General features: G+C 64.7%; 57 protein-coding genes (1 of these 57 running past the window's edge). 22 read left to right on the top strand and 35 right to left on the bottom strand.

What is annotated here, in order from left to right:
- Positions 1–604, top strand: partial view of an ABC transporter substrate-binding protein gene (locus FJ039_04330; GenBank protein ID MBM4405398.1) — the 3' end only. 1,166 nt of this gene lie to the left of the window's left edge; only the last 604 of its 1,770 coding nucleotides appear in the window; its start codon lies beyond the left edge, outside the window; its stop codon occupies positions 602–604.
- A 95-nt stretch (positions 605–699) separates the two neighbouring features.
- On the opposite strand, the gene FJ039_04325 is transcribed toward FJ039_04330, so the two are convergent.
- On the bottom strand, positions 700–1,617 hold the full coding sequence (locus tag FJ039_04325) for a PaaI family thioesterase (GenBank protein ID MBM4405397.1): 918 nt from the start codon (positions 1,615–1,617) through the stop codon (positions 700–702).
- 511 nt (positions 1,618–2,128) lie between these two features.
- On the opposite strand from FJ039_04325, the gene FJ039_04320 reads away from it, so the two are divergent.
- The 4 genes from FJ039_04320 to FJ039_04305 all read left to right on the top strand — a co-directional run bounded on the left by FJ039_04320 (position 2,129) and on the right by FJ039_04305 (position 6,120).
- Positions 2,129–2,839 carry a hypothetical protein gene (locus FJ039_04320; protein MBM4405396.1) on the top strand — a complete coding sequence of 237 codons (711 nt, stop codon included), beginning with the start codon at positions 2,129–2,131 and terminating at the stop codon, positions 2,837–2,839.
- Between the two features lie 9 nt (positions 2,840–2,848).
- Positions 2,849–3,316, top strand: coding sequence for a hypothetical protein (locus FJ039_04315; protein ID MBM4405395.1), 468 nt, complete (start codon positions 2,849–2,851; stop codon positions 3,314–3,316).
- Between the two features lie 32 nt (positions 3,317–3,348).
- Positions 3,349–4,038, top strand: a complete 690-nt coding sequence (locus tag FJ039_04310) for a hypothetical protein (protein ID MBM4405394.1) — start codon at positions 3,349–3,351, stop codon at positions 4,036–4,038.
- Positions 4,039–4,167: 129 nt separating this feature from the next.
- Positions 4,168–6,120: an ABC transporter substrate-binding protein gene (locus tag FJ039_04305; GenBank protein ID MBM4405393.1), complete on the top strand. Its 1,953-nt coding sequence runs from the start codon at positions 4,168–4,170 to the stop codon at positions 6,118–6,120.
- Between the two features lie 75 nt (positions 6,121–6,195).
- On the opposite strand, the gene FJ039_04300 is transcribed toward FJ039_04305, so the two are convergent.
- The 8 genes from FJ039_04300 to FJ039_04265 all read right to left on the bottom strand — a co-directional run bounded on the left by FJ039_04300 (position 6,196) and on the right by FJ039_04265 (position 14,095).
- The gene (locus tag FJ039_04300) at positions 6,196–6,738 is read right to left on the bottom strand and encodes a hypothetical protein (protein MBM4405392.1); all 543 of its coding nucleotides are present in this window, start codon (positions 6,736–6,738) and stop codon (positions 6,196–6,198) included.
- 339 nt (positions 6,739–7,077) lie between these two features.
- On the bottom strand, positions 7,078–7,992 hold the full coding sequence (locus tag FJ039_04295) for an alpha/beta hydrolase (GenBank protein ID MBM4405391.1): 915 nt from the start codon (positions 7,990–7,992) through the stop codon (positions 7,078–7,080).
- Complete coding sequence (locus tag FJ039_04290) at positions 7,992–10,463, bottom strand: CoA transferase (GenBank protein ID MBM4405390.1); 2,472 nt, start codon at positions 10,461–10,463, stop codon at positions 7,992–7,994. The genes FJ039_04295 and FJ039_04290 overlap by 1 nt, the downstream gene beginning before the upstream one ends.
- Positions 10,464–10,472: 9 nt before the next feature.
- A complete protein-coding gene (locus FJ039_04285; protein ID MBM4405389.1) occupies positions 10,473–10,958 on the bottom strand; it encodes a hypothetical protein in 486 nt (161 codons plus the stop codon).
- 3 nt (positions 10,959–10,961) lie between these two features.
- Entirely contained in the window at positions 10,962–12,137 is a 1,176-nt protein-coding gene (locus tag FJ039_04280) for a thiolase (protein MBM4405388.1), read from the bottom strand.
- A gap of 31 nt (positions 12,138–12,168) precedes the next feature.
- Positions 12,169–13,242 carry an amidohydrolase gene (locus tag FJ039_04275; protein MBM4405387.1) on the bottom strand — a complete coding sequence of 358 codons (1,074 nt, stop codon included), beginning with the start codon at positions 13,240–13,242 and terminating at the stop codon, positions 12,169–12,171.
- Positions 13,243–13,359: 117 nt separating this feature from the next.
- Positions 13,360–13,626, bottom strand: a complete 267-nt coding sequence (locus FJ039_04270) for a hypothetical protein (GenBank protein ID MBM4405386.1) — start codon at positions 13,624–13,626, stop codon at positions 13,360–13,362.
- Entirely contained in the window at positions 13,619–14,095 is a 477-nt protein-coding gene (locus FJ039_04265) for a hypothetical protein (protein ID MBM4405385.1), read from the bottom strand. The genes FJ039_04270 and FJ039_04265 overlap by 8 nt, the downstream gene beginning before the upstream one ends.
- Before the next feature lie 162 nt (positions 14,096–14,257).
- Between FJ039_04265 and FJ039_04260 the strand changes: the two genes are divergently transcribed.
- The 5 genes from FJ039_04260 (at position 14,258) to FJ039_04240 (ending at position 19,088) form a co-directional block, all read left to right on the top strand.
- Complete coding sequence (locus tag FJ039_04260; GenBank protein ID MBM4405384.1) at positions 14,258–14,608, top strand: non-heme iron oxygenase ferredoxin subunit; 351 nt, start codon at positions 14,258–14,260, stop codon at positions 14,606–14,608.
- 8 nt (positions 14,609–14,616) lie between these two features.
- Positions 14,617–15,390: an SDR family oxidoreductase gene (locus FJ039_04255; protein ID MBM4405383.1), complete on the top strand. Its 774-nt coding sequence runs from the start codon at positions 14,617–14,619 to the stop codon at positions 15,388–15,390.
- A gap of 210 nt (positions 15,391–15,600) precedes the next feature.
- Complete coding sequence (locus tag FJ039_04250; protein MBM4405382.1) at positions 15,601–16,860, top strand: HlyC/CorC family transporter; 1,260 nt, start codon at positions 15,601–15,603, stop codon at positions 16,858–16,860.
- 52 nt (positions 16,861–16,912) lie between these two features.
- The gene (gene tilS / locus FJ039_04245) at positions 16,913–18,349 is read left to right on the top strand and encodes a tRNA lysidine(34) synthetase TilS (protein ID MBM4405381.1); all 1,437 of its coding nucleotides are present in this window, start codon (positions 16,913–16,915) and stop codon (positions 18,347–18,349) included.
- 136 nt (positions 18,350–18,485) lie between these two features.
- Entirely contained in the window at positions 18,486–19,088 is a 603-nt protein-coding gene (locus FJ039_04240; protein MBM4405380.1) for a pyridoxamine 5'-phosphate oxidase family protein, read from the top strand.
- Between the two features lie 147 nt (positions 19,089–19,235).
- Here the strand turns inward: FJ039_04240 and FJ039_04235 are convergent, their stop codons facing one another.
- The 5 genes from FJ039_04235 to FJ039_04215 all read right to left on the bottom strand — a co-directional run bounded on the left by FJ039_04235 (position 19,236) and on the right by FJ039_04215 (position 23,347).
- Entirely contained in the window at positions 19,236–19,715 is a 480-nt protein-coding gene (locus FJ039_04235; GenBank protein MBM4405379.1) for a VOC family protein, read from the bottom strand.
- Between the two features lie 69 nt (positions 19,716–19,784).
- A complete protein-coding gene (locus FJ039_04230; protein ID MBM4405378.1) occupies positions 19,785–20,918 on the bottom strand; it encodes a zinc-binding dehydrogenase in 1,134 nt (377 codons plus the stop codon).
- The gene (locus tag FJ039_04225) at positions 20,782–22,077 is read right to left on the bottom strand and encodes a PQQ-dependent sugar dehydrogenase (protein ID MBM4405377.1); all 1,296 of its coding nucleotides are present in this window, start codon (positions 22,075–22,077) and stop codon (positions 20,782–20,784) included. The genes FJ039_04230 and FJ039_04225 overlap by 137 nt, the downstream gene beginning before the upstream one ends.
- A 162-nt stretch (positions 22,078–22,239) precedes the next feature.
- On the bottom strand, positions 22,240–22,485 hold the full coding sequence (locus FJ039_04220) for a hypothetical protein (GenBank protein ID MBM4405376.1): 246 nt from the start codon (positions 22,483–22,485) through the stop codon (positions 22,240–22,242).
- Between the two features lie 70 nt (positions 22,486–22,555).
- On the bottom strand, positions 22,556–23,347 hold the full coding sequence (locus FJ039_04215) for a dienelactone hydrolase family protein (GenBank protein ID MBM4405375.1): 792 nt from the start codon (positions 23,345–23,347) through the stop codon (positions 22,556–22,558).
- Positions 23,348–23,433: 86 nt separating this feature from the next.
- On the opposite strand from FJ039_04215, the gene FJ039_04210 reads away from it, so the two are divergent.
- The 8 genes from FJ039_04210 to FJ039_04175 all read left to right on the top strand — a co-directional run bounded on the left by FJ039_04210 (position 23,434) and on the right by FJ039_04175 (position 31,433).
- A complete protein-coding gene (locus FJ039_04210; protein MBM4405374.1) occupies positions 23,434–23,961 on the top strand; it encodes a hypothetical protein in 528 nt (175 codons plus the stop codon).
- Positions 23,962–23,964: 3 nt separating this feature from the next.
- Complete coding sequence (locus tag FJ039_04205; GenBank protein ID MBM4405373.1) at positions 23,965–24,840, top strand: hypothetical protein; 876 nt, start codon at positions 23,965–23,967, stop codon at positions 24,838–24,840.
- A 23-nt stretch (positions 24,841–24,863) separates the two neighbouring features.
- A complete protein-coding gene (locus FJ039_04200; GenBank protein ID MBM4405372.1) occupies positions 24,864–25,379 on the top strand; it encodes a hypothetical protein in 516 nt (171 codons plus the stop codon).
- A 1-nt stretch (position 25,380) separates the two neighbouring features.
- A complete protein-coding gene (locus FJ039_04195) occupies positions 25,381–26,529 on the top strand; it encodes a thiolase family protein (GenBank protein MBM4405371.1) in 1,149 nt (382 codons plus the stop codon).
- A gap of 67 nt (positions 26,530–26,596) precedes the next feature.
- Positions 26,597–27,865 (top strand): MFS transporter, encoded by a 1,269-nt coding sequence (locus tag FJ039_04190; protein MBM4405370.1) that lies wholly within the window; start codon positions 26,597–26,599, stop codon positions 27,863–27,865.
- A gap of 48 nt (positions 27,866–27,913) precedes the next feature.
- Positions 27,914–29,233: an MFS transporter gene (locus FJ039_04185; GenBank protein ID MBM4405369.1), complete on the top strand. Its 1,320-nt coding sequence runs from the start codon at positions 27,914–27,916 to the stop codon at positions 29,231–29,233.
- Positions 29,226–30,299, top strand: coding sequence for an ABC transporter substrate-binding protein (locus FJ039_04180; protein MBM4405368.1), 1,074 nt, complete (start codon positions 29,226–29,228; stop codon positions 30,297–30,299). Before FJ039_04185 ends, FJ039_04180 begins: the two co-directional genes overlap by 8 nt.
- A gap of 165 nt (positions 30,300–30,464) precedes the next feature.
- Positions 30,465–31,433, top strand: a complete 969-nt coding sequence (locus FJ039_04175; GenBank protein ID MBM4405367.1) for a flippase-like domain-containing protein — start codon at positions 30,465–30,467, stop codon at positions 31,431–31,433.
- Between the two features lie 197 nt (positions 31,434–31,630).
- On the opposite strand, the gene FJ039_04170 is transcribed toward FJ039_04175, so the two are convergent.
- A complete protein-coding gene (locus FJ039_04170) occupies positions 31,631–31,876 on the bottom strand; it encodes a type II toxin-antitoxin system HicB family antitoxin (protein ID MBM4405366.1) in 246 nt (81 codons plus the stop codon).
- 92 nt (positions 31,877–31,968) lie between these two features.
- Positions 31,969–33,564: a citramalate synthase gene (locus FJ039_04165; protein MBM4405365.1), complete on the bottom strand. Its 1,596-nt coding sequence runs from the start codon at positions 33,562–33,564 to the stop codon at positions 31,969–31,971.
- Positions 33,565–33,708: 144 nt separating this feature from the next.
- On the opposite strand from FJ039_04165, the gene FJ039_04160 reads away from it, so the two are divergent.
- On the top strand, positions 33,709–34,857 hold the full coding sequence (locus FJ039_04160) for an amidohydrolase (GenBank protein ID MBM4405364.1): 1,149 nt from the start codon (positions 33,709–33,711) through the stop codon (positions 34,855–34,857).
- Positions 34,858–34,871: 14 nt separating this feature from the next.
- Here the strand turns inward: FJ039_04160 and FJ039_04155 are convergent, their stop codons facing one another.
- The 14 genes from FJ039_04155 to FJ039_04090 form a co-directional block, all read right to left on the bottom strand.
- On the bottom strand, positions 34,872–35,291 hold the full coding sequence (locus FJ039_04155) for a cytochrome c (protein MBM4405363.1): 420 nt from the start codon (positions 35,289–35,291) through the stop codon (positions 34,872–34,874).
- Positions 35,292–35,337: 46 nt separating this feature from the next.
- Entirely contained in the window at positions 35,338–36,450 is a 1,113-nt protein-coding gene (gene leuB, locus FJ039_04150; protein MBM4405362.1) for a 3-isopropylmalate dehydrogenase, read from the bottom strand.
- Between the two features lie 52 nt (positions 36,451–36,502).
- Positions 36,503–37,117, bottom strand: a complete 615-nt coding sequence (gene leuD, locus FJ039_04145) for a 3-isopropylmalate dehydratase small subunit (GenBank protein ID MBM4405361.1) — start codon at positions 37,115–37,117, stop codon at positions 36,503–36,505.
- 157 nt (positions 37,118–37,274) lie between these two features.
- On the bottom strand, positions 37,275–37,544 hold the full coding sequence (locus FJ039_04140; protein ID MBM4405360.1) for a hypothetical protein: 270 nt from the start codon (positions 37,542–37,544) through the stop codon (positions 37,275–37,277).
- A gap of 256 nt (positions 37,545–37,800) precedes the next feature.
- Positions 37,801–39,201, bottom strand: coding sequence for a 3-isopropylmalate dehydratase large subunit (gene leuC, locus FJ039_04135; GenBank protein MBM4405359.1), 1,401 nt, complete (start codon positions 39,199–39,201; stop codon positions 37,801–37,803).
- An 82-nt stretch (positions 39,202–39,283) separates the two neighbouring features.
- Entirely contained in the window at positions 39,284–40,849 is a 1,566-nt protein-coding gene (locus FJ039_04130; GenBank protein MBM4405358.1) for a 2-isopropylmalate synthase, read from the bottom strand.
- Between the two features lie 160 nt (positions 40,850–41,009).
- Positions 41,010–41,267, bottom strand: coding sequence for a type II toxin-antitoxin system HicB family antitoxin (locus FJ039_04125; GenBank protein MBM4405357.1), 258 nt, complete (start codon positions 41,265–41,267; stop codon positions 41,010–41,012).
- A gap of 232 nt (positions 41,268–41,499) precedes the next feature.
- The gene (ilvC, locus tag FJ039_04120; GenBank protein MBM4405356.1) at positions 41,500–42,516 is read right to left on the bottom strand and encodes a ketol-acid reductoisomerase; all 1,017 of its coding nucleotides are present in this window, start codon (positions 42,514–42,516) and stop codon (positions 41,500–41,502) included.
- A gap of 7 nt (positions 42,517–42,523) precedes the next feature.
- Positions 42,524–43,063, bottom strand: a complete 540-nt coding sequence (ilvN, locus tag FJ039_04115; protein ID MBM4405355.1) for an acetolactate synthase small subunit — start codon at positions 43,061–43,063, stop codon at positions 42,524–42,526.
- On the bottom strand, positions 43,060–44,775 hold the full coding sequence (gene ilvB, locus FJ039_04110; GenBank protein ID MBM4405354.1) for a biosynthetic-type acetolactate synthase large subunit: 1,716 nt from the start codon (positions 44,773–44,775) through the stop codon (positions 43,060–43,062). The genes ilvN and ilvB overlap by 4 nt, the downstream gene beginning before the upstream one ends.
- A gap of 373 nt (positions 44,776–45,148) precedes the next feature.
- Positions 45,149–45,553 carry a hypothetical protein gene (locus FJ039_04105; protein MBM4405353.1) on the bottom strand — a complete coding sequence of 135 codons (405 nt, stop codon included), beginning with the start codon at positions 45,551–45,553 and terminating at the stop codon, positions 45,149–45,151.
- A gap of 173 nt (positions 45,554–45,726) precedes the next feature.
- On the bottom strand, positions 45,727–46,128 hold the full coding sequence (locus tag FJ039_04100; GenBank protein MBM4405352.1) for a type II toxin-antitoxin system VapC family toxin: 402 nt from the start codon (positions 46,126–46,128) through the stop codon (positions 45,727–45,729).
- A 177-nt stretch (positions 46,129–46,305) separates the two neighbouring features.
- Entirely contained in the window at positions 46,306–47,091 is a 786-nt protein-coding gene (locus FJ039_04095; protein ID MBM4405351.1) for an alpha/beta hydrolase, read from the bottom strand.
- 19 nt (positions 47,092–47,110) lie between these two features.
- Positions 47,111–48,358 carry an LLM class flavin-dependent oxidoreductase gene (locus tag FJ039_04090; protein ID MBM4405350.1) on the bottom strand — a complete coding sequence of 416 codons (1,248 nt, stop codon included), beginning with the start codon at positions 48,356–48,358 and terminating at the stop codon, positions 47,111–47,113.
- A gap of 93 nt (positions 48,359–48,451) precedes the next feature.
- Here FJ039_04090 and FJ039_04085 point away from each other — a divergent pair, with 93 nt between their 5' ends.
- Positions 48,452–49,702 carry a CoA transferase gene (locus FJ039_04085; protein MBM4405349.1) on the top strand — a complete coding sequence of 417 codons (1,251 nt, stop codon included), beginning with the start codon at positions 48,452–48,454 and terminating at the stop codon, positions 49,700–49,702.
- Positions 49,702–50,919: a CoA transferase gene (locus FJ039_04080; GenBank protein ID MBM4405348.1), complete on the top strand. Its 1,218-nt coding sequence runs from the start codon at positions 49,702–49,704 to the stop codon at positions 50,917–50,919. Before FJ039_04085 ends, FJ039_04080 begins: the two co-directional genes overlap by 1 nt.
- Here the strand turns inward: FJ039_04080 and FJ039_04075 are convergent.
- The 5 genes from FJ039_04075 to FJ039_04055 all read right to left on the bottom strand — a co-directional run bounded on the left by FJ039_04075 (position 50,916) and on the right by FJ039_04055 (position 53,369).
- The gene (locus FJ039_04075) at positions 50,916–51,392 is read right to left on the bottom strand and encodes a D-tyrosyl-tRNA(Tyr) deacylase (protein ID MBM4405347.1); all 477 of its coding nucleotides are present in this window, start codon (positions 51,390–51,392) and stop codon (positions 50,916–50,918) included. The genes FJ039_04080 and FJ039_04075 overlap by 4 nt on opposite strands.
- A gap of 52 nt (positions 51,393–51,444) precedes the next feature.
- Complete coding sequence (locus tag FJ039_04070; protein MBM4405346.1) at positions 51,445–51,792, bottom strand: zinc ribbon domain-containing protein; 348 nt, start codon at positions 51,790–51,792, stop codon at positions 51,445–51,447.
- Between the two features lie 100 nt (positions 51,793–51,892).
- On the bottom strand, positions 51,893–52,084 hold the full coding sequence (locus FJ039_04065) for a hypothetical protein (GenBank protein MBM4405345.1): 192 nt from the start codon (positions 52,082–52,084) through the stop codon (positions 51,893–51,895).
- Between the two features lie 9 nt (positions 52,085–52,093).
- Positions 52,094–52,822 (bottom strand): SCO1664 family protein, encoded by a 729-nt coding sequence (locus FJ039_04060; protein MBM4405344.1) that lies wholly within the window; start codon positions 52,820–52,822, stop codon positions 52,094–52,096.
- A gap of 43 nt (positions 52,823–52,865) precedes the next feature.
- Complete coding sequence (locus FJ039_04055; protein ID MBM4405343.1) at positions 52,866–53,369, bottom strand: N-acetyltransferase family protein; 504 nt, start codon at positions 53,367–53,369, stop codon at positions 52,866–52,868.
- A 100-nt stretch (positions 53,370–53,469) separates the two neighbouring features.
- Between FJ039_04055 and FJ039_04050 the strand changes: the two genes are divergently transcribed.
- Positions 53,470–54,612, top strand: a complete 1,143-nt coding sequence (locus FJ039_04050; GenBank protein ID MBM4405342.1) for a ferritin-like domain-containing protein — start codon at positions 53,470–53,472, stop codon at positions 54,610–54,612.
- The last annotated feature ends 629 nt before the right edge of the window (positions 54,613–55,241 follow it).

Raw genomic sequence — 55,241 nt, 5'->3', positions numbered from 1 at the left:
CCTCACGGATGCAGAGCTCCTGCGAACGCCCGGGTTCCGCCTCCAGAACAACGCAAAGGACCCGGCGGATTTCGAGCTCTCCAAGCGGCTCTTCCAAGAGGCGGGCGTAGACCCCGCGTCTCTGAACCTCGTCGTCATCGGCGTTCCCCAGCAGGCCGATTACACAGAAGCCCTCGTCACCCTCCTCGGCAAGGCAGGCATCAAGACCACCCTCCAGGTCATCGCGGCCACCGCCGACCGGACCGCGCGCCTCCTCCGCAACGACTTCGATATCGGCACCGCCGGCGGCGGTCAGACGTTGGACGACCCGTACGACCAGATCGTGAACTACATCTCCTCCACAGGAGCCAACAACTACGGCAAGCTTGCCAACCCTGACCTGGACAAAATCCTCGCCGACCAGGAGCAGATGCTGGACTTCGCGAAGCGGCGCGACATGGTCTGGGACCTCCAGCGCAGGATGTTCGAGTGGGCGACCTTTGTCCCATTCGCCGAGCTGACCACCGTCTTCGGCGTGCATCCCTACGTTGAAAACCTTCCGGTTTCCCGCGCCTTCGTCGTCAGCTCCGCTCACAAGTTCGAAAACGTCTGGCTGAATAAGTAGCGTCGGATCTGTGGCATCGATGCGGGCGGCCGGATATCCGGCCGCCCGCATCGATTGTGAAAAGCCTGCCGTTTGCGAAGGAGGTGGAGCGGCGCCTAACCCGGCTTCTGCTCCCGCGCCCGCTTTAGGGAGGAGCGCACGTGCTCCGTCAGCGGCAGGATGGCGAAGGTCCCCAGCGCCCGCGCGACCTCATGCTCCCCTGACCGTATCGTGGCCTCCGCCATCGCGAACCGCTCCGTGATTCGGATCACCTTCGCCTCCGCCTCCAGCCGTCCGCCCTTGGCCGCTCGTAGGAAGTTCAGCTTCATCTCCAGCGTCGCTGAAGAGGTCTTCCTGTTCAGCATGTCCGTCGCGATGGCCAGGCCCATCGCCGCATCCGCCAGGGCGAAGGAGACGCTGCCGTTCACATAGCCGTTCGAGTTCATGTGCCGCTCGTCTATCTCCACCGCCACCAGGCTGGAGCCGTGGGCCACCTTCACGGGCCGTATCCCCAGCTTCGACCCGAACGGGTCAACGGATATGCGCGACATATCGAACTGCTTCACGGCGGCCTCCACGGCTGGACTGGAAACGAGCCGCCGGAATCCTACCATGCCGAGCGCGGGCTGCGTGGATCTAAGGCAATACAAAATAGGAGGGCGGACACTTCGCCCTCCTATTTTGTGCTCCTTCGCGCTTAGGCCGCTTGGGCCAGAGCTGTCGCCATTGGCTGCTCTTGGGTCTGTGCCGCCTTGGCCAGCATATAGTTGGATGTGACGCGCAAATGACTCCGCGCCTTGGCGCACGCATGCCGCAGCGAGACGAGCTGGGCCCTGGGCACCTTCACCCGCCCGTGCTGGTGCGTCTCCCCGCACGCGCATTGGGCGCCGCTGCGGCTGTGCGTCAGCTCGCTCTGCTTCGCCGCCTCGTGGTACAGCTCGATCGCCTGCACCAAGTGCCGCTGGGCGCGCTTGCCCCGTATCGAGCGAGGCGCCGGTATGGATTGCACCGATTGGAGGACCGTGGGGAACCATTGGGAGACGGTGGAGAGAGAGCCTACCTCCCGCTGGGTCGGGTTCCCGTCCAGCACAGCCTTCACCAGGTCCACCTGTGTGCGGACCCAATGGTAGGCTCGGGACATCCGTCGCAGCCACTCTCCGTCCGGCATCGTCTCTTGCGTGAGCTCCATCGCCGCCTCCTACTCCGTTCGTTCGGCCCCAGGCTCTGGGATCGTAAGGAATCGGGACATCCGCCTCGGCAGGCCGGTGAGGGGGCGCTAAGCCGAGGCGGATGTCCCGCCCCCACGTGACTACTCTACAGCGCGCCCTCTTCCGTCACTACGGAGGGCTCCACCAATTTCCGCTGGTGGCGCGGCCCTGATGGGCTCCATCGCCTCCGCCGCTGGCTGGAGGCGCGCTATCCACCAGCATCGGCCGTGCCTGCCTGCGGTGTCATGCGGGAAGGCATGCAATCTGCTGCAGGATTGCGGCAGTGGCGGAGAGGCATGCCTTTGCGCTATCCTTCGCCCCAGCGTTGGAGGTGCCTATGCCGGTGAAGCCCCTTGAAGCCCTGGCCGTTCGGGAGGCCAAAGACTCCCGAGGCGTCCACTATCGCCTAACGGACATCATCGGCGGCCCCATGAAGGACGACCGCCTTCCCCAGGCCTACATCACGGAGGTGACCAACCCCGGCGGCACCCTGCCTCCACACTTCCATCGCGTCAACCAGTACCACGTCTATATCGGCGGCTCCGCCACCGTCGGCAAGCAGGCCGTGCAGGGCCTCACCCTGCACTATGTGGATGGCTATACCCCGTACGGCCCTATCGTCGCCGGGCCGGAGGGCATCGAGTTCCTCGTCATCCGCATCCACGCCGAAGGCGGCCTCTTCGCCATGCCCGAATCACGGGACAAGCTGGCACGTAAGGCCGGGCGCAACCTCGTCGTCCCTGCCGATATGCCCGCCATCCCCGCCGCAGGCGTCAGCCGCCGCGACTTCCTGGAGCGCGAAGATGGCGTCAAAGCCTCCGGCCTGGCCTTTGCCCCCGGCGCCTCCACCGCTGGAGCCTCTCCCAAGGGCACTGGCGGCCACTGCTACGCCGTCATCGAAGGCTCCATCATCTGTGATGGCACGCCCCTTGGCAAAAAGGCCTGTATCCACATCACCCCCAGCGATCCTCCTCCGCTCCTCTCCGCTGGCCCCGGCGGCGCCCGGCTCCTCCTCCTCCAGTTCCCCCGCGAAGTTCCGCCGGCCTAAGCGAGCCGCATGCGCCCGCCGGATATCAACCACGTCGCCCTTACCGTGGAGAGGCGCATTCTCACCGGCGAAGGCCGAGAAGAGCTCAAGCATTTCCTTGGCGAAGTCTTTGGCTGGAAACCCCTCGACTACCTGACCATAGACGGCAAGCGCCTCGTCTTCCACCTCTACCAGATGACCCAGCTCCTCTACCTCGTCTCCGGCCCTACGCCCGCCATCGCCCCCTCCGGCGACCACTTCGGCATCCGCGTCTATGAGCGCGAGACCATAGACAAGATGGCCGCCTCGGCTCGGGCCTTCAAAAAGACCCACCCCAATCTCACCGTCACCCCCGTTCGCCGGTTCACGGACACCCCCCGCGTCACCGGCTGGAGCACCTACATCCGTTATCTTCTGCCACTGACCATAGAGGTCCAGTACTTCATAGAAAAGGCAGGAGCTGCCTCTACCTACACCGCCTGGGCCAAGCGTGGCTAGCGTGGCTTCTGCCTAGGCAAAGGAACGCAACAATGCCGCCGAAACACCCTGCTGGCGTCGTCGTCGTCTTCACCGATTGCACATCGCCCGCCCACATCGCCGACTACAACAAGTGGTATGACGAGGTTCATGTCCCCGATATCCTTAGCTCCGGCATCTATTACACCGCTACCCGCTTTGAGAACGCCGCCCCAAAGCCCGGCGACCCTATCTACCTCTCCCTCTACTACACCACCCGCTCCGACCTGGATAAGGCCTATGAAGAGCTCCGCGACCACGATCGCAAGATCAAGATGACCCTCTCGCCGCACCTCTTGGGCAGATACCGAGAGAACTACAGGTTCATCGGCGCGAAGGATGCAGGGAAAGGGCGCCCTGCCCGCGTCACCGGCCTCTATGTGGAGATGGGGCGCTGCAGGGAGCCGGGCAAGGAGGCCCAGGCCGAGCGGTGGTACATGAATACCTACGCCACTGCCCTGCTCAAGACCGGGGCCTTCCAGCGCGTTGAGCGATTCGAGCGCAACAATCCCTTCCCCGGCGATGGCCGGTACATTTCATTTTATGAGACAACGTCTCAAGACGCTACCGACGCAATCGCCAAAGGACTCGCGCGCAGCCCGAGGTCTCCCCTCTACGATGTCACCTTCGCCCGCCCCTTCCGTCGCATCGGCCTGGATCGGTATTCGGCCGTCGCCGTTTCGGCAGGCTTGGAGCGGGCATAGACCTGGATAACGGGCCGCTGAGGCGAGAGGTTACCGCCCACAAGGGTTGACAGCGCTCGCCCTATCGGTTTAGCTAATGGGCACCTTGTTCCGCGACGCCGTTCCGCAACACCAGATGTGGAGGTCACCGTGATTACACGATTCCGCCTGCTGACCCTCGTCTCCCTTATGACTATCGTCGGGCTGGTCATCGTCGCCTGCGGTGGCGGGGATGATGATGAGCCAACGGTTGGGCCTACTGCCACGCCCCAGATCGTCATCGCTACCCCCACGCCGGCGCCCACGCGCCCGCCTGGCCCCACAAACACCCCGGTCGTCGTCGTTCAAACGGCCACGCCAACGCCGCAGCCCGGTCTTGGCGCGCAAACGGACGCTATCAAAGGCTTCCGCTGGATTCAGAACCAACCGAACTGGAAGGCCGCTCCTCGGCGCGGCGGCACCCACACCTACGCCAACAGCGCCCAGCCCGCCTCCCTTGACCCCGTCCTTAGCCGCTCCTTCACCACCATGGCGGCCACCACGCCTGTCTATAGCCAGCTGGTCCGCTGCGCCGTTGCCCCTAACCAGAAGGTCGGCGATATTAGCACCTGCACTCCGGAGGCCGATGTAGCCGCCTCCTGGTCCCAGACGGGCAATGGCAAAGTCTGGACCTTCAAACTGAACCCCAACGCCGCTTGGCAGAGCCCGGCCGCCAGCGCCTTCGGCTATGATGCCAAGCTCGCGCCCCTCTACGGCCGCAAATTCGTGGCCGATGATGCGGTCCACAGCATCAACTATTGGCTCGGCAGGCTCAAGAAGGCCGATGGCTCTCCCCAGCCAACAGTGACGCAGGGGCCCCACTGGTCCAACATTGATACCCTCCGCGCCGTTGATTCCGCCACGCTGGAAGTCACGGTCAAAGCTGCCGACCCCTACTTCCCCAACTCCTTGGCCGATTTCCAGTCCCGCCTCGTCCCGCCGGAGGTCTTCGCCCTCGATGGCGATTACACCAAGCGCGCCGTCGGCTCCGGCGCCCTCATCATGGATAAGTTCGATCGCCCTGTTCGCACGGAGTTCGTCGCCAACACCAAGTTCTGGAAGAACGGCGCCGATGGCAAGCCTCTCCCCTACATAGACCGGCATAACCTCGTTATCCTCACCGCCACGCTGGCCCGCTCCGCCTTGATTACAGGCCAGGTGGATAGCGCCCTCAGCATCGGCCTCGTCACACCTGCCGATGCCGTGAACTTCGGCCGCCAGTGCCAGTCCTGCCAGATCGTCGAAATGTTCAGCGCCAAGAGCATCTACGGCTTGGGCTTCAAGACGGATGGCGCAGGCGCCGCCTTCGCCGATATCCGCTCCCGCATCGCCATCGGCAAGGCCGTGGACTGGCAGGGCATCATCAACAACGTCTTCACCGGCGCAGGCCGCCTTGTTCCCAACACCGTCTCCACCGGCATCATGTACGATGAAAACCCCGCCCTCGCCAAGTTCGCCGAAGGCTTCGCGAACGACGATGAGAACCCCTGGGTCTTTAACCCCGCCAAGGCCAAGGAGCTTTGGGTCGCCTCCGGGCGCAGGCTTGGCGAGACGGTGAACCTGATCTTCAACCCATACACCAACCTGCCTAACACCGTCTTGGCCGTCGTCGGCGATATCGAAAAGAACCTGGGCATCTCCATCAAGGTGAACCAGGTCTCCGATATCAACGTCTACTACGCCGCGGTGGGCTATAACCCGGGTCAACCCCATCAGAACTTCGATGGGCTCACCGTTTACTTCACCCAGCCCCTGGCCACTGCCGCCCAGGACTTGGTCACCCTCACCCGGAGCAACGCCGCCAACTTCATGGAATACAACAACGCCCGCATAGATGATCTGGCCGCCGAAGCCGCCCGCGGCGTCACCGATGAGCGCATGCGCCAGATTGCCCTTGAGGTCTGGAGCCTTGAAAAGAAGGAGCTGAAGCGCCTGCCGCTCCCGGAGCCGGCCCGCTACATCACCTATTCGGGACGTCTGCGCAACTCCTACCAGCAGTCCGCCGGCGGCGAGGCCTTCCACCAGGGCGGTCACCTGGCGGAGGTCATCTGGCTCGCCTCCTAGCAGCGGCTCTTTCGAAATGAGAGAGGCCTCGGGCATCGCGCCCGGGGCCTCTGCATGTACCGACGGCGTGAGGGGCTACGCCGTCAGCGTGGTGGAGTAGTCGTTCACCTTGATCGTGTACGTCTTGCCCGGCGTCAGCGACCCGATGCTCACCGAATTGGTGGAGTACCCGTAGATCGTCGTGCAGGCCATCATCGGGCTGCTGGGCATGAGGTTATACACCTGCACCTCTACCGTTGACGTCGAGTCCTCAACCACCCAGCTGACGTGCCCGAATTTCGCGCATCCGCTTGGCAGGCCGGAGGTGATGTTCAGCACATACTGCGCCGGGTAGGACTTCAACATAACGATGGTGACCTTCTCTATCGGTGCGGGGATCGCCTGCGCCTTCGGCTTGCTGCTGGGAGGGTTATCGGGCGTGCAGGCGTTGATATTGTGGATGGGATTGCAGACGGCGGGGTCAATGCCCTCGTTTGACCGCACTACGCGGCCAGGTCCATCCGGCGGCGTCTGCGCAGGCTTGCGGCTATAGGCGTCCGCTTCCGTCGAACACGCAGTCACGATGAAGAGCCCCGCGAGCGCCAGCGCGGAGATTGGGAAGAGGAGATGTCTTCGCATCGCGCTACCTCCCACCCATGGTCCGGCGGCTCGCCGTAACGGCTACGCGGGCCACCGCCATCTGATAGCGTGGGGGGACGTGCATCGCCCATAGCGCCTTGATAAGGGGTTCGATCCAGTTCTGCATACCGGGCCTCCAAATCTATCTAGGAAAAGTGCTTTCACTAGATATGACGGAGACCCCCGCCCAAATGTTCCCGAGCCCGACTTGCCCGATAGAAGGTCAATGGTGGGGAACTAGAGGAGGCCGATAGCCGCCGCTGACAGTCTTCTTGGTCGCCCAGGTCTCTGGGTTGACGAAGAGGTTTCGCAGATGCAGATGCAGATGCAGATGCACGGTTAAAGCACTTCTTTCAGGAAAGAGGCCACCGCCTTGGCAAAGAGCTTCGGTTGGTCTCCCTGAACGGTATGCCCGGCGCCGGGGATGTGCACGGAGCGTCCCTTGGGTAGCGTCTTCGCCAGTTTGTCCGCCCCCGCGCAGTCCAGGACGTTGCTCTTCTCACCGTGGACCACAAGCGTTGGGCAGGGGATCTTCTTCACTTCTGCCCAGAGCTTGCCATAATGCATTAAGGCCTCCTCTGCCCCTCCGCGCTGCTTGAGGTTCGGCGAGATGGCATGCTTCCACGTCCACTTCCCATCGGGGCGCTGCTTCAGGGCGTGCATCAGGCTGTAGCGCAGCCCGTTTCGCGGGCGCGCGGGCAGAAACTTCAGCGATTCGTCCAGCGCGTGTTCTATCGAATCGAAGACACGGCTGTCTTGGAGGAACCGGCCCGTCTCCTCCATCCCCTTCTTGCTGATCGCAGGCGCCACGTCCACGATGACGACGGCCTGGAGCCGCTCCGGATACTTGCCTGCATAGGCCATCGTATTCAGCCCGCCCATGGACATCCCGATGATCACCAGCTTCTTCAGCCCTAAGCCTTCGATGGCCGCCTTCACGTCTTCCCGCTGGTCAAAGGGCATCAGGTCCGCATCTTTAGGGCAATCCGTCTCACCATGGCAGCGCTGGTCCAGGGCGTAGCAGTGGTACTGCTGGCGCAGCTGGAGACAGGTCAGATCCCAGGTGTGGGCTGTCTGGTTGCCGCCGTGGAGGAAGAGGATGGTGGTCCCCTTGCCTCCCCAATCCAGATAGTGCATCTTCAGGCCGTTCGCCTTCACAAAGCCTTCCTTCGGCGGCGAGGCGTCCTTGAACGTCAAACCGAATGTCTTTGCCGCCGCCGCTAGCGCCCGCTCAAGCTCTTCTTTCGTGTGCATCAGGCCTTCCCTCTTCCAATGACCTTTGCCTGCTCCAGGGCTTCGATCTGCTCTAAGCTATACCCCAGCTCCCGCAGCACCTGCTCCGTATGCTGCCCCAGCACCACCCCCGGCTTCGCCACCCCCGGAGTCAGCGAAAGCCGGCTCAACGGCGCAAGGCGCGGGTAATCGCCGAAGATGGGATGCGAGACATCGGCGATGAAGCCGTTCTCCGTGAAGACCGGCGACTTGTAGATGCCGCTGAAAATCGGCCCTGGCTCCACCTTCACACACGGCACGTCCAGCGGCGCAAAGAGTTCCTCCCACTCCTGCGCCTTCCGGGTCGCCAGGGCGCTGCTCAGGAGCCCGGTGAGGACGGGATCGTTCCTCTGCCGGGAGGCTCTATCGGCGAAGCGCGGGTCCGCCGCCAGTTCCGCCTTGCCGGGCACCGCTGGCGCGAGCGCCTTCGCGAAGCCCTGCCAGTCCTCTTCCTGGAGGCAGGCCACCATCACCCACCCGTCAGCGGCTTGATAGAGCCGATCCAGCGCGTGGAGGCCGTTCAGGTCGGCGTCCGTCCTCTGCACCGGCGGCTTCTTGGCGTACTGGACCATCTCCGCCGCATTGCACTGAGCCGCCGTGCCGATCATCGTCGTCAGCATCTCCTGCGCCGTCCCTGTCCGGTCGCGCGTCACCAGCCCCAGCAGCAGCGCCGTGCCCACGCCGAGGGCGGCCAGCCCGTCCGGGTTTCCGCCGCCCGTCGTCGCCACCCGCAGGCGCGTCGTCAGCGCCTTCAGCTCTTCCATCGTGATCTTGTTCGGGTCCGGGTTCTGCGCCTTCGGCCCCGCGATAAGGAAGCCGTAGCCCATCCCCGCGCCGATGGTGGAGGCATAGGCCGGGATGCGACTGTACGGGCCGTCCACGCCATAGGCTGGCGCGTTCAGATAGATCAGGTTCGGGTTCAGATGGCGGAGCGTTGGGTAGTCCAGCCCCATCCGTTTCGTCACTCCGCCGCGGAAGCTCGTCATAAGCAGATCGGCCCTCTTCACCAGTCGCCGTGCGATCTCCATCCCCTCTGCCGTCTCCAGGTTGACTGCGACGCTTCGCTTTCCCTCCAGCACCTTCACCGCCGCCGTCTCCGGTATCGGCATCGCGATGCGCATGTCGTCGCCGCGCAAGGGTTCCAGCTTCACCACCGTCGCGCCGAGCGAGGCCAGGATCGTCAAGCCGTAGGGCGCGGCGTAGAAGTGCCCAAGCTCGATGGCCGTGATGCCTTCCAGCGGCGCTCTGCCTTTGACGTTTGCCGCCCCATTTGGGGCAGGCTTAGGGGTGGCGTAGGGCCGCCCTAAGATTTCCTTCGTGTGCTGGCCCAGGTCGGGCGCCGGGACTGGCGGCGGGGCTGGCGTCGCGTAGAGCTTCACCATCGGCGCAAGCTGGCGCGTCTTCCCGAACCTCGGGTCCTCCAGCTCGATCACATGGCCGTTATGAAGCATCTGCGGGTGCCGCGTCGCCTCCTCCGGCGAAAGGAACACCTCCATCCCCACGTCCGGGTGCTGCTTGAAGTGCTCCTGCCACTCCGCCAGCGTCCGCGAGCGCACCGTGTTCAGCAGCAACTCCCAGAAGCGAACGGAGTCGGCGTAGGTCTCCATCTCAGGCGCGTTTTTGAAGGCCGGGTCCGCCTGCAGCGTCGCTTCGATCCCAAGCCCCCGCTCGAGCGCCTTCCACAGGTGCGGCGCCGTCTGGGAGAACTGCACCCAGCGCCCGTCCTTCGTCATCGCCACCATCAGCCGGAAGGCGTAGGAGGTGATGGGCGTCCCCGCCACCGGCACCATGGGCGTCACCTTGTAGGCCTCCGGGTATTTCTCGCACAGGTATTCGATGAATCCCATCCACGGGTCGTGGGAGGCCCAGGCCTGGATCAGCGTCGTCTCCACCTTCTGCCCCAGCCCCGTCTTCTGCCGCACGTGCAGCGCCGCCAGGATGCCTTGGAGCGCCGTCTGCGCCGCGCTGAACCCGGCCGCCGGCAGCGGGCTGAAGGCCGGCCCCGGCCGCGGCGCCAGCGACTTCATATGGTCGGAGGCCCCGATTTTCGCGTGCACGATGGCCTCATACCCCTTCAGGCGGGCGTAGGGACCTCTCTTGCCGAAGGCCGTGATGCCGCAGTGGATCAATCCTGGGTTGTCCTGGGAAAGGGCCTCATAGGTCAGCCCCAGCCGCTCGGCCACTCCAGGGCGAAAGGTCTCCACCACGATGTCCGCGCTCGCCGCCAGGCGCTGGGCTTGGGCCAGCTCCTGCGGGCGTTTGAAGTTCAGGACAACGCTCTTCTTCCCGCGGAACCACATCGGAAAGCCGGCATGGCGGCGGATTGGGTCGCCCTCCGGCGGCTCGATCCTGACCACCTCGGCGCCGTAATCGGCAAGGAATTGTGTGGCGACTGCGCCCGCGTACCCCCAGCTGAAATCAACAACGGTCAATCCGCCTAGGGGGCCTGCCATGGGGCGCCCCTACCGCTTCTTCGCCGGAGCTTTGCCCTTCGCCTTCCCGGCGGGGGCCGTCTTCGCTCGCACGAATCGCGGCAGCACGGTCTCGTTCGCCGTCTCCCATACCACCTGCACCGGCATGCCGATCTTGATCTCTTCCAGCGGCGTCTCTATTAGGTTGCTGATGAGCCGCACGCCCGGCGCGTCCGGGAACTCGACGACGATGACGTTGTACGGCACGTACTCGGCCACTTCGGGCAGGACGGCATGGTAGGGAAGCGTGAAGGTGAAGATGGTGCCCAGGCCCTTGCTCTTCACCCACTCCGTCTTGTTGGAGCCGCAGTGGCGGCAGCCGTAGCTCGGCGGGTGGCGGAACTTCCCGCAGGAGGCGCACCGCTGGAAGCGCAGCTCGCTCTGCTTGCAGTAGTCCCAGAACGGCTTGGTGTGCATGTCGGCCCCAAGGTGGGCCAGGCTGGGCAGGAAGTATGGCTTTTTGGATTGGGTGGTCATGGCCTATCTCCTCAGGATCATGGAGCTGGTGGGATGGTTGCTGGGCCCGGAGGTGACCAGCGCGATCTCCGCGCCCTTCACCTGGCTGGTGGAGGTGCCGCGCAGCTGCTTCACCGCCTCCACCATGTGCGTCATCCCCAGCAGGTAGACCTCGGAAAGGTTGCCCCCGTGGGTATTCACCGGCAACCTGCCGTCCGGCCACCTGATGCCGCCCTTCTCCACAAAGGAGCCGCCCTCGCCCGGCTTGCAGAAGCCGTAGTCCTCCAGCTGCATGATCACCATGCCGCTGAAGTGGTCGTACATCTCCGCCACGTCAATGTCCTTGGGGGTGATGCCCGCCTGGGCGTAGAGGCGCTTGGCCAGGTGCGCATGCCCCGCCGAAGTGTAAAGCGGCTCCGGCGAGTTCTGCCCCGTCAGCCCGTGGCCCCAGGCCGTATCGCCGCCCATCGCCGCCGCCATGATGTAGACCGGCTTCTGCTTCAGGCTCTTCGCTCGCTCGGCGGAAGTCACCAGCACCACCACGCCGCCGTCGTTCTCCTGGCAGTAGTCAAAGAGGCGGAAGGGGTCGGAGATCATCCGCGAGTTCTGGTGGTCCTCGATCGTCATCGGCGCGCGCATCAGCGCCTTCGGGTTCCGCGTGGCGTGGAAGCGCTGGGCCACGGCCACCTCCGCCAGGTGCCGCGGCGTCGTCCCGTACTTGTGCATGTGGCGGCGGTAGATCATGGACATGATTTGCCCCGGCGCCAGCAGGCCGAAGGGCCGCGTGAAATCGCTGTCCGGGTCGGCGGCGCGCGCCCGCCCGTAGGAGGCCCCGAAGCGCATGTGCGGCGGCTGGGTGATCACCTTGTAGCACATCACCGCCTTGGCATAGCCCGCCAGGATCGCCGCCGAGGCGTTGGCGATGGCCCCGCAGCCGCCCCCGCCCCCGCCGCCGAAGACCATGGAAGAATAGTTGAGGTTCGGGATGCCGAGCGCCGGCGCCAGCACGCTGGGGTCGTTCGCGTCCATCGAGTAGCTGGAGAAGCCGTCTATGTCCGTGCGCTTCAGCCCCGATTCCGCCAGCGCGATGTCCAGCGCCTCCCGCAGTTGGTCTATCTGGCTCCGTCCGTAGAACTCGCCGCGCAGGCCGTACTTCGTCGTGCCCACGCCGACGATACACGTCTTGTCCTTCATGCTCATGGTGCAGGCGCTCCTAAAGGTGGTGGTGCGTTCAGAACTTGAAGAGCTTGGCCGCGTTCCCGTTCACGATCTGCTTCGTCTCCTCCAGCGGCACGCCCTTGAACATGGAGGCGATAGCCTCTTGCGAATGGGGCCATGTCCCTTCATGGTGCGGGTAATCGTTCCCCCACATCAGCGTCTGGACGCCCGTGAACTGCCGCGCCACCACGCCCACCGGGTCGTCCTGGAAAGTCACGTGGCCCTGGCGGCGGCAGTACTCGCTCGGCGCCATCGGCAGCTTCGGCGAGACCCACATATGGTGCTTCTGGTAGATATGGTCCATGTGCGTCAGGATCCACGCCAGCCAGGCGCTCCCCGTCTCCACCGTGATGAACTGCAGCTTGGGGAAGCGCTCCAGCACGCCCGAGGCGCACAGGTAGGTCACGATGCGCGGGCCGTCCCCCTGCGCCTGCAGGAGATAGTTGATCACGGCGCCGCCCGGCCCCCTCTCATCGCGGGGCTCGTGGCCCGTCCCGGCGTGGAAGTTCACCGGCACATCGGCGTCCTGGATGGCGGCCCACAGCGGGTCGTAGACCGGGCTGTTGTAAGGAGGCCGTTCGCCCGTCTGGCATGGCACGCTCACCCCGCGGTGGCCCATCTTCACCGCCCGCTGCACCTCCGCCACCGCCGCCGGGATATCCCCGATGGGGATCAGCGCCACGGGGGCGAACCGCTTCGGCTGGGGCTTGAAGATCTCCATGAGCCAATCGTTGTAGACCTTGGCCTGGGCCATCTGGAAGGCGTCGTCCGACGAGAGGAAGATGAAGAGGCCGAGGCTAGGGTAGATGATCTCCCCCACCACGCCGTCGCGGTCCTGGTCCTTCATCCGCTTCGCCAGGTCGTACCCGCCCGATTGCATCCGCTCCAGGTCTTCCCCATCCCACTTGACCGAAGCGTTCTTCTTGTTCCGCCGGGGCCGCATCCCTTCGATGTAGCGCACCACCACCCCGTCCTCTTCCACCACCCGAGGCGCCCGCTCGCGGTATATGGCGGGCAGGCGCTCCGCCCACAGGTTTTCCGGCTCGTTGACATGCGAGTCTGCGGAGATGATGGGAATCCTTTGCATCAGGAGTCCTTTCCATCGCCCGGAGCGCCGACAGGAAAAAGAGGCTCGGGCTGACGGTAAGGTAGCACCTGCAACTCCCAGGCGCAAGGACTCCAAGCAGGGTTAAAAGCAGCCCTGCTACTCCGTCCCTTTCGGATGCCCGCCCGCATACTCGATGCGCACCACGTCGCCCTCCACCCAATACCAGACGCGGTCGCCCGCCGAAACGTCATACTGGACGAGTCCGCTGAAGCGCCCTCGCAGCATCTTGGTCCGGTGCGTCCGCGTCAGCGGCGTCGTTTCCAGGTATCGCACCAGCTCCGCCATCGCCTTGGGGTGGCGCTGCCGGAGCTGCTCCCAGCCCTTCCGGGCCCGGTTGCGGACCAGAACGCGATAGCTAGCCACGGGCGCGTCTGGTTGCACCGCTGTAGTCGCTCGCCGTGCCGCGCGACCTCCACGCCTCCATCAGGCCCGGCGTTCGATGCGCCTCCGCCGTCGCCTGCCAATCGCCCAGCAGATCGCGCAGCGCCTCCCAACTCCCCATATCGGCGCACAGGAGCGTCGTCTCCAGCAGGTCGGCGGAAAACTGCTTCCGCTCTTCTGCGCTCAAAAACTTCACCCACGGGAACTGGATGGACTGTACGCGCTGGTCGTCCATCAGCCGCGTCTCCGCGATGTACTTCAGCACGGCCCGGACGTTCTCCAGGCTCTCAAGCGTGCTCAGGAAATCGTTCCGGTCGGCGATGACCAAGTCCTCGCCCTTCGTCTGCCGCAAGGTGACGAATCTGCCCTTCCTCACTCGCTTCAGTACGTCCTTCTGACGCTGCTTCAACTCTGTCGGGTTCACGATGCTGTCGGTTGAAGTGAGCGGCATAGCTCTCTCCGTGCGGTAAATAATACTGAATTATGTACTTGAAAGTGTACTTTTTCAATGGTGTGCAAGCGGTCGTGCAGGCCGCGATGCGCCACAGATCGAGTTGGCCGAACTGCAACTCCTGTCTGATATAATCCTCCCTGCTCAGTCTCTCCTTTCCGCCTGGAAACCTGCCTAACCAACAGCCTCCGGAGGCCCATCTTGGGACAGTTCGTCAAAGTAGCCAAACTCGCCGATATCCCTCCCGGCAGCCTCATCGGCGTGGACCTCGGCGAACAGCGCATCGCCATCGGCAACGTGGACGGCACGCTCTACGCCGTCCAGAGCGAATGCCCCCACATGGGCGGGCCGCTGGAAGAGGGCTTTTTGGAGGGCACCTCCCTCCAATGCCCCTGGCACGCCGGCGATTTCAACATCACCACCGGCGAGGCCCTGAACCCTCCCGCATCCGGCATCCTCTCCTGTTTCAAGGTCCGCCTCCAGGGCGACGACGTAGAGGTCGAGGCGCCGTAGGCGTCGCCATGCGACTCCAGGGCAAGGTCGCGATCGTCACCGGCGGCGGCTCCGGCCTGGGCCGCGCCACTTCCGTCCTCTTCGCCAAGGAGGGCGCGAAGGTCGCCGTCGCTGATGTAGACCTGCCGGGCGCCCAGGCCACCGTCGCCCTCATCGAAGACCTCGGCGGCAGCGCCGTCGCCGTCCAGGCCGATGTCACCAAAGCCGCCGATGTGAGGGCCATGGTCGCCGCCGCGGTGAAGCAGTACGGCAAACTCCATATCATCTATAACAACGCCGGCATCGCCGGGAACCAGTACAAGAGCACCGTGGAGACCTTCGATGAAGCCAACTGGGACAACATCCTGGCCGTGAATCTCAAGGGCGTCTTCCTCGGCTCAAAGTACGCCGTCCCGGAGATCCTCAAGAGCGGCGGCGGCGCCATCATCAACACCGCCTCCATCGCCGGCCTCGTCGGCATGGGCAACCATGCCTATGGCGCCTCCAAGGCCGGCGTCACCCTCATCACCAAGACCATGGCCCTGGAGCTTGCGCCCAAGGGCATCCGCGTCAACGCCATCGCCCCCGGCTTCATAGACACGCCCCTCGCCCGGGGCGGCAAGCGCGGCATGGATGCCGATGCCCAGGCCCAGAACGTCGCCAAACTTGCCGCCAGCGCTCCCATGGGACGCATCGGCAAGCCCGACGATATCGCCCACGCCGCCCTCTTCCTCGCCTCCGATGATGCCGCCTACATTACCGGCCACACCCTCGTCGTAGACGGCGGCTACACCGTCCAATAGCGGCAGTCCACTTCCATTTACCCCCTTGTTTGGAGAATCTTAGCGTTTTTCAGGGGGCCTCTCATCCTGTGGACTTCCCGCGCTCTCCCCAGGCTCATTTCCTAAATCTGCATGCATCTGTGGAATCTGTGGATGGAATCTCCTCTCCCTTCTCTTTGACACCCCTCACCGCCCTTGTTACGATTCCATTGTGACAGCCTCTCTTGATGGGTGGCATGCGTGGATACCTGGCTGATCGTCCTCCTCATCCTCATCTGCCTCAGCCTCTCCGCCTTCTTCTCCGGGGCGGAGACCACCTTCTTTTCCCTCCAGAACGTCCGCGTTCAGCACTGGGTCTCCCGCGGCATCCCCAACGCCAAACGCGTTGCCAAGATCAAGGACGAGCCCGACCGCTTCCTCGCGACCATTCTTCTGGGCAACAACCTCGTCAACACAGCCCTTGCCACCCTCACCACCATGCTCACCATCCGAGCCTTCGGCGAAGGCGGCGCCGCCGTTGCCGCCGCCACGGCCTTCGCCACGATCGCCCTTGTGGTCCTAGGCGAGGCCACGCCCAAGACCATCGCCTCCCGCCACGCCGAGCGCCTCGCCTTCTGGCTCGTGCGCCCCTTCGAGACCGCAGAGCGCATCCTCTACCCGCTCGCCATGCTCCTCTATAGGGTCGCCTCCGTCCTCTCCGCTCCCCTGGGCCGGGTGAAGGAGAAGAAGCCGAGTGTGAGCGAGGAGGAGTTGCAGACCATCGTCCAGATGGGCGCAAAGGAGGGCACGGTCCAGAAGACCCAGGCCGAGATCATACACAAGGCCCTGGGCCTGGGCGATACCCTGGCCAGCCGGATCATGACGCCGCGCACGGAGATCCAGTGGCTCGAAAAGGGCGCCACCCTCACCGATTTCTACGCCGCCTACCGGGAGACGGCCCACACCAAGTTCCCCGTCTATGATGGCGAGCCCGATAACGTCATCGGCATCCTCTACGCCAAAGACGTCCTCCGCGAAGTGGCCAAGCAGGGCCTCAAGGAGAGCGATGAAGTGACCCATCTGGCGCGTCAGGCCCACCTTTTCCCCGAGAACAAATACGCCGACGACCTCTTTGTGGAGATGCGCAACCAGAAGACCCAGATGGCCGTCCTCGTCAGCGAGTTCGGCAGCATCGCCGGCATCCTCACCCTCAAGCAGATCGTCGGCGCCATCGTCGGCCGCATCACGGAGGAGACGGAGGGCGAGGCCGCCATCCAGAAGATAGATGAGAAGACGACGGAGGTGGATGGAGGCCTCCGCATCGAAGAGGCGAACGAGCATCTGAAGCTCGGCATCCCCGAGGGCGACTACGAGACCCTCGCGGGCTTCGTCCTTGATCGCCTGGGCCGCGTCCCCAAGGAGGGCGAGCAGGTCGTCTACAACGGCACCCGCCTCGTCGTCGGCGAGATGACCGGCGTCAAGATCGAGCGCATTCTGGTCTCGAAGGCCTAGCGTGAGAAGCGCCCCCTGCGCGTCGAACGCCCGCGCGCGATAGGCCCTCGCCATGCCCTCCACTGAGGCCTCACGACTCACCGCTCGCCTCCACCGCCGCATCGCCGATTTCCTCCGGGCGCGCAAGCTTGCCCCTTCGCGAAGCGTCCTCCTTGTCGGCATTTCCGGCGGCCCCGATTCCGTCGCCCTGCTCCACGCCCTCGCCTCCCTTCGCCCATCGCTCAGCTTCCGCCTCCACGCCGCACACCTTAACCACCGCCTGCGCGGCAATGAGTCCGAGGCCGATGCCGGCTACGTCCGTGACCTCTGCCGCGCCCTCGATATCCCCCTCACCATCGAGTCGGCGGAGGTCGAAGCCTACCGTCGCCGCGCCCGTCTCTCCCTTGAAGAGGCGGGACGCCACATCCGCTACGGCTTCTTCGCCACCGTCGCCAAGAAGGTCGGCGCGCAGGCCGTCCTCCTCGGCCACACCGCCGATGACCAGGCGGAGACGGTGCTGATGCACCTCCTGCGCGGCAGCGGCCTCGGCGGCCTCCGCGGCATGGAGGCCGTCAGCGCATGGCGCGGCGCATCCGGCGCCACCCTCGTCGTCGCCCGCCCGCTGCTGACCACACGCCGCCGGGAGACTCACGACTACTGCACGGCCCACAGGCTCGCGCCGCGCCGCGACTCCTCCAACAGGTCCCTCAAGTTCTTCCGCAACCGCGTCCGTCTGGAGCTCCTGCCCGCGCTGCGCTCCTATAACCCGCGCATCGAGGACGCCCTGCTGCGCATGGCTGAAGGCGCATCCCACGCCGACGATTATCTGAAAGAGCAGGTCGCCGCCCTCTGGAAGAGCCTCGCGACACTATCCAAGGAAGGCATTTCCCTCGAGAAGGACGCCTTCGCGAAGCTGCCGCTGGCCCTGCAAACCGTCGCCCTTCAGCGCGCCCTCGCGCATCTGCGCGGCAACCTCGAAGGCATCGAGTGGGAGCATCTCGCCGCCATGCGGGAGATCGCCGCAGGCCCCGCCGGGCGCTCAACCTCCCTCCCGGGCGGCCTGCGCTTCGAGGCAGGCTACCGCGAGCTTACGCTGCGCCGCGAAGCGCCGCCGCAGGCGCCGCCTCCCAGCGAAACGCCCCTCGCCGTTCCCGGCGCCGCCGCCTTCGGCGAGTGGAGCTTCACCGCCAAGCTAACGGCGATGCCGAAGTCGCCGCGCCCATCGCCGAACGTCCTCTGGCTCGACGCCGCATGGGCCGAGAGGCGACTCACCCTGCGCGTGCGCCGCCCCGGCGACCGCTTCACACCCTCCGGCATGCGCGCGCCCAAGAAGCTACAAGACTTCATGGTGGACGCCAAGCTCCCGCGGTCCCTCCGCGATCGCCTCCCCCTCCTCTGCGCCGATGGCGCCATCCTCTGGCTCGTCGGCCTCCGCGCCTCCGCCCTGGCCTCCCGCCCCAAGGCCGGACAACGGGCGTTGCGCGTGACTCTCCTGGTGGGACTTCACTAAGACGTGGACCTAAGTAAGGGAAGACGTCACCGCCTGTCGCGCCGCATGCTGAGTTCTGCGCTGGTCGGGGAGCGATGCTGATCTATGATTTTTTGCTAACCATGATTGAAGGAGACGGCAAATGAACATGGGAGACATGTATCACGAAGGTTCGCGGCAGCTTCAGGATATGTTCGACAGCCGCCGAATCGCAGATAGGCTGGAACAGGTCATCGTCCACGATGTCTTCACCGATGGTGACCGTGACATCATCGAAAGTGCCCCCATGTTCTTCCTCGCCACTGCCGACGAGCACGGCCAACCCGATTGCTCCTACAAGGGTGGTCTGCCGGGGTTCGTGCGTGTGGTTGACGAGCACACGCTGGCATTCCCCAACTATGACGGCAATGGCATGTACCGAAGTATGGGGAACATCCTCAAAAATCCACAAGTCGGCATGCTCTTCATCAACTTCGAAGACACGAACCGGATGCGCGTCAACGGGGAGGCAACGCTGCACCGCGACGACCCGCTCATGAAAGAATTCGAGGGTGCCCAGTTCATCGTCCGGGTGAGAGCAAAGCACATCTTCCCGAACTGCCCGCGATATATCCACCGCATGGAGATGAAGGGCCTCTCTGTGTATGCCCCTAAAAAGGGACACAAGCCGCCTGTCCCTGACTGGAAGCGCGCGCGAGTCTTCTGCGATTACCTGCCTGAGCGTGACATCGCAGGGAACAGCAAAAAGAAAAAGGGCTAGAGTCGAGTGGCCACATACCCACTGCCGCCCCGCGCCACCCCCTCTGTCGCCCTGAGAAGCGGCGATCCCCAATCGCCACGACGAACGGGCCTACGCCGCCTGGGTTGCGAAGCAACCCACCTACCCGACTGGGCTGCCCCGCAGCCCCTACCCCTCGCCCTGCTCCCATCCCATGGAGGTGCGCGTCTTCCCCGTCGCCTTGTCCTCATAGAACTGCACCTCCACCATGCACGGCAGGAGGTAGCGGACATAGGCGTTCCAGAGGCGCAGGTCGGGCGTCTCCGTGTCGCATTTGATGTCAATGATCTGGAGCTCTTTCCCCAGGTGCTGCTTGCACTCCTTCGCGCGAGCCACCATCCCGTCCAGCTCCTTGCGCGTCTGCACCTCGATGCCGAAATGGTCCGGCCCCGCCATCACGCTGGGCTTCGGCCCCGAGAGAAGGTACAGGAACTGGCCCGAGCGGTAGAGGCTGAAGACGAAGAGCTTGCCGTCCTTCGTCATCTGCTTGATCTCCGTCCACCCGAAGACCTGGCCGTAGAACTCCTTCAGCCTCTCGCGCTTTTCCCCCTGGAGCAGGGACTCGTCCACCGTCAGCGCGACGTGGTTTATGACCGGCTTTCCTCTCATCGTGAGCCTCCTCTAGCTTTTCCGTGCATTTCCCTTCTCGCCCCTGGTGGGAAAGAGAAGAAAAGGGAACTAAAACCGTTTTCCCCAAGGGTCCACCAGCACCTGCACATGGGCGTCCGGCTTCTGCAATGCCTGCATATAGTCCGGCAGCTCTTCCAGCGTGATGATGTTGCTGATGATCGCCGCCGGGTCAATCTTCCCCTTGGCGATGAGCTCAACGCTCATGGGCCACAGCTCCTTGGCGGCGGGGATCGCCATCACCTTGCCCGCGCGGAAGAACCAGCGCGTGTCTATCTCATCGGGCTTGCCCGAGAGGCCGACGACAACGACGGTGCCGCCGCGCTTCAACATATCTATGGACTGCTTGAGCGTTCCCCTGGCGCCCGCGCAATCGTAGACTACGTCCACGCCCTCCACACCGCGCCTCTTCAGCTCGCCGGGCACATCCTGCGACTTGGGGTCGAAGACAGCCGTTGCGCCCATCCGCTTCGCCGCCTCGCGCCGGGCCGGGGAAATCTCGGAAACGTAGACCTCCAGCGCGCCTGCCGCCTTCGCCGCCGCCAGCGTGTAGAGGCCGATGGGCCCGGTGCCCACGATGGCCGCCTTGTCCCCCAGGCGCAGCCCCGAATCGCGCACCGAGCGCAGGCCGATGGCCAGGGGTTCGCTGAGGGCCGCCTGCTCGTAGGTCACGTGGTCCGGCAGGGGGATCACATCGTCCTGGATGACCTTCACATACTCCGAGTAGCCGCCGTCGCACAGGGCCGTCACCCGGTCGCCGCGCTCCACCTTGCCGACGCCTCTCCCGATATCCTCGACGCGCCCCGAGATCTCGTGCCCCAGGACGCGGATGCGCTCGGCATAGCCGGTGGCCTGGAAGTGGTGGAGATCGGAGCCGCAGATGCCGCAATAGCGCACCTTCACCAGGACGTCATGCTCGTCCAGCTTGGGCAATGGCATCTCGGGGTCCAGGGAGAAGCGGCCGTTCCCGGCATAGACGACGGTTCGCACAGCGGCGTCCTTTGGCGAAAGATTGGGGGCAGTATAGCAAAGGCCGCAGGCTCCGCAACTATGACGCAGCCCGCATCCGGTACACCACCCCATCGAAGGCCAGGACGTAGACTTCGCCCGCGGCATCTTCGCCGAAGGAGGAGACGCTTCTCCCGGTGTTGGCCATCTCGCGCTCCTCTGTGACCTTCGACCCATCGTGCCGGACGGCCCAGATGCGCCCGCTGCAGAAATCGGCGTAGAGATAGGCGCCGCGCAGCCAGGTGAGCGACGGCCCGCGATAGACATAGCCCCCGGTGACGGAGCAGCCCTTATCGCGCCCGTACTCGGCGATGGGCGGCTCCAGCCCTGCCCGGTTGCACGTTGTGCCGGAGAGGCACGAGCTTCCCTCCATGATGTTCCAGCCGTAGTTGAGGCCCCGCTTGATGATGTCTATCTCCTCCAGGCGGTTCTGGCCCACGTCGCCCGCCCAGAGCGCGCCGGTGGCCCGATCGAAGGAGAAGCGCCAGGGATTGCGGAGGCCGTAGGCCCATATCTCGCCGCGCGCGCCCGCCTGGTTCACGAAGGGGTTATCAGCGGGGATGGCGTAGGCGCGCCCGGCCTCCTGGCGGTCCACGTCTATGCGCAGGAGCTTCCCCAGGAGCACGCCGAGGTTCTGCCCGTTGCGCTGGGGGTCGTTTGCGCTGCCGCCATCGCCCGATCCGATATAGAGGTAGCCGTCCGGCCCGAAGGCGATCATCCCGCCGTTGTGGTTCGCGAAGGGCTGCGCCACCTCGAGGATCACCGTCTCGCTCGCCGGGTCGAGGCGGTTCGCATCCCCAGAGACTTTGAAGCGGCTGATGACGGAGCGGCGCGGGTTGTAGGCCGTGTAATAGACGTAGGCGAAGCCGTTTTCCGCGTAGCGCGGATGGAAGGTCAACCCCAGGAGTCCCTCTTCATTGCCCTCGCGGCCGACTCTGCCGGTGAGGTCGAGGAATGCGCTCACGGCTGCAGCATTTGTGTCGTTCGGAAAGATGACGATGCGCCCGTTCTGGTCCACAACGACGACACGGTTCGTGCCATCTGGCGGGTACGTGAGGAAGAGGGGCCGCTGGCCTAATGCGCCTCCAGGCAGACGGAGGAAGGCGCGCTCCAGGGTGATGGCGCGCAGCGGTTCGCCGGTGGCGGCAGGCGTTGGCGTGGGAGCGGGCGTCGGACTTGGCGCTGGGCGCGCCGTCGGCGATGGAGTCGGCAGAGGCGTGGCTGTGGCCGTCGGCGATCGGGTCGGCGTTGAGGTGGGAAGCGCAGTAGCCGTCGGTGAAGCGGTCGCCGTCGCCGGGAGAGCGGTTGGCGATGGAGCCGTGGTCGGCGTTGGCATTGCGGTGGGCGCGGCCTCGTCCTCACAAGCGGCGAGGAGGAATGCTGCGGCGATGGCGCTTACAACCAAGAGGAGAAATCGCAGGCGCAACGGCTACCTCGCATCGGCGTCTTGTGCTCAGTAAAGCCTACGACGGCGAGTTTGGGAAGGTTCCGCGCCCGGCTACTTCTTTTGGTCGTTCTTATCGTCGGGCTTCCGGTAGTAGGGCGGGCGCGTCCACCGGAGAAGGAAGAGGACGGCGAGCATAACGATGATGCCGATGAGGGCATTGCCTGTAAGGAGCAGGATAGCGATGTAGCTCAGGGCGATGGCGATGTATTCGAGGAGGAGCCTGCGCCAGGGAGGGAGATAGCGGCGCGGGCGTTCGGGTTTCTGGGGCTCTTGGGGTTTTTCCGGGGGCTTTTGCATGGCAGAGTGAATGAGGGTAAGGATATCCGGCCCAGCCATCATAGCATGCGGCGGGGCGGTTGGGCGCGCGCTAGCCCAGGTGGCGCCGCATGAAGGCCAGGGCCTCCGGCCAGGCCTGCCTGGATGCCGCTTCGCTATACGCGAAGCCGTCCGGCGCGAGGAAGGCGTGGCCCGCCCCTTCGTAAGCGCGCAGGGTGGAGGGCGACTTGCCCTTCTTGAGGTTCGCCTCCAGGCGCGCGACCTTCTCCTTCGTCCAGACCTGGTCGGCGGTGCCGTAGATGAAGAGGGTGGGACAGCGGATCTCGCCCGCGCGGTCTATCGGGTGGTAGGGCTTGCGCTCGTTCAGCTGCTGATAGGTCAGCTGGCTGACGTACCAGATGCAGGCGCAGGCCAGGTCGCGCTGTTCGATGGCCAGGATCATCGAGTAAGTGCCGCCGGTGCAGAAGCCCATGGTGCCGATGCGCTTGGGGTCGCAAAGGCCGCTCTTCACCAGATGCGAGATGGCGCTCTGGTAATCGCGCAGGATGGCGGGGTTGTGGATGCGGTCTATGGCGCTCAGGATGGCCGGGATCTCCGTGCGCGGCTTCGGCTCCCCCGTGCGGGCGTAGTAATCGGGCACGATGGCAACGTAGCCTTGGCCCGCCAGGGCCGCCGCGATATCGCGCACGTGGTCGGTGATGCCGAAGGCCTCCTGGCCGACGATGACGCCGGGAAGGCGTCCGGTCTTCTTGGGCCGCGCCAGATAGGCGGGCACAGGATAGCCGTGCGAATCGTAGCGGATGTCGCTGATCTCGATGCCGGGCACGCTCGCCGCTTTGGGGATGACGTCTGACATGACGGTCTCCTCCGTGCGCGGGAGCATAGGCGCGCACCGGGGGAGTGTCAAGGCGGCGGCCCGCCTCTGGTATCATGCTCCTATCCGCTTTTTCCTCCGTCTGAAGGAGCATCATGCGAACTCTCTCCTTCCTGGGCGCAGCCCTCACTGCGATTATGGCCCGCGCCGCGTGCGGCGATTCGAAGGATGAGGTGGCGCCCGGCCCTACATCCGCCTTTGGCACTCCCGGCCCGAACGTGACCCAGGCCGCGAACATCCCTTGTGAAGCGACGGAGAAGCTGACCTATCACGTCCACTCCCGCCTCACGATCCACATCAACAACCAGCGCGCGCCCGTCCCGGCGGAGGTCGGCATCCGCAACACCTGCATCTTCTGGCTCCACACGCATGATGCCGGCGGCGTCATCCACGTGGAGGCGCCCTCCAAGCGGAGCTTTACCCTGGGCCAGTTCTTTCAGGTGTGGGGCCAGCCGCTGAGCCGGACGGCGCTGTTGAACAATAAGACGGATGCCCAGCACGAGATAAGCGCCTTCGTGAGCGGCAGGCTCGTCACGGGCGACCCGGCGGCGATCCCCCTGGAGGACAACGCCGATATCGTGCTGATGTACGGGCCGCCCTTCCCGGCGAGCCCGGCGCCGTAGCCTATGGCGAAGGTTACGGAGCTCTTCGCCAAGCGCGGCGCGCGGCCGCTCTTCATCGTTGACGTTTCGCCCCCGCGCTCCAGCGACCCATCGTTCGCCCGCGAGCTGCGGGGCCTGGGCGCTGACGCCGTCTCCGTGGCCTACAGCCCCGGGCGCGCCGTGCGCATGGACACGGTGGCCGCGAGCGCGCTTATCAAGAAGGCCGCGGGCCTTTCGACTATCGTGAACTTCGCCACCCGGGACGCGAACCGCCTTGCGCTGCAGATGCAGGCCTTGGGCGCGGACGCCCTCGGCCTGGAGAACGTCCTTATCGTGAAGGGCGACGACTTCGGCGAGAAGGATCAGGGGCGCGTGAGGGCCGTCCACGACTATCGCCCGACGGAGCTGATCGCCGCCATCAACAGGATGAACGAGGGCTACGACTTCCGCGGCCTGCGCCTCACCAGGCCGACGGACCTCTGCGTCGGCGCCATCGTTGACCTGGCCGCCGACCCGCAGCGCCAGGCGGAGCTGACGCTGCGGAAGGTCCAGGCCGGCGCGCACTTCTTCATCACCCAGGCCGTCTATGACACAAAGCGTGTCGAGCAGTTCCGGCGGAACTATGAAGCGGTGGCCGGAAGGAACCTGGAGAGGCCCGTCTTCTGCGGCGTCCAGATGCTGATGAAGGACGGCGTCGCCTTCGGCGATCCGCCCGCGGCGATGCTGCGGGCCATCGAGGGCGGGCGCTCCAACGTGGAGTTGGCGCTGGAGCTCGTGGCAAACCTGGCGAAGCTGGGCTGCGACGCCTTCTACCTGGTGCCGCCGATCTTCAAGGGCGGCGCGCGGGACTACGCGGCGGCGGCGAAGGTCATCGCGGCGGCGCGGGCGGAGAAGCGATAACTGCGCTCTAGCAGGTGCCGCCGATGCCTACGCTGGACTCAAGAGGTTCCCGGCGTATAATGGCCGCGATCCCCTCTCTTGCCGCACGAGGTGCGCCCATGCCCGATTACGATAAGCCGCTTCCCGAGCTGAACCAGTTCACGAAGTCCTACTGGGAGGCTGCGAAGCGTCACCAGCTCGCCATCGCCAAGTGCTCCGCCTGCGGGCGGCTGAACCATCCGCCCAAGCCCGTCTGCCGGTTCTGCCAATCGGACAAGCTCGCGCCCCAGGTGGTGAGCGGCAAGGGAACGATCTACTCCTACACGGTGACGCATTATCCCTACCACCCGGGCTTCGTGAAGAACGGGCCTTACCCTGTGGTCCTGGTTGAGTTGGAGGAGGACCCCCGCGTCCGCATCGTCAGCAATCTGGTGGACTACAAGCCGGAGCAGTTGAAGGTAGGCGAGCCGGTGGAGGTCGTCTTCGATGATGTGACGCCCGAGGTCACGCTGCCCAAGTTCCGCCCGCGCGCGGCGGCTGCAGCCAGGGGAGAGCGCTAAGATGCCGCACCACGGACGCAAGGTCGCCATCGTCGGAGTCGGCTATTCGCACGTGGGCCGCAACACCGGGCTCACGGTGCTGCAGAACGCCTTCCGCGCCTCCATGGACGCCATCACCGATGCCGGGCTGAAGCCCAGCGATATTGACGGCGTCACCCAGTACGGCTTCTCCTTCGAATCGGTCACCTGCTGGGAAGTGGCCGATGCGCTGGGCATCAAGGACCTTGCCTGGTACAACGATATCAACGGCTGGGGCCCCGCAGGCATCACGGGGCTTATAGACGCCTGCGCGGCGGTCGCCTCCGGCAGCGCCGAAGTTTGCCTCGCCTATCGCTCCGTCTCCCTCACCGGGGGCCACAGCGCTGGCCGCAAGCCGCCGACGCATATCCCTGGCGATAACCAATTCACCGTCCCCTACGGCTTCATCTCGGCCACCCAGTGGGTGGCGATGTACATGCGCCGCCATATGGCCGTCTACGGCACCAAGGAAGAGCACTTCGGCGCGGTGGCGGTGGCCCAGCGGGAGTACGCCTCTCTGAACCCGCGCGCCCTGATGCGGCAGAAGATCACGATGCAGGACTACCTCTCCGCGCGCTACATCACCGAGCCGATGCGCCTGCTGGACTGCGATCTCCCGGTGGACGGCGCGGGAGCCGTCATCGTCACCACGGCTGAGCGGGCCAAAGCGCTGAAGCAGCGGCCCGTCTACGTGGACGCCTGGTCCTTCGGCGCCGGGCACCCGTACGACTGGTTCCAGTGGCCCGACCTTACGACCAACGGCAGCATCGTCGCCTCCAAGTACCTCTGGAAGCGCTCGCAGTTCAAGCCGGGCGATGTGGACACGGCCCAGGTCTACGACGGCTTCACGATGCTCACCCTCAACTGGCTGGAGGCCCTAGGCCTCTGCCCCATGGGCGAAGGCGGGCGCTTCGTGGCCGATGGCAACACGAAGCTGGGCGGCAAGCTGCCCACGAACACGAACGGAGGCATGCTGAACATCGGGCGCGTCCACGGCATCAGCCACGTCATCGAAGCGGTGGAGCAGCTGCGCGGGACCTGCGGCCCCAGGCAGACGCCGAACGCCAAGGTGGCCGTGGCCACCAACGGCGGCGGGCCCATGGCGGGCGCCGCGGTGCTCTATAGAGAATAGGATCAAGGAGCGGGGCGAACGGCGTGTCGCGGGTCCGCGACCCCGCTGCCTCCACCGTAAGTTACCAATGCGGGGCGCCCCCACGAGTACGTCAAAGTTGAGCATCACCAACGTCCCCACCTTTCGCTCCCTGCGGCACCGGGACTTCCGCCTTGTCTGGCTGGGGACGGTCCTCTTCTCCGCCGGGAACTGGATCCAGCAGGTCACGCTGGGCTGGCTGGTCTACGATAGGACGGACAACGCCTTCCTCGTCGGCGCGATCTGGAGCGCACGCTCGCTGCCCTTCCTCTTCGCCGGGCCCATCGCGGGCGTCTTCATAGACCGGGTGGACCGCAAGCGCTTCCTCATCGTGAACCAGCTCTTCCTGGCGGCGCTGGCCTTGTGGTTCGCCCTCATGGTCGCCACGGATGGGGTCGCCGTTTGGCACATGATGCTCTTCAGCATTTTGGGAGGCATCGGCTTTGCGATCCAGAATCCCTTGCGGCAGGCGGTGACGGCGAACGTGGTGCCCAAGGAGGATTTCCTGAACGCCATCGCCCTCAACTCGTCGGCCTTCAATATCAATAGAGTCGTCGGCCCGGCGTTGGGCGGCGTCCTCATCACCACCGTGGGCGCCTCGGCGAATTTCTTCATCCAGGCGGGCTGCTACGCCGTGGTGGCCGTCATGAGCATGCTCCTCTCCGTCCGCGGCGGCGCGAAGGAGACGGCGAAGCCGAAGACTTCGGCGATGGCGGACCTGCGGGAGGGCCTGCGCTATGTGGCGAGCCGCAGCGACATCACGGCCTTGATGCTCCTGGCGATGATCCCCGCCTTTTTTATCATGCCCTTCACCGTCCAGATGATGCCCGTCTTCGCCAAGGACGTCCTGCGTCAGGACGCCGACGGCCTCGGCGCGCTTCTGGCCGTCTTCGGCGTGGGCGGGCTCATCGGCGTCCTGGTCCTGGCGACCATCGGCAACCGGCCGGAGCACGGGCGCACGCAGATCGTCATCGGCGTCTTGGCGGGCGTCAGCCTCATCATCGTCTCGCGCACGCACAGCATGGCGGTGGCGATGGTCTTCCTCTTCATCCAGGGCACCGCGATGTTCACCTTCATGGCCCTCAACAACACCCACATGCAGACCTCTATCCCGGACGCGATGCGTGGGCGTGTCATGGGCATCTACCTGATGAACGTCGGCGTCGGCCCCTTCGGCGCGATGTTCGCCGGGGCGCTGGCCCACGGGCGCGGCAGCGATACCACGATGCTCGTGGGCGGCGGCATCGCCATCGCGCTCTTCCTCGCCATGGGGCTCTTCTATGGCAAGAGCCTCTTCGCCAAGCCGCCGCCCGCCTAGGCGCCCTGCGCGTTCGCCACCGGCGGTGCAACGCAGTAGAATCAGCCCGTGAGCATCGGCACCGGGTTCGCCGCAAAGCTGCGCATCACGGACATCCACACCTTCAAGTCGCTCAAGTACCGCGACTTTCGCCTCTTGTGGATCGGGACCGTCTTCTTCGCGGCGGGCAACTGGATCCAGCAGATCGCCATCGGCTGGCTGATGTATGAGGAGACGAACAGCGCGCTCCTCGTCGGCGCGGTGAACGGCGCTCGCACCATTCCGTTCCTGATCGTCGGGCCCGTTGCCGGCGTCTTCAGCGACCGGGTGGACCGCCGCAAGATGCTCCTGGCGGACCAGATCTTCCTGGCGACGACGTCACTCCTCTTTGCCTTTGGGGTCGCCACGGACCATGTCAAACCGTGGACCATGATCCTTTTCGCTTTCCTGAGCGGCGCGGGCTTCTCCATCATGAATCCCTTGCGCCAGACTATCATCGCCAACACCGTGCCCAGGGCCGATGTGCCGAACGCCCTCGCGCTCGCCTCATCTGCATTCAGCTTCAATCGTGTCCTCGGCCCAGCCCTCGGCGGCATCATGATCCAGTATCTCGGCCCGACGGCGAACTTCTTCATGCAGGGCTCGTGCTACCTGGTCGTCACCCTTATCATCCTGCCTATGGTGCCGCAACCGGCGCCGAAGGCGGGCCGGCCGGAGACCAGCGCGGGCGCCGATATGCGGGAGGGCGTTCGCTACGTGCTGGGCAACCGCGGCATCTTTGCCATCATCATGCTGGCCATCATCCCTTCCTTCTTCGTCATGCCGTTCACCACTGGCCTCATGCCCGTCTTTGCCAAGGATGCGCTGGGCCAGAGAGCAGACGGCCTTGGATGGCTCATGGCTTGTTTCGGCGGAGGCGGATTTGTGGGCGTTCTGATCCTCGCCACGTTTGCCGGGGTGGGGAATCGCCGCGCGGGCCATATGACCACTCAGGCGGTGGCGGGCATCCTGGCCGGGCTCGCGCTCGTGGCCCTTTCGTTCATGACCTCCGTGCCCTTCGCCATGCTCTTTCTTCTGGCGGAGGGCGCGGCGACGCTCTCCTTCGGCGCGATGAACAATACGCATTTGCAAGCTATGCTTCCCGATCATATGCGCGGGCGTGTGATGGGCATCTATATGATCAACGTGGGCCTTGCGCCGCTGGGAGCGCTCATCGGCGGCACGATCGCGGAGCACTACAGCGTGGAGACGGCGATGCTGACGGGCGGGCTCATTTCAGTTACGCTGACGGCGGCGATCTGCATCGCCTATCGCAAGGTGTTGTGGACGGAACCGGCGGTGATCCAGGCGGAGGCAAAAGACTCGGCCAAAGGAGGCGGAGATGGCTAGGCAGAGCGTCACGATCGGCGTGTTGCATGATGCCGCCAAGATTGATTGGGCGAACCCGGTCTTTCGCGGCATGGAGTTGCAGCGCGAGGCGTTCAACGCCGCCGGCGGGATCGCCGGCTATGGCGTCGAGTTCCAGTACATGGCGGGCGCGGGGGCTCATGAGGGATCGCCGGAGAATGTCGTACGTGCCTGGGAGAAGATGGCGGCGCGCCCGGAGGTCATCGGCATCATGGGGCCGGGCATCACGGACAACGCCCTTGCCGTGGCCGAGGTGGTGGATAGGGTCAAGGTGCCCACCATCAACTGGTCCGGCCATGAGCGCACAAGGGGCGAGTGGTACTTTCAGTTCCAGGCGGGCTCCCTCACGGACGAGATGACCTACCTGGCGCGGCTCATGGCGAAGGAGGGACGCAAGCGCGTCGCCGTCCTCCAGTGCCGCGGGCCCATCGGCGACCTCTATTACACCTCGCTGGAGATGGAGCTGCACCTCCTGGGCGTCCAGATCGCCAGGCGCGAGATGACCGATGTCCACACGAGCGATGTGACGCCGCAGCTGCGCGCGCTAAGGAAGGGGCATGCCGATTGCCTGCTCTTCCTGGGCATGGGCGCGCCGACGCTTACCTTTGTGCCTGCGGCCCGAAAGCTCGGCTGGAAGATCCTCGTCTATTCCAATATCGCGATGCTGGTGGTGGCGAATACGCCCGCCGCCATCGCCAAGAACGAAGGCGTGGTCTGGCCCGACCAGTACGATGAGCGCAACCCCGTGCTTCGCCGCCTGGAGCGGGAATACGTGAAGCGCTGGGGCGGACGGCCCCCTGCCGATTTTCGCGCCGCCTTCGGCTATGACATGATGACGCTGATGACCGAGGGCCTGCGCCGCGCTCCCGAGTTGACGCGCGCAGGGCTGAAGACCGGGCTGGAGCAGGTGCGCAACGTCCCCTGCGCCACCGGCGGGCGAAACCCCGTGATGGGCTTTGCCCCTTGGGATCATGCCGCCGTCAAAGGCCCCGATCTCTTCATGTTCCGCACTGTGCGCAAGGGAAAAGTGGCCCGCTACGGCCTGTGAAGCCGTCTTGCCCTGGTGCGGGCCTGTGGGTGCGCACCCTCTCCCGGATTCTAGTGCTGGCCTTGTTTCGCCATGCGCCCGGTTCGGAGAGAATCACTCATAACGTGTTGGCATCGCCCCTGTGCTTGATGCGCCGGGGCGTGAAGAGAGAGACGGACCGCGTCCATGGACCGACGCTTTGCATACGGACTGATCGGCTTTGGCGTAGGCGGAGCGCTCGGTTGGCTAGCCTTGAAGGACACCTCGTGGGCATCCCTAGGGCGAGCCCTGGCGGAGCTCGATTGGCGGGTTGTGCCTCTGGCCCTTGGCGCCGTCATCATCGCAGGCATCCTGAGGGCCATCCGCTTCCGCCTCCTCCTGCGCGATGAGCGCGTGACCACCTCGCGCCTTTTCCTTGTCGCCAGCGCCGGGAGCGCGGTGAACAACCTGAGCCCTGTGCGCGTCCTTTCGGAGGCGACGCAGACGGTCTTGCTGACGCGCGGCGATGGCGTGAAGGCTTCGCGCGTCGTCTCCGGCTTCCTCCTCAGCAGGCTCTTCGACCTGCTGGTGACGGTGAACCTGGTCGGCGCGGGGCTGGTGGTGCTGCCCCAGCTTTCGGGCTTCCGGCCCATCGTCCTGCCGCTGTGGGGCCTTTCGGGCGCGGCGCTTCTCGGCATGGTGTTCCTGGGCAGAGGTGTCTCGCGCCTCGGCAAGGTGCGGTGGCTGAAGCCCCTGGCGGAGACCCTGCAGCATGTGCATGCAACGCAGAGCCAGCGGGGACTCCTTGCCCTCTGCATCTCCCTGACGGCGATTGCGTGGCTCTTGATTGGCGTAGCCGCCTGGCTCGTCGCCCAGGCGGCGGGCATTCAGATGCCCTTCTGGCTCGCCTCCATCGTTATCGTCGCCGTCTCCATGTTCTCAGGCGCAGTCCCGGCGCCGCCTGGCGTCGCCGGTGTGTACGAGTTCGTCGCCGTCTCCACCCTGGGGCTCTTCGCCGTGGATGAGGCCGCCGTACTGAGCTTTGCCGTGGTGATCCACGCGCTGCTCTTCCTTCCGCACTTGGCGATCGGCCTTCCGGTGTTGGCGCTCGAGCGGCGGGCTTTGAGGGGCGCTCCGATGCTGCGTCGGGGCGCCCCTTCTGCGGCTGCGCGGTAGGAGGCTTGTCTCTGTCGCGGAGGCGGCTGGGGCCCGGGCCTAGAGTGACTCCCATTCGCTCCGGCTGATGCCGGCCTGCCTCACGATGCGTGCCTTTGACATGAACTCATGCCGCCCACCCGGATATGGCCCCGAAAAGCCGCTCCGCCGCAGCGCTTCGGTCAACTCGCGGCGGCTGACAGGGCCGAAGTTGGGCATCACCCAACCCGAGCAACATTCAGGTCAACGTGATCAATCGACGGAATAGTCGCGCGATTTCGGAGCCCGAAAACGATCCAGTCTTCGAGGGCGCTCTGGAGTTCTTCCCGGCAGCTTTCCAATGTCTTGCCGCTACCGTAGAGACCATTCAGACCCGGGATCTGGCCGTAGAATGTGCCATCCTCGAGTTTTTCATATTCCGCTCGATGCATGGCTACCTGTATATAGTCCGTGAGAGCTGCCATCTCCACACCCGCCTTTATCTCGGAACAGTAGACTGTCTCAGCTTAGCCGCCTGCCGCAACTAGGGGAAGCAGGACTGCTCCAGGGAGCGCCCCTATTTCCCGTACTTGATGAGCCAGTATTCCAGGCTGTCCGCCAGGGCGAGCCATGAGGCGTCAATGATGTTGGGCGAGGCGCCCACCGTGGTCCAGTGGCGCTGGCCGTCCGTCGAGTCAATGAAGACGCGCACGGAGGCCTCCGTGCCCACGGTGCCGTCCACGATGCGCACCTTGAAATCGGCCAGCTTGATGATGGAGATCTTGGGGTAGAACTGCGCCAGGGCCTTCCGCAGGGCGTTGTCCAGGGCGTTCACCGGGCCGTCCCCCTCGGCGGCCGTGTGTTGGAGCGTCCCATCCACGCGCACCTTCACCGTCGCCTCCGCCAGGGAATCTTCGCTGACGCCCTTGCCGTTGGCGCGTCGCGCCCGCTCCACGACGACCATGAAGTCCACGAGGTCGAAAGGCTTCTTGTAGCCGGGAAGCTCGCGGCGGAGGAGGAGCTCGAAGGAGGCCTCGGCCCCTTCGAAGGCAAAGCCCCTGCTCTCCATCTCTTTGACGATGTCCACCAGCTTCTTCGCGACCTCTTTGTTCTTGGAGAGGTCTATGCCCATCTCCTTGGCCTTGGAGAGGATGTTGCTGCGGCCCGAAAGCTCGGAGACTGTGATCCGCTTCTTGTTGCCCACCTTCTCCGGCTCGATGTGCTGGTAGCTCTGCTCCACCTTGGCCACGGCCGAGGCGTGCATGCCGCCCTTGTGGCTGAAGGCGCTTTCGCCCACGTAGGGCTGGAAGGGGTTTGGCGCGCGGTTCAGGATTTCATAGACGTACTGCGAGGTCTCCTTCAGCTTGGCCAGCTGAGAGTCCGTCACGCAGTCGTTGCCGTACTTCAGCTTGAGGTTGGCGATGATGGAAATGAGGTTGGCGTTGCCGCAGCGCTCGCCCAGGCCGTTGATGGTGCCCTGCACCTGGGTCGCGCCGGCGGCGACGCCGACCAGGCTGTTCGCCACGCCCAGCTCGCTATCATTGTGGCAGTGGACGCCCAAGTTGATCTTCGGCAGCTCCCTCTTCACCTTGGCGACGATATCGGCGACTTCGCTCGGCAGCGCGCCGCCGTTCGTCTCGCAGAGGATGATGCAGTCGGCCCCCGCCTCCGCCGCGGCCTTGATCGTCTGCATCGCGTAGTCGGGGTTCGCCTTGTAGCCGTCGAAGAAGTGCTCGGCGTCGTAGAAGACCTTCTTCCCCTTCGCCTTCATATAGCCGATGGAATCGGAAATCATGCCCAGGTTCTCTTCCAGGCTCGTCTCCAGCACCTTTGAGACGTGGAGGTCCCAGCTCTTGCCGACGAAGGTGATGACCGGCGTCTCGGCGTCCAGGAGCGCCTTGATGTTCTCGTCCTTCTCCACCGCTACGTTGGCGCGGCGCGTCATGGAGAAGGCCGCGATCTGGGCCTGCTTCAGCTTGAGCCTCTTGGCGCGCTCGAAGAAGTCGGCGTCCTTGGGGTTGGACCCGGGCCAGCCGCCTTCGATGTACTTGATCCCTTGCTCGTCCAGCTTCTGGGCGATCTTCAGCTTGTCTTCCACAGAGAAGGTCACGCCTTCGGCCTGAGAGCCGTCGCGGAGGGTCGTGTCATAGAGCTCGACTGGTCTGGAGTCCATAGGCAATCAAGGGCAAGCTTCTCTGGGAGACACCAGCAATAAGTATAGCAAAACGGGAGGGAATGGCCGCCTCCGCTTCTGTTGGGCGGCCCGCCTTGACCCCTTTCCGTGCCGCGCCTATAGTCTGCCCGCCAGGAGGCGCAGATGGCGAAGCAGGGCTACCGGGTCATGGACTCCGATATGCACGTCATGGAGCCGCGCGACCTCTGGCTCACCTACCTGGACGACCGCTTCAAGGCCTACGCGCCGACCATCGCGCCCCAGGGCGAGCACGGGCGCATCGGCTGGACCAGCCAGGGCAAGGCCCTTCCAGCCTTCAGCGACCACCCCCTGCGCGGGCCGCTGAACAAGGCCCGCTACGACCAGAATCACCCTAAGACCAAGCGCTATGCCGGCGCCAAGGCCCAGGGCTATGGCGCCGCCTCCCAACTGGAGGCGATGGACGTGGAGGGGATAGACGTCGCCGTCGCCTTCCGCACCATCGGCGGCCACGTCATCGCCATAGACGATATGGATGCCGAGCTGGCCGCCGCCCTCTGCCGCGCCTTCAACCGCTGGCTCGCCGACTACTGCGCCAGGGACCCCAAGCGCCTCAAGGCTACTGCCGTCATCCCCCTGCATGATGTCCGCCTGGGCATCAGAGAGGCCGAGTACGCCGTCGGCACGCTGGGGCATGCGGCGCTTACCCTGCCGACGAATCCGGTGAAGCGGCGCCCCTGGTATGACAAGGCCTACCACCCCCTGTGGGAGACGGCCGCCGACCTGGGCGTGCCCGTGGCCTTCCACGGCATCCAGGGCGCCTACCAGGAGCATCTATCCAACCGCTACATGGATAGTCTGATGATGATGCACGCCGCGGCCCACCCCATCGAGATGATGCTGGCGATGGGCGGCCTGATCTATAGCGGCGCCTTCGACCGCCACCCCAAGCTGAAAGCAGCTTTCCTGGAGGCCACCTGCGGCTGGGCGCCCTGGTGGCTCTGGCGGCTGGACGAGGAGCAGACCAAGCTGGGCCACGCCGATGCGATGAAGCTGGAGCGCAAGCCCAGCGACTACTTCGCGGGCCGCTGCTACGTGGCCTGCGACCCGGACGAAGCGGGCGTCCCCGCGGTGGTGCAGGCGCTTGGCGCGGACAACCTGGTCATCTCCACCGATTGGCCCCACGACGATTCGCTCTACCCGCACGCCATAGACGAATTCCTGGCGATGGAGGGCCTGAGCGCGGAGGCCAAGCGGAAGATCCTTTGGGAGAACTGCGCGAGGCTGTACGGGGTGGGACAAGCCCCGGCCTGAGGTGAGGGGTGGGCCTAGGTGCCGTACTGGGCCGTTGCGGTGGCCTGGAAGGCGCGCTGGTCCGCCGTCCACCAGCTCTTGATGTGCGCGATGATGGCCTGGGCGTCCGCCTCCGTAAGCGTGTCCTTGAAGCGCGGCATCTTCCATTCGTAGTTGGGGATGCTGACCCCGTTGAGGACGATGTCAATGAGCAGCTGGTCGGCGTGATGCCAGGTGTGGCCGTTATTGTTGTGTGGAGGCGGGATATCCCGGAGCGCGCCGCCGCTTGCGCCTCCGTGGCAGCTCCGGCAGTTGGCCTCATAGAGGGCCTTGCCCCGCTCGACGACCTCTTTGGGCGCACCCGTTGAGGGCGCGCTAGCGCAAGCGGCGGCCCCTACCGCGATAGCGACGAGGGTGACTGCGGCAGCGATGCTGAGAACCGGCGCAGGTTGCATAAGCGTCCTCCGCAGCTCTTCTTACAGCGCCCAAGGCCTCCGGCGTCTACCGCTGGATCGCCTCGCGCACCTTCGCGCCCATCTCCTTCGTCCCGAGCCACGGCTCGCCCGGCTTCGCGATATCGAAGGTGCGGAGGCCGCTCTCCAGGATGCCCTGGACGGCCTGTTCGACCGCTTCGGCCTCTTTGGGGAGGCCGCAGGAGTAGCGCAGGAGCAGCGCCACGCTAAGGATGGTGGCCAGGGGGTTTGCCTTGTTCTGCCCCGCGATATCGGGCGCGCTGCCGTGGATCGGCTCATAGAGGCCGAAGAGCTTCTTGCCCTCCATCGCGCCGCCCTTCGCCAGCCGCGCGCCGCCCAGGCTCGCCGAGGGAAGCATCCCCATGGAGCCCGCCAGCACCGCCGCTTCGTCCGTGAGGATATCGCCGAAGGTGTTCTCCGTCACGATGACATCGAAGCTGCGCGGGTTCCGGATTAGGTTCATGGCGCAGGTATCCACCAGCATGTGCTCCAGCTTCACGTCCGGGTAGCTCTTGCCGATCTCGATGGCGATCTCGCGCCAGACGCGGGAGGTGGTGAGGACGTTTGCCTTGTCCACGGAGGTCAGCTTCTTGCGCCGCCGCCGCGCCATCTCGAAGCCGACGGTGACCACACGGGCGATCTCTTTTTCGCTGTAGGCCATGGTGTCCACGGCCTTGCGCCCGCGCGGCGTTTCCCAGCGCCTCTTCGGCTTGCCGAAGTAGAGGCCGCCAGTCAGTTCCCGGATGACGAGCATGTCCACGTCCCGGAGGAGGTCTGCCTTGATGGGCGTGGAGTCCAGGAGCTGGGGATGGGTCTTCACCGGGCGCAGGTTGGCGAAGAGCTGCAGGTCCTTGCGGATGCGCAGCAGGCCGTCCTCCGGGCGCGTGGGCGCCTTGGGGTCGTCCCACTTGGGCCCGCCCACGGCGCCCAGGAGCACCGCGTTCGTCTTCTTCGCCATCGCCACCGTCTCATCCGTAATCGCGACGCCGTGGGCGTCTATGCAGCAGCCTCCGATGAGGGCCTGCTTGAACTCGAACTGGTGCCCGTACAACTCGCCGATGCGATTGAGGATGCTGATGCCCTCAGCGACGACGTCGGGGCCGATGCCGTCTCCGGCCACCACAGCGATAGTGAACTTCATGGCGCATATCCTCGGGAGAAATTGAAGGGGCCGCTTCAGGCGGCCCCTGGGATCAGCTATGCTTCTTGCCTGCCGTCTCCGGCCAGCGCTTCTTTTCGTAGGCGGCGATCTTGCCCTCGTCTTTCAGCGTCAGGCCGATGTCGTCCAGGCCGTTGATAAGGCAGTAGCGGCGGAACTCCTCGATGTCAAAGGAGGCCGTCAGGCCCTGGTCATCGTAAACCTGCTTCTTCTCCAGGTCTACGGTCAGCTTGTAGCCGTTCCTGGCCTTGGCCTTCGCCATGATCTTCGCCACGGTCTCCTCCGGCAGGACCACGGGCACCATGCCGTTCTGGTAGCAGTTGTTGCGGAAGATATCGGCGAAGCTGGAGGAGATGATAGAGCGGAAGCCGTACTGGTTGAGGGCCCAGGGCGCGTGCTCGCGGGAGGAGCCGCAGCCGAAGTTGCGCCCCGCGACCAGGATGGTCGCGCCCCTATAGGCCGGGTCGTTCAGCTCGAACTTCGGGTCCGGCTTGCCGTCGGGGAGATAGCGCCAGTCGAAAAAGAGGAAGTCTTCGAAGCCCGTGCGCTCCACGCGCTTCAAGAACTGCTTCGGGATGATCTGGTCCGTGTCCACGTTGACGCGGTTCAGCGCGGCGACGATGCCGGTGACTTTGGTGAACGGTTGCATGGTATTTCTCCGGGCGACCGCACAAGGACGCCTTACAATTTCCCTCGCATCTTCAGAGCTTTGATAACGTCTTCGAAATTCAGACTCGGCTCCCGAGCGCGTTCTTTCACGGCCTCAATATCCTCTTTATCTTCCTCGGCTTCGCGATGCTTGGCTTTCATGCGCTCTTCTTCCACCGCTTTAGCTTGGGAATCTCCTTGGTGAACCATCCGGCTATGAAGCCGGGGAAGTGCATCTCCTTCATCTTGCCTTTGACGAAGGCCTGCATCTCCGCAACGGTCATATTCGGCTGCGTGAAGGCGCCCTGCTGATAGCAAAGGTTGCAGTAGGCCAGGCTCTTTGAGCCGTCGGCCTCCATCCCGTTTTTGCTCCCGTCCTTGGGGAGCGGCATGCTGCAGCTTTGACACTTCTTCGCTTGCTCACCCATCGCAGCCAGCCTTCCTTTACACCTTGATATCCTCGAGCCGCACGCCTTTTCAGGCGGCTACTCGTTTCTATGCAGCGGCTATTCGCTTCAGAATGCGAGGGTCGTTCTCGAGCCAAAAACTGAAGTCCTCATGTACTTCTCCGTTAGCAAATGCCGTCTCATGCTTTGGGTCAATTTTTGCCAACGCATGTTTCAATCGAGCTGTGCGCGCCGCTTTTGTTTTCGAGCACCTTCGCATGATGGGTCGCATTATCCCCTATTTCCAGTCCCGCACGTCCACGAAGTGGCCCGTGATACCCGCCGCCGCCGCCATCTGCGGGCTTACCAGATGTGTGCGCCCGCCCGCGCCTTGCCGCCCTTCGAAGTTGCGGTTGGAGGTGGAGGCGCAGCGCTGCCCAGGCTTCAGCACGTCCGGGTTCATGGCTAAGCACATGGAACAGCCAGCCTCCCGCCACTCGAAGCCGGCATTGGTGAAGACCTTGTGCAGGCCCTCAGCCTCGGCCTGCCGCTTCACGATGGCCGACCCGGGCACCACGATGGCCTGGACCTTGGGCGATTTCTTCTTCCCTTTCACGATGGCCGCCGCTGCGCGTAGGTCTTCTATGCGCGAGTTGGTGCAGGAGCCGATGAAGACGTAGTCTACAGGGATCTCCTGGATGGGCGTTCCTGGCTTGAGGCCCATGTACTCCAGGGCGCGCTGGGCCGCCCGGCGGTCGGCCTCCGTCTTGAAAGACTCCACCGTCGGCACTGTGTCTGTCACCTTCACTAACATGCCTGGGTTCGTGCCCCAGGTGACAAAGGGCGTCATGGAGGCGCAGTCCACCTCCACAACCTTGTCGTATGTCGCGCCGGGATCGGTGGTCAGGGACTTCCACCGCTCCACGGCCTTCTCCCACTCGGCGCCCTTGGGCGCGCGGGGCCTGCCCTTCACGTAGGCAAAGGTCTTTTCGTCCGGCGCGACAAGTCCCGCCCGTGCGCCGCATTCGATGGACATGTTGCAGATGGTCATGCGCCCTTCCATGGAAAGGCCGCGGACCGCTTCTCCCGTGTACTCGATAACGTAGCCGGTGCCGCCGTCCACGCCCAGGCGGCCGATAATGTTCAAGATTAGGTCCTTGGCCGTGACGCCCTTGGGGAGCGCGCCTTTGGTGCGGACCTCCATCGTCTTCGGCTTGGTCTGAATGAGGCACTGCGTCGCAAGAACGTGCTCGACCTCCGAGGTGCCGATGCCGAAGGCCAGCGCGCCGAATGCGCCGTGGGTGGATGTGTGGCTATCGCCGCAGACGATGGTCATCCCCGGCTGGGTCCACCCCTGCTCCGGGCCGATGACGTGGACGATGCCCTGGTTGGGATTGTGGATATCGTAGTAGGTGAAGCCGAACTCCTTCGCGTTCTTGGTCAGCACCTCGATCTGCTTCCGCGAGGTCTCGTCCGCGATGGGCCTGGAGCGGTCCGTCGTCGGCACGTTGTGGTCCACCGTCGCCACTGTCAGGTCCGGGCGGCGCACCTCGCGGCTGTTGAGGCGCAGGCCGTCGAAGGCCTGCGGGGAGGTCACTTCGTGGATCAGGTGCAGGTCAATGTAGAGGAGCGCCGGTTTGCCGGGCTCTTCGCTCACGACGTGCGACTCCCAGATCTTTTCGAACATTGTCTTAGGCATAGTGGTCTTTCTGCCGCAGGGCCAGATATGAGCCCGAGCCCTGGGAATGTTCAGGCGAGCGTGAGCGTCCTGCCGGTGTGCGCTAGGGGCCGACCTTTGCCGATTGTGCCGCGGCTTTCGGCATGTCGCGGTTGGCAAGAAGGCGGTTCAGGGCGTTCACGTAGGCCTTCGCGCTGGCGACGATGATATCGTTGTCCGCGCCGCGCCCGATGTACGTCATGCCGTCCTTCTCGATGCGCACCATCACTTCGCCCAGGGCGTCTATCCCGTGGGTGATGGACTGCACCGCGTACTCATCGAGTTTGGCCTTCGCGGCGACGATGCTTTCGATGGCCTTGTAGGTCGCGTCTACTGGGCCGGTGCCCGTCGCCTTCCTCTCCTGCATCTTCCCGTCCGGCCCGGTGAGCTGCACCGTGGCCGTGGGCGTCTGGCCGCTGCCGCAGACCACGTTCATCTTGCCCAGCTTATAGGCGTCGGTCGTCGTCCGTTGCTCATCGGCCACGATGGCGATCAGGTCGCGGTCGGAGACTTCCTTCTTCTTCTCCGCCACTTCCTTGAAGCGGTCGAAGGCCCGCGCCAGATCGGCTTCGCTCAGGCGGTAGCCCAGCTCTTCCAGGCGCTGCTTCACGGCGTGGCGTCCGCTCAGCTTGCCCAGCACCAGGGCCGTGCCGCTGAGGCCGACGCTCTTGGGATCCATGATTTCGTAGGTCGTGCGCTCCTTCAGGATGCCGTCCTGGTGGATGCCGGAGGCATGGCGGAAGGCGTTCTTGCCCACAATGGCTTTGTTGGGTTGAACGGCGAAGCCCGTGTGCTCGCTCACTAGGCGGCTGGCCTTGACCAGCTGCGTGGAATCTATGTTCGTCCCGATGTTGTAGGTGTCTTTGCGCGTTTTGAGCGCCATCACCACTTCTTCCAGGGAGGCGTTGCCCGCGCGCTCGCCGATGCCGTTGATCGTGCATTCGATCTGGCGCGCCCCCGCGCGGATGGCCGCCAGGCTGTTGGCCACGGCCATCCCCAGGTCGTTGTGACAGTGGACGGAGATGCGCGCCTTCTTGATGTTCCGCACGTTCTCGATGATGCCCTTGATGAACTTATAGAACTCCTCCGGTGTCGTGTAGCCCACGGTGTCCGGGATGTTCACCGTCGTCGCCCCGGCGTCAATGGTCGCCTCCAGCAGGCGGTAGACGTACTCCGGGTCCGAGCGCGTGGCGTCCATGGGCGAAAACTCCACGTCCGCCACCTTCTTGCGGGCGTGGGCCACGGCCTCCGCCGCCAGGAGCAGAACCGTCTCGCGGTCCTTCTTCAGCTGGTGCAGCAGGTGGATCTCGGAGCTGGAGAGAAAGACGTGGATGCGCGGGTGCGCCGCCTCTTTGAGCGCCTCCGCCGCCGCGTCCACGGCCTTGATGTTGGCGTGGGAGAGCGCGGCGATGATGGGGCGGCGCACCTCTTGGGCGATGCGCTTCACGGAGGCCATCTCGCCGGGCGAGCTGATGGGGAAGCCGGCTTCGATGATGTCCACGCCCAGTGTGTCCAGCTGGTGGGCGATCTGGACCTTCTGCTCCAGCGTCATCGTCGCGCCCGCGGCCTGCTCGCCGTCGCGCAGGGTTGTGTCGAAGATTAGGACTTTGTCTTCAGTTGTCGTAGCCATGGGGTGTAGCCTCTTTCGTTGCCGTGAAAACCTTGGGAGATCGCGCGCGGAGGTGAGCCAGTCTCTTTATCCCCCGCAGGGGAGGAGGAGGCTGGCCCGGGTCTTCATGGCGAACCGGGCTGGGCTGGGGGCTATGTCAATCGTGGTCTGTGACATATTACTAAACCGCAATCTTCACTTTGCCGATGTAAGCGTTGGGGCGTTGTTCCCGAGGGATGCGTTCGCCCTGCTCCTGCAGGCCCTCGATGTACGTCTCGATGGCATCCTTGGCATTCCTTGCGGCGTGCGCGACGGTGTCTCCCGTTGAAAAACAGCCGGGCAGGGCAGGGACGCGGACAGAATAGCCCCGGGCGTCCTCCTGTTTTTCGATAACTATGGTGTATTCGCGGACCACGGCGTACTTGCGATCTCTTGCCATCGTTACCTCAGACACCCTATGAACTCTTCGTCGCTCAGACCTGCTCGTTTGATCATATCTCGTAAGATGCCGATGCCGACTTCCCCAACACCGCGGAAAACAAGCATCTTGCCATTGGGCATGAAGATCTTAACGTGGTCTCCTTTGCCTTGCCTGACCATTCCTCTGCTCTTTGGAAGGCCTGTATGACTTCCTGTGCCCTCAATTCTCGAAGGCGAGGACTCATATCGCCCTAGTACGCCGAGCCTGCGTCCTTGGGCTTCTGCAGCCACTTCATCATACCGCGCAGCTCAGCGCCCACCTTCTCGATCTGGCTGTTCTGGTCCTTCTTCCGCATGGCGTTGAAGTGCGTCGCCCCTTCGCGCCATTCGGTGATCCATTCCTTCGCAAAGGTGCCGTCTTGGATCTCCTTGAGCACCTTCTTCATCTCCTTGCGCACCCGCTCGTCAACGATGCGCGGGCCGCGGGTGTAGTCGCCGTACTCCGCCGTGTCGCTCACGGAATAGCGCATATAGTTCAGGCCGCCCTGATACATCAGGTCCACGATGAGCTTCAGCTCGTGCATCGTCTCAAAGTAGGCCAGCTCCGGCTGGTAGCCCGCCTCCACCAAGGTATCGAAGCCCGCCTTCACCAGCGATGAGACGCCGCCGCAGAGGACGGACTGCTCGCCGAAGAGGTCCGTCTCCGTCTCTTCCTTGAACGTCGTCTCCAACACGCCCGCCCGCGTGCAGCCGATGCCCTTGCCGTACGCCAGCGCCATGTCCTTGGCCTTGCCGCTGGCGTCTTGGTGGACGGCGATGAGCGCCGGAGTCCCCGCGCCCTCCGTGTAGACCTCGCGGACGCGATGGCCGGGTGCCTTGGGCGCGATCATGCTGACGTCCACATCCTTGGGAGGGACCACCTGTTTGTAGTGGATGTTGAAGCCGTGGGCGAACATAAGCGCATCGCCCTTGCCCAGGTATGGCTTGATCTCCTCATCGTAGACCTTGTACTGCACCGTGTCCGGCAGGAGAATCATGATGATATCGGCGGCCTTGGCGGCGTTCGCCACCGTGTCCACCTTCAGCCCGTCCTTCTCCGCCTTGGGCCAGCTCTTGCTGCCCTTGTACAGGCCGACGGTGACGTCGCAGCCCGAGTCCTTGAGGTTGAGGGCGTGGGCGTGGCCCTGGCTCCCATAGCCGATGACCGCGATCTTCTTGCCCTTCAACAGACCCAGGTTTGCGTCGCTGTCGTAGTAGATCTTCGCCATGGTGCTCCTATTCTTCCTTCGCGCTTGTCTTCAGCGCCGACTTCTTGCCGCGTGTGATCGCGACCCTGCCGGTGCGCATGATTTCCAGGATGCCGAAGCCCTTCATCAGGCTCAAGATCGTGTCTATCTTGCTCTCTTCGCCCGTGATCTCGATGACCAGCGTGTCGGAGGCCACGTCCACGATCTTGGCGCGGAAGAGCTCGACGATCTGGATGATTTCGCCCCGGATCACGGAGTCCGGCGCCTTCACCTTCACCAGCGCCAGCTCCCGGGCCACGATGTCCTCGCTGCTCAGGTCTGTGACCTTCACCACCTCGATGATCTTGCGCAGCTGCTTCGTCGCCTGCTCCACCGTGTCCTCGTTCTCCGCGTTGACCACAAAGGTCATGCGCGAAAGGTTGGGCACTTCGCTTTCGCCCACGGCTAGGCTGGCGATGTTGAAGCCCCGTCGGCGGAACATGCTCGCCACCCGGTTCAGGACGCCGGGCTTGTCCTGCACCAGGGCGGTGATGGTGTGCTTGCGGTAGTGCGCGCCGTTGGTCGTCATGTGGATGCATCCTTGTGGTCCACCAGCTCCCGGCCGGGCATGGGGGCCTCCAGCATCTCCTTCACGGAGGTGCCGGCGGGGATCATGGGGTAGACGTTCTCTTCCGATTCCACGGCGAAGTCCACGATCACCGGGCCCTTGTGGGCCATCGCCTTCTCGATCGTCTCGCGCACCTTGCTCCGCTCGGTCACGCGGAAGCCCTTCATGTCGTAGGCCTCCGCCAGCTTCACGAAGTCCGGGTTGAAGAAGCGCGTCTCCACGTAGTCCTTCTTATAGAAGAACTCCTGCCACTGGCGCACCATGCCGTGGAAACCGTTGTTGAAGATGGCGAACTTCACGTCAATGTTGTGCTCGCGGATCGTGGCCAGCTCTTGGAGCGTCATCTGGAAGCCGCCGTCGCCGCAGATGGACCAGACCGTGTCATGGGGCCGTCCCACCTTCGCGCCCAGGGCCGCAGGCACCTCAAAGCCCATGGTGCCCAGGCCGCCGGAGGTCACGAAGGAACCGGGCTTGGTGTAGAAGAAGTGCTGGGCGGCCCACATCTGGTGTTGGCCCACCCCGGTCACGATGATGCTGTTGCCCTTGGTGGCCTCCCACAGCTGGCGCACCACGTACTGGGGCAGGAGCTTGTTGTTCTCCGGGATAAGGTGCGAAGGGTGCTCCTTCTTGGCCTGCTCGATCTCGCGCACCCACTCCACGTGGGTCTTGCTCGTGACCTGGCGGTTCAGCTGGGTCAGGACGTTCTTCACGTCGCCCACCAGGGGAACCGTCGTCTTTACGTTCTTATCTATCTCGGCCGGGTCAATGTCAATGTGGATCACCTTCGCCCGCGGCGCGAAGTCCGAGATGCGCCCGGTGACTCGGTCGTCGAAGCGCATGCCGATGGCGATGAGCAGGTCGGCGCGGTCTATCGCGATATTGGCGTATGCCATCCCGTGCATCCCCGGCATCCCCACGGAGAGGACATGGTCTTCAGGGAAGCTGCTGATGCCAAGCAGCGTCGTGATAACCGGGATCTGGGCCTTCTCCGCCAGCTCCCGCAACTCGGCGTAGGCGCTGGAGATGATGACGCCGTGGCCCGCCAGGATGATGGGCTTCTTGGCCTCCGCGATGAGCTTCGCGGCGGCCCGGATCTGCGAGGGATGCCCGGTCAGATGCGGCTTGTACCCGGGCAGGTCAATGGCCACGTCTTCCGGGTTGTAGTCCACGATCTCCTGCTGGACGTCCTTGGGGATGTCCACCAGCACCGGCCCCGGGCGGCCCGTCTTGGCGATGTGGAAGGCCTCTTTTATGGTGCGGGCCAGCTCACTCGGGTCCATTACCAGGTAGTTGTGCTTGGTCACAGGCAGCGTGACGCCCTGGACGTCCGTCTCCTGGAAGGCGTCCTTGCCGATGGCCTTGCGCGGCACCTGGCCCGTGATGGCCACCATGGGCACGGAGTCCATGAGGGCATTGGCCAGGCCCGTCACCAGGTTCGTTGCGCCGGGGCCTGACGTGGCGATGCAGACGCCCACCTTGTCCGTCACGCGGGCATAGCCGTCCGCCGCGTGGGCGGCGGCCTGCTCGTGGCGGACCAGGATGTGCTTCAGTTGGGGGTATTGTGGCAGGGTCTGATAGAGCGGCAAGATCGCGCCGCCCAGCAGGCCGAAGACCACGTCTACGTCTTCCCGTATCAGGGACTCGCAGACCACTTGCGCGCCGGTGAGCTTCATAGGCGTCCTTTCTCTTTCCGGCCCAGGAATCGCAGCTAGAGCCGCAGTAACAAAAAAACCCGTCCCACCAAGGGACGGGATGCGATTCCCGCGGTACCACCCTCATTCCCCTCCGGTTCCACATCCGGCGGGGCCCTTCCTTGGCTATCTCGGGCCAGCCCGTCCAACCTTAGTGGCCCGGCTTGCGCCGGACTTCAGCTTGGCCGCTCCAGGGCGACTTCGAGGCTCTTGTCACCGGGTTCGCACCGTTCCCCGGCTCTCTGATGGCAAGAGGGGCCTCTACTGCTCCCTTTCACCGCGTTCCAACAAACACCAACACTATCAGGCGGAGGGGGCTCCTGTCAACCGAGACCGCCGGAGGGCGGAAGGAAGCCTACTTCTGTTGGCCGGACTTCGCCACTCGCAGGGGGATTCGGACCATCTCCTGGCCCTCCACATCGGCATGCAGAGAGTAGGCCCCGAACCTGGGGAAGGTTACGCTTCCGAAGGCGATGCTCACTCTGGCGACGATGTCATAGGACCCTGGCGCTGGCGGGCCGATGGTGATAGCCGCCTCGGCAGGGTTGATGACGGCCTTTCCATCGGCGTCAATGATGCTCAGCGTGATGCGCTTCTGCCCCACCTCGGTCGGCTCGGCGCGGAACTGCGCCACCAGGTGGAAGGAGCCGTGGGTGACCGGCGTTGACTGGGCGAAGATGGTGTCAAAGCCTATGCCCAGGGCGTTGATCTTGTTGGAGACCTCCGCATAGTCGCAGATGAACGCGAAATCGAGTTCCACGGCAGCCTTAGCCTTTCTGTGCCGGCCTTCGTATCTCGGCTTGGAGACTCGCCGGGATAGGCCTGCAGCCGCACGCCTTCGCATGCGCCGAGTGCCAGGCTATTCTAGCCGCTTTTGGGGCGCTTTTGGGCAGCACGTGCCTTCTATGCCACGCGGCGTTGATGGGCATAGGGCTACCCTAGCCCCAATACTTCGATGCCGGCCTGAGGAAAGTCCTTGTCAAACGTGTAACCCCCTTTGATATCGCTACTTCTGGCGGCGGCCCAGATCAGGGCATCGTCAAAGGAGACCTTGGCTGACTCACGACAGAGGTACAGTCCCTGAAGCACAAAGCCCTTTTCAAGGCGGAAGAGTTCGATGTTCGTTTGCTGGCAGAGTTGGATGAGGCTGTCTGCTACCGTTGTCCGCGGCAGTCGGTAATACGAAGTGAGCACATACGCCGCTTCAGCTAAGGCGGCGTCGGTGAGGTACAGCCGGTCCTCTCGCTCCAGGATCCGGGACGCGGCCTCCCCGAGGTCCGGGGGCGTATTCGTCAGGTACCTGACGATGATGTTCGTGTCAACGAATCCGGTCATGGCTTGTTCCGGTTACCTCCGTACTTCTCCCGCACATCCTTCTCGATGACAACCTGCCATTTGGTTCCGACTTTTGTCGGCATGGTATGACTCCGGTCATTCGTATGACTTTTTGCTGAAGTATGACTACTAAGCACAGTCATACTTTCAGGGAAGAACACGCCCGAAGGTCGCCGCTTACCCCAAGAAACCCTTCACCGCTGCCGTGAACTTTGCAGGCTGCTCCAGCATCGGGTAGTGCCCTGCCTTTGCGATGGCGATGCTCCGCGCGCCCTGCACCCGGCGCTTGAACAGCGCCGCATATTGCGGCGGCACCACCTGGTCCCCCGCGCCCCAGATCAGCAGCGTCGGCGCTTCGATGCGCGAGAGGCGCTTCTTGAGCCCCTTGTCCGGGATGGGGAAGAGGAACTTCCCGGCGGCGGAGAGCGCCTTCGCCCGCTCGATGACCGCTGCCTTCTTCTCCTCGTCGCTCTGCGGCGTGACGATCAGGCCGCCCTTCGCCGCCGCGGCGGCGTCATGCCACGATGCGGCGTTCAGCTCCGCCTCCGTCGTCGCGAAGGGGTCAACCCCTGGCCGCTTCTCATCGAAGAGGCCGCTGGGCGCGACGAGCACCAGCCTGCGAACGAGCGACGGCCGCAGCGCCGCGACCTCGGCGGCGATGGCGCCGCCGAAATCGTGGCCGATGAGGTCGGCCTGCCGGAGCTTCAGCGTGGCAAAGAGGTCGAACTGATAGAGGGCGATGTCCAGAAAATCGTCCAGCCGTTCCAGGCCCGTGCTCTCGCCGAAGCCCGGGAACTCCGGCGCGATGACGAGCCTCCGCTGGGCCAGCGCCTCCAGCCACGCCGTGGCGCGAGGGAGTCCCGCCCACCCGTGCAGGAAGACGATGGGCCGTCCCTTCCCTTGCGACCAATAACGGACGCTAAACGTCCCCTTGCGCATGGAGACTCGCTGTAGTATCGGCATGGGCCTCCTCGATTCTCGCCTAGCGCGCGCGGGCCGCAGGCGTCTGCATCGCGCGCTCTGGGAGCGCCTTGGGATACCACTCGTCGCGCCACTCGGACCACAGGCCCCGCAGATGCGGCATCACCTCCCGCGCGAAGAGGTCCGTGTTCATCAGCGTCGTCTCGCGCGGCATGTTCCCCAGGTGCAGGAGGCACATCAGGTGGCCCACGTGGAGGCGCGTGATGACGTCCTTCAGCTGCTCCCGCACCGTCGCCGGACTCCCGGCTACGATGAACCCCTGCTCGATGTAGTCCTTCCACGTCATGCGCTTGCCCGATTGCTGGCGCTGTTGCCGCTGCGTCGGCGCGAACTGCGAGCTCAGCCCCGCCGCGATCGTCTTCACCGTCCGGTAGCCCGGCGCCTCCGCGAACCCCGCCGCGATGTGCAGGCACTTGTCGTAGAAGTAGTCCACGTGGGGCGCGTAGATCCGCTCCGCCTCCGCGTCCGTGGGCGCCACGCAGATCAGCTGCAGAAAGCCCCCGCGATAGGGGTTGCGCTTCAGCCCCATCTCGTCCAGCGTCCTCCAGTAGCCCTGCATCACCTGCTCCCCGCGCTTGTAGCCGGAGAAGCTCAGGTAGCTGTACGAGTAGTTCCGTTCCGCCACCCACGCCCACGTCTCGATGCTGCCGCCGCCGGGCACCCACACGGGCGGATGCGGCTTCTGCAGCGGGCGTGGCCAGACGTTCACATAGCGCAGCTGCGTGTACTTGCCGTTGAAGGCGAAGGGCTCCGGCTCCATCCAGGCCCGCATGATCAGGTCGTGGGCCTCCTGGTACTTCTCGCGCAGGGTGGCGGGCGTCGCCCCGTAGCAGTAGTTCGTGTCCATGGAGCTGCCCACGGGGAAGCCGGCCACCAGGCGGCCGCCGCTCATCACGTCCAGCATCGCCAGCTCCTCCGCCACGCGGATCGGCGGGTTGTAGAGCGCGATGCTGTTCCCCAGCACCACGATGGCCGACCTCTTCGTGTTCCGCGCAAGCGTCGCCGCCATGATATTGGGCGATGGCATCATCCCGTAGGCGTTCTGATGATGCTCGTTCACGCACACGCCGTCGAACCCCGCTTCCGCCGCATGCTCCAGCTCGTCCAGGTACTCGTTGTACATCCGGTGGCCCGCCGCCGGGTCGTAGAGCCTGCTGCTGGGCGGCGTCACCCACACGCTGGGGTATTTCTGGGAGAAATCGGCGGGCAGGTCCTGGTACGGCATCAGGTGGAACCAGTAGAAGCGCATGGCGGCCTCCCGGGCGGCGGCTGTGGAGCCTGGCTGGCCCAAGTCTAGGCCGCATGGCGGGCGAGTCAATGGAAACACGACGCGAGGCGTTACGTGAGCTATACTACGCCTCCACCTGATTCACGGAGCCGAGCGTTGCCGCCTGCCCGTCCCCAGCTTCGCCCGCCGCAAGCCCTCGCGCCCTTCCGGGTCGTCGAGATCGGCAGCCGCGTTGCCGCGAGCTTCTGCGCCAAGTTCTTCGGCGATTTCGGCGCCCAGGTTGTCAAGGTGGAGCCCCGCGCGGGCGCCCCGGAGCGCCGCATGGGCCCCTTTGTGGGCGACGATATGGCCGGCGCATCCGGCCTGCATCTCTTCCTCAACACCAACAAGAAGAGCGTCACCCTCGAGCCCTCCACGATCACCGGCGCGGCCATGCTAAAGGCCCTCCTTCGCGAAGCCGATCTCCTCATCGAAGGCCTGCCGCCCGGCACCCTCGACTCCTGGGGCCTGGGCGAAGCCGATCTCTCCCGCGATTGCCCAAACCTCGTCGTCGCCTCCATTACCGATTACGGCCAGACCGGCCCCTATCGCCATCGCAAGGCCGCCGATATCGCGCACTGGGCCATGGCCTGCCTTATGATCGGCTCCGGCCTCTCGGACCGGGAGCCTCTCCGCGTCGGCGATGATGTCAGCGAATACGTCGCAGGCCTCAACGCCTGCGCCACGGCCCTCGGCATGCTCTTCGGCCGCGATGCCGTCGGCGGCCAGCGCGCCGATCTCTCGGTGCTGGAGGCCCTCATCACCGTCCAGCCCTCCAGCGCCCTGTCCTACGCCTACAACAAGACCCACATGGGGCGCGCGGGCAACCGCTTCCCCATGAACATCGTCCACTGCAAGGACGGCTACGTCGGCTTCTACCCCCAGTTCCCGCATCAGTGGGAGATGTTCGCCGATGCCCTCGGCATGCCCCAGCTCAAGACCGATCCGCGCTTCGCCGCCCCCCTGGCCCGCATGGAGCATGCCGATGAGGCCCTCGCTATCATCCTCCCCTGGTTCCTGGATCGCACCTGCGATGAGGCGGTGCGCATCGGCCAGGAGCACCACGTCCCCTTCGTCCGCGTCGCCAGTGCCAAAGACCTCGTGGAGAGCCCCCAGTACCAGGCTCGCGGCTTCTTCACCGATATTGGGACTGCCGGGTCAGGCAAAGTCGCCGCGCTGGGACGGCCCTTCGGCATGAGCGCCACGCCCTGGCAGCTGCGCTCCGCCGCGCCCGACCTGGGTCAGCACAACATCGAAGTCTTCTGCAACCGCTTGGGCCTCTCCAAGCTGGAGCTCGGCATCCTTGCCGAGCAGGGAGTCATCTGATGCCGCTCCCCTTGGAAGGCATCCGCGTCTGCGACCTCACCCAGTTTTGGGCAGGCCCCTTCGCCACCCAGTACCTGGCGAACCTGGGCGCTGAAGTCATCAAGATCGAACCGGCGGGCCGGGGCGATCGCCAGCGCACCAGCGCCGTGCCGCGCCCCAACGCAGGCGAGTGGGTCGCCATCTTCAACGGCACCAACGTGAACAAGCACGGCTGCACTCTGGACATCACCACTCCGGAAGGCAAGGCCCTCCTCCGCCATCTCATCTCCATCAGCGATGTGGTGGCCATGAACATGAGCGCCCGCGCCGTCAAAAAGCTCGGCCTCGAGTACGACTACGTCCGCTCCGTGAACCCCACCGTCGTGATGCTCTCCATGACCGGCTTCGGCGCAACCGGCCCCTGGCAGGAATACGTGGGCTTCGGCCCCCAGTTCGAGCAGGCCTCCGGCATTACCTATATCAGCGGCTACCCCGATTTGGAGCCGATGGGCAATCCCGCCATGGGCGACCCCATCGGCGGGACCTTCGGCGCCATCGCCATTATGATGGCCCTCAGCCACCGCCGACGTACAGGCCAGGGCCAGTTCATAGACCTCGCCACCACGGAAGGCATGTCCTTCATCAACCCCTATGCCCTCCTGGACTACACGATGAACGGGCGCATCATGGAGCGCAACGCCAACAAGCACCGCCTCTGGTCGCCCCACGGCGCCTTCCCCTGCAAGGGTCACGATGAGTGGGTCGCCATCGCCGTGCAGAGTGATGCCCAGTTCGCCGCCCTCTGCGCCTGCATCGGCAGGCCCGAGCTGGCCGCCGCCCCCCGCTTCGCCGATGCGCTCTCCCGCTGGGAGAACGAAGCCGCGCTCCGCGAACCTATCGCCCACTGGTCCCGGCGGCACACCAACCAAGAAGCCGCCGCCCTGCTTCAGCAGGCCGGCGTCCCCTCAGGGGCCACCGTCACCCACGCCACCGTCATAGACGATCCCCAGCTCAAGCACCGCGACTTCTTCTGGTGGATTGATCGCCCCATCAACGAAGGGAAGCATCCCTACTACGGCTTTCCCGCCCAGCTCTCCAAGACGCCCGTCACGGCGCGGAAGATCCCGCCCACCCTTGGAGAAGATAACGCCTACGTCTATGGCGATCTCTTGAGCCTGGCGAGCGCGAAGATGGCGGATCTGGATAGGCGCGGCGTCATCGCCAAGACCGTGCCCTAGGCCTTCTCCCGCCCGTCCCGGTTCAGGTGGCGCTCCGCGCTATCGAGCATGATGGTCACAGGACCGTCGTTGTGGATCTCCACCAGCATGTGCTCCTGGAAGCGCCCCGTCTGGACCTCCAGTCCCGTCGCGCGGAACTGCGCCGTCAGCCGCTCGAACATCGGCGCGGCCTGTTCAGGCGGCGCGGCCGTGGTGAAACTCGGGCGGCGGCCCTTGCGCGTCTTCGCGTACAGGGTGAATTGGCTCACCAGCAAAAGCGCGCCTTGCACATCCAGCGCTGAAAGATTGAAGCGCCCTTCGGCATCGGGAAAGATGCGCAGGTTGACGCACTTCTCCACGATGTAGCGGCTGTCCTCGTCCGTATCCTCCCGGCCCATGCCGATGAGGAGGACGAGTCCCTTGCCGATGCGCCCCACGTCGCCGCCGTTCACGGCGACGGACGCCCTGGCGACGCGCTGGACGAGTGCGCGCACTCCGGCTCCCTAACTTCCTGCGTTCCCTAGTTCCTGGTTCCTTCGCAGTTCGCTACTTGGCCGCCGCGGGCGAAGCCTCTTTGGCGGGGGTGTTCTTGGACTCGCTCTTCGTCTCGGTCTTCGTCTCGGTCTTCGCCTCGCCCTTGCTCTCGGAAGAGGCCGCCGCGCCCTCTTTTTTTTCGCCCTTTGCATCTGGCTTGGAGCCGTTCTCGGAGTCCGTCCCTTTGCGGGCGTAGTCCGTGGTATAGAAGCCGCTGCCCTTATACACCACGGCAGGCACGTGCAGCAGGCGCTTGGCCTGGGTCGAGCACGTGGGGCATGTGGCGATCGTCTCCGCGCTGAAGCTCTGCTTCAGCTCAAAGCGGTGCTCTTGCGGGCACAAGTACTCATAGATAGGCATAGATCAGAAGCTCCGGGGTAGCGCTTGGGCTGGCGGACTGCTAAATCTCACTCTAGCAACCAGGCCGGGAGAGTGTCAAGGATTCTCTCAGGCGGACCTCTTATGCCCCCGGCGGCACCACCAGGCCGCTTGGGCGCATCGCCGCGCCCCGCCCGGCCACGCTCTCCGCGCGCTGGAGATAGCCGCTGAACCAGATAATGAAGTCGGCCATGTCCACATGCACATGGCACAGGCCGTACTTATTCTGCTCGCGGACAACGCGCTCGCACTTGGGGTAATTGCATCGGGTCATGGGGACTCCTTATAAAGGCGGCCACGGGTAGGGCCGCCGGCGGTCGGCGAAGGGCTTGAAGGAGATCGCGCGCGCAGCGGCTAAGGCCTCCACGCGCTGGTAGAAGGCCGTCACCTCTCCCGGCGCAAGGTGCGACGTGATTTCTTTCGTCAGCGCCTCGTCATGGCACAGCGTGGCGATGGCCGGGACAAGGCTCGCCGGGAGCGGCGCTTTGTCCAGCTCCCACATCACCGTGCGCAGCTTCGGCTCCGCGTGAAAGCTCAGGCCGTGGTCTATCCCCCATAGGCGGCCGTCGCCCTTGGCCTGGAGGATATGCCCGCCTTTGCGGTCCGTGTTGTTGATGAGGCAGTCGAAGACGGCGATGGGCGTCAGGTCGGCGCGGCGCTGCTCCTGGATCGTGAAGTAGTGCGCCTCGGGGACTGCTTCGATGAAGAGCTGTAGCGAGCCGATGCCGTAGGGCCCTTCGCGGATCGCCGTCGCAGGCACGATCTCCCACCCTAGCGCCTCGCTCACGCGCCAGGCCAGGTACTCCCTGCGGTAGAGCGTTCCGTACGGGAAATCCCACAGCGGCCGCTCGCCGTCGCGCGGCTTGTAGACGGCCTTGCAGGCCGCATCACCCTGGCGCACGTCCACCAGGAAGGCGGCGTTGTGCCCGGCCGGGATGGCGCGCGGGTTCGTGACCTCGCCGCCGCGGAGGAGCGAAAGGGTTGCCGAAGAGGCCTTCGTGCGCTGCGCCATAGCATTGCCCCGGGTGAGCTAGGGCGATTGTAGCACCGCGCCGCTAGGGGACCCGTCGCCCGAAAATCACCAGGTCGCGCTCGATGCCGTTCATCTCGGCCACTTTGGGCAGGCGGCCCCACTCGGCGAAACCCGCCCGGGTGAAGAGCTTCACGCTATGCTCATTGTGGGCCTGCACCAGGCCCACCAGGTTCCGTAGCCCCAGCTTCGGCGCGCCGGCGATGGCCTGCTCCAGCAGCCGCTTGCCCAGGCCATGCCCTTGGTGCGCCGCCGTGAGATACACGCTCACTTCCGCTGTGATGTGGTAGCCCGAGCGGTCGTGGAAGTCCTGGAAGCTGAACCACGCGGCCACCTTGCCGTCCACCTCAGCCACCCAGAACGGCCGCTTCGGCGAATGGCTGCGGAACCAGGGGATGCGACTCTCCACTGTGACGGGCGTCGTCTGCGCCGTGGAATAGCCGTTGGCGACCGCTTCGTTGAAGATGGCGACGATGGCCGGGAGGTCGGACTCGACGGCGTCGCGGATGACGAGGTTGCGTATGGTCATGGCCCGGACTTCCAGTATACCAGGAGCGGAGGCGCATTGACTCCCGGGCCATGCCTGCCTATCATGCCCCTAAGGTCTACCGTCGGGATGGGAGGCGACCATGAGCGCAAGCGTGACGCCGAAGCAGGCTTGGGAGACGATGCGCTCCCTGCCGCACCTCCAGCGCATCCGCCGCGGCGATCTGGAGCCGGGCCGCTGGCTCAACGCCGAACCCGGCGATGGCTCCGGCGGCTGGGGCTCCTGGGGCGTCAAGGCCAAGCCCAGCAAGCGCGGCCTCACCCTCATGAACCTCATCGAAGCCGGCGACCCGCCGCCCCCCGAAGATGGCTTCGCCACCCAGCAGATCCGCGGCGCCGCCATGGATCCCCGGTGGCCCCTCTATCCCATGGCCTATGCCGCCAACAAGCGCTATCAGGTTTGGGCCGATAACGTCATGGCCCTCTATGAGGAGGCCGTCTCCCGCCAGTGGTCCGCCACCCGCGATATCCCCTGGGAGCGGCTCACGCCCCTCCCCCGCGATCTGGAGCGCGCCCTCTGCATGATTTGCACCCACTTCACCCGCGTGGAGTTCCTCGCCGCCGACCACCTGGGCGAATGGCTCGCCAAGATCGGCTATGCCTACCACGAGGTGAAGATGTTCCTGGGCGCCCAGATCATGGACGAGACCCGCCACCTGGAAGTCTTCCGCAAGCGCGCCTTCGCCAACGGCGGCGGCATGGGCGCTTCGATGCAGCCCAAGATGGACACCGCCGCCGCCCTGGGCCTGATGCCCGATCAGCCAGCCATCCGAGCCGATTACAACAAGAACTCCTACGCCGTCCAGTTCATTGACGAAGGCATCGTCCTCGATCTCTTCCGCTTCTCCGAGTTCCTCTGCCAGACGGAAGTGGACAAGATCATGTTCCAGCGCATCATGCAGGACGAGGCTCGCCACGTCTCCTACGGCGCCATGCGCCTCAAGTTCCACCTGGAGAACTGCCCCGATAGGGAAGAGGAGACAGAGCGCCTCCACGCCCTGGCCGATACCCTCGAGGTGAGCCACGCCGTCTCCATCCTCCTCAACCCGGACACCATGGAGCCCAGCGCGGTGCTTGCCGGCGGCGGCGCGGGCAAGATGGACAGGGGCTATGAGGCCTACCGCCAGCTCTATGTCCGCGTCCGCGAGGAATACCTCCGCCGCTGCGACACCGTCGGCTTCTCCCGCCGCGACCGCTGCCTCCTGCCCCCCGAGCCTCCGTTCTAGGGGGAGCGGGAGTTTCAGGTGTAGGGGCGAGCCAAGGCATTGTTGTCTTTTGTGCGGCTCGCCCTCAGGATGGCCGAGGAAGGGGTTTGCCATTGCAGGTGAACAATCGCCTAGTGATGTGAGGGCGTCTCGCTCGGATCCTTCGGCGGGCATTATTGACCCCGTCAATCGAGACGTTCGTCTCCATCAGCTCACCGAGGCGAAAAACAGAGGCCGCCGAAAGGCGGCCTCGACCCAGCCGTCGAAGCGACTGGGGGGGTTCGGTTTCATCCTACGAGGGGAACGAGTCTCCGTCAATAGGCGCTTGGCACAGCCTGTGAGGAGCGCATCCGGTGCTCTCCCTGGGAACGAGATGGTTCTCTAGCTTTAGCCGAAGTTCATTCGCCTATTGACATGACCGCGCAGGCATGCATTATCATGACTGTGTAAGCCTTCGCCAGGACAGCGAGCCGGGAAGGTGTGACCGCTAAGGCGCGCGGCCGTGCGCCCAACGCAGTCACGCCTTCCCTTTTTCTTTGTCCGGCGTTGTGCGGGCGGTCGCGGTGCGCCGCGCCTAGGAGGCGTGCCGTTGCAGTCTGAGCAAGGCTTGCGCGAAACGTCGGTGGAAGTAGAGGTGTCGCGATAAGCGG

Source organism: Chloroflexota bacterium (genome assembly GCA_016875535.1).
In the GTDB taxonomy this organism is placed as follows: domain Bacteria; phylum Chloroflexota; class Dehalococcoidia; order SHYB01; family SHYB01; genus VGPF01.
This window is presented reverse-complemented; position numbering and strand designations above follow the sequence as displayed.

What these genes read in the sequence shown, in the direction of transcription:
- FJ039_04325 (MBM4405397.1), bottom strand. Translation starts at nt 1,617, where the DNA reads ATGGTTCCCCACGGTCCTCCAATCGGTGCAATCCATACCGGCGCCTCG.
- FJ039_04320 (MBM4405396.1), top strand. Translation starts at nt 2,129, where the DNA reads ATGCCGGTGAAGCCCCTTGAAGCCCTGGCCGTTCGGGAGGCCAAAGAC.
- FJ039_04315 (MBM4405395.1), top strand. Translation starts at nt 2,849, where the DNA reads ATGCGCCCGCCGGATATCAACCACGTCGCCCTTACCGTGGAGAGGCGC.
- FJ039_04310 (MBM4405394.1), top strand. Translation starts at nt 3,349, where the DNA reads ATGCCGCCGAAACACCCTGCTGGCGTCGTCGTCGTCTTCACCGATTGC.
- FJ039_04300 (MBM4405392.1), bottom strand. Translation starts at nt 6,738, where the DNA reads ATGCGAAGACATCTCCTCTTCCCAATCTCCGCGCTGGCGCTCGCGGGG.
- FJ039_04295 (MBM4405391.1), bottom strand. Translation starts at nt 7,992, where the DNA reads ATGCACACGAAAGAAGAGCTTGAGCGGGCGCTAGCGGCGGCGGCAAAG.
- FJ039_04290 (MBM4405390.1), bottom strand. Translation starts at nt 10,463, where the DNA reads ATGGCAGGCCCCCTAGGCGGATTGACCGTTGTTGATTTCAGCTGGGGG.
- FJ039_04285 (MBM4405389.1), bottom strand. Translation starts at nt 10,958, where the DNA reads ATGACCACCCAATCCAAAAAGCCATACTTCCTGCCCAGCCTGGCCCAC.
- FJ039_04280 (MBM4405388.1), bottom strand. Translation starts at nt 12,137, where the DNA reads ATGAGCATGAAGGACAAGACGTGTATCGTCGGCGTGGGCACGACGAAG.
- FJ039_04275 (MBM4405387.1), bottom strand. Translation starts at nt 13,242, where the DNA reads ATGCAAAGGATTCCCATCATCTCCGCAGACTCGCATGTCAACGAGCCG.
- FJ039_04265 (MBM4405385.1), bottom strand. Translation starts at nt 14,095, where the DNA reads ATGCCGCTCACTTCAACCGACAGCATCGTGAACCCGACAGAGTTGAAG.
- FJ039_04255 (MBM4405383.1), top strand. Translation starts at nt 14,617, where the DNA reads ATGCGACTCCAGGGCAAGGTCGCGATCGTCACCGGCGGCGGCTCCGGC.
- tilS (MBM4405381.1), top strand. Translation starts at nt 16,913, where the DNA reads ATGCCCTCCACTGAGGCCTCACGACTCACCGCTCGCCTCCACCGCCGC.
- FJ039_04240 (MBM4405380.1), top strand. Translation starts at nt 18,486, where the DNA reads ATGTATCACGAAGGTTCGCGGCAGCTTCAGGATATGTTCGACAGCCGC.
- FJ039_04235 (MBM4405379.1), bottom strand. Translation starts at nt 19,715, where the DNA reads ATGAGAGGAAAGCCGGTCATAAACCACGTCGCGCTGACGGTGGACGAG.
- FJ039_04230 (MBM4405378.1), bottom strand. Translation starts at nt 20,918, where the DNA reads ATGGGTCGAAGGTCACAGAGGAGCGCGAGATGGCCAACACCGGGAGAA.
- FJ039_04225 (MBM4405377.1), bottom strand. Translation starts at nt 22,077, where the DNA reads ATGCCAACGCCGACCACGGCTCCATCGCCAACCGCTCTCCCGGCGACG.
- FJ039_04220 (MBM4405376.1), bottom strand. Translation starts at nt 22,485, where the DNA reads ATGCAAAAGCCCCCGGAAAAACCCCAAGAGCCCCAGAAACCCGAACGC.
- FJ039_04215 (MBM4405375.1), bottom strand. Translation starts at nt 23,347, where the DNA reads ATGCTCCCGCGCACGGAGGAGACCGTCATGTCAGACGTCATCCCCAAA.
- FJ039_04210 (MBM4405374.1), top strand. Translation starts at nt 23,434, where the DNA reads ATGCGAACTCTCTCCTTCCTGGGCGCAGCCCTCACTGCGATTATGGCC.
- FJ039_04205 (MBM4405373.1), top strand. Translation starts at nt 23,965, where the DNA reads ATGGCGAAGGTTACGGAGCTCTTCGCCAAGCGCGGCGCGCGGCCGCTC.
- FJ039_04200 (MBM4405372.1), top strand. Translation starts at nt 24,864, where the DNA reads ATGCCTACGCTGGACTCAAGAGGTTCCCGGCGTATAATGGCCGCGATC.
- FJ039_04195 (MBM4405371.1), top strand. Translation starts at nt 25,381, where the DNA reads ATGCCGCACCACGGACGCAAGGTCGCCATCGTCGGAGTCGGCTATTCG.
- FJ039_04190 (MBM4405370.1), top strand. Translation starts at nt 26,597, where the DNA reads ATGCGGGGCGCCCCCACGAGTACGTCAAAGTTGAGCATCACCAACGTC.
- FJ039_04180 (MBM4405368.1), top strand. Translation starts at nt 29,226, where the DNA reads ATGGCTAGGCAGAGCGTCACGATCGGCGTGTTGCATGATGCCGCCAAG.
- FJ039_04175 (MBM4405367.1), top strand. Translation starts at nt 30,465, where the DNA reads ATGGACCGACGCTTTGCATACGGACTGATCGGCTTTGGCGTAGGCGGA.
- FJ039_04170 (MBM4405366.1), bottom strand. Translation starts at nt 31,876, where the DNA reads ATGGCAGCTCTCACGGACTATATACAGGTAGCCATGCATCGAGCGGAA.
- FJ039_04165 (MBM4405365.1), bottom strand. Translation starts at nt 33,564, where the DNA reads ATGGACTCCAGACCAGTCGAGCTCTATGACACGACCCTCCGCGACGGC.
- FJ039_04160 (MBM4405364.1), top strand. Translation starts at nt 33,709, where the DNA reads ATGGCGAAGCAGGGCTACCGGGTCATGGACTCCGATATGCACGTCATG.
- FJ039_04155 (MBM4405363.1), bottom strand. Translation starts at nt 35,291, where the DNA reads ATGCAACCTGCGCCGGTTCTCAGCATCGCTGCCGCAGTCACCCTCGTC.
- leuB (MBM4405362.1), bottom strand. Translation starts at nt 36,450, where the DNA reads ATGAAGTTCACTATCGCTGTGGTGGCCGGAGACGGCATCGGCCCCGAC.
- leuD (MBM4405361.1), bottom strand. Translation starts at nt 37,117, where the DNA reads ATGCAACCGTTCACCAAAGTCACCGGCATCGTCGCCGCGCTGAACCGC.
- FJ039_04140 (MBM4405360.1), bottom strand. Translation starts at nt 37,544, where the DNA reads ATGGGTGAGCAAGCGAAGAAGTGTCAAAGCTGCAGCATGCCGCTCCCC.
- leuC (MBM4405359.1), bottom strand. Translation starts at nt 39,201, where the DNA reads ATGCCTAAGACAATGTTCGAAAAGATCTGGGAGTCGCACGTCGTGAGC.
- FJ039_04130 (MBM4405358.1), bottom strand. Translation starts at nt 40,849, where the DNA reads ATGGCTACGACAACTGAAGACAAAGTCCTAATCTTCGACACAACCCTG.
- FJ039_04125 (MBM4405357.1), bottom strand. Translation starts at nt 41,267, where the DNA reads ATGGCAAGAGATCGCAAGTACGCCGTGGTCCGCGAATACACCATAGTT.
- ilvC (MBM4405356.1), bottom strand. Translation starts at nt 42,516, where the DNA reads ATGGCGAAGATCTACTACGACAGCGACGCAAACCTGGGTCTGTTGAAG.
- ilvN (MBM4405355.1), bottom strand. Translation starts at nt 43,063, where the DNA reads ATGACGACCAACGGCGCGCACTACCGCAAGCACACCATCACCGCCCTG.
- ilvB (MBM4405354.1), bottom strand. Translation starts at nt 44,775, where the DNA reads ATGAAGCTCACCGGCGCGCAAGTGGTCTGCGAGTCCCTGATACGGGAA.
- FJ039_04100 (MBM4405352.1), bottom strand. Translation starts at nt 46,128, where the DNA reads ATGACCGGATTCGTTGACACGAACATCATCGTCAGGTACCTGACGAAT.
- FJ039_04095 (MBM4405351.1), bottom strand. Translation starts at nt 47,091, where the DNA reads ATGCCGATACTACAGCGAGTCTCCATGCGCAAGGGGACGTTTAGCGTC.
- FJ039_04090 (MBM4405350.1), bottom strand. Translation starts at nt 48,358, where the DNA reads ATGCGCTTCTACTGGTTCCACCTGATGCCGTACCAGGACCTGCCCGCC.
- FJ039_04080 (MBM4405348.1), top strand. Translation starts at nt 49,702, where the DNA reads ATGCCGCTCCCCTTGGAAGGCATCCGCGTCTGCGACCTCACCCAGTTT.
- FJ039_04070 (MBM4405346.1), bottom strand. Translation starts at nt 51,792, where the DNA reads ATGCCTATCTATGAGTACTTGTGCCCGCAAGAGCACCGCTTTGAGCTG.
- FJ039_04065 (MBM4405345.1), bottom strand. Translation starts at nt 52,084, where the DNA reads ATGACCCGATGCAATTACCCCAAGTGCGAGCGCGTTGTCCGCGAGCAG.
- FJ039_04060 (MBM4405344.1), bottom strand. Translation starts at nt 52,822, where the DNA reads ATGGCGCAGCGCACGAAGGCCTCTTCGGCAACCCTTTCGCTCCTCCGC.
- FJ039_04055 (MBM4405343.1), bottom strand. Translation starts at nt 53,369, where the DNA reads ATGACCATACGCAACCTCGTCATCCGCGACGCCGTCGAGTCCGACCTC.
- FJ039_04050 (MBM4405342.1), top strand. Translation starts at nt 53,470, where the DNA reads ATGAGCGCAAGCGTGACGCCGAAGCAGGCTTGGGAGACGATGCGCTCC.